The sequence below is a fragment of the Acidovorax sp. GW823-FHT02H02 genome (assembly GCF_058797075.1).
On sequence record NZ_JBXAJH010000007.1, the window covers coordinates 1 to 56,241 of the forward strand.

General features: G+C 65.8%; 48 protein-coding genes (1 of these 48 only partly in view). 17 read left to right on the forward strand and 31 right to left on the reverse strand.

Annotated features, from left to right (window positions below):
* The first annotated feature begins 155 nt into the window (after positions 1-155).
* Positions 156-914: a response regulator gene (locus AC1RDS_RS09290; protein ID WP_492226866.1), complete on the forward strand. Its 759-nt coding sequence runs from the start codon at positions 156-158 to the stop codon at positions 912-914.
* Here AC1RDS_RS09290 and AC1RDS_RS09295 read toward each other — a convergent pair.
* Positions 884-3,877 carry an ATP-binding protein gene (locus AC1RDS_RS09295; protein ID WP_492226867.1) on the reverse strand — a complete coding sequence of 998 codons (2,994 nt, stop codon included), beginning with the start codon at positions 3,875-3,877 and terminating at the stop codon, positions 884-886. The two genes, AC1RDS_RS09290 and AC1RDS_RS09295, sit on opposite strands and share 31 nt — an antisense overlap.
* A gap of 146 nt (positions 3,878-4,023) precedes the next feature.
* Between AC1RDS_RS09295 and torT the strand changes: the two genes are divergently transcribed.
* The 5 genes from torT to groL all read left to right on the forward strand — a co-directional run bounded on the left by torT (position 4,024) and on the right by groL (position 11,182).
* Entirely contained in the window at positions 4,024-5,052 is a 1,029-nt protein-coding gene (gene torT, locus AC1RDS_RS09300; RefSeq protein ID WP_492226868.1) for a TMAO reductase system periplasmic protein TorT, read from the forward strand.
* Positions 5,053-5,180: 128 nt separating this feature from the next.
* Positions 5,181-7,841 (forward strand): molybdopterin-dependent oxidoreductase, encoded by a 2,661-nt coding sequence (locus tag AC1RDS_RS09305; protein WP_492226869.1) that lies wholly within the window; start codon positions 5,181-5,183, stop codon positions 7,839-7,841.
* A gap of 74 nt (positions 7,842-7,915) precedes the next feature.
* Positions 7,916-8,494 (forward strand): molybdopterin-guanine dinucleotide biosynthesis protein B, encoded by a 579-nt coding sequence (mobB, locus tag AC1RDS_RS09310; protein ID WP_492226870.1) that lies wholly within the window; start codon positions 7,916-7,918, stop codon positions 8,492-8,494.
* A gap of 569 nt (positions 8,495-9,063) precedes the next feature.
* Complete coding sequence (locus AC1RDS_RS09315; RefSeq protein ID WP_005799501.1) at positions 9,064-9,354, forward strand: co-chaperone GroES; 291 nt, start codon at positions 9,064-9,066, stop codon at positions 9,352-9,354.
* 175 nt (positions 9,355-9,529) lie between these two features.
* A complete protein-coding gene (gene groL, locus AC1RDS_RS09320; RefSeq protein ID WP_092700277.1) occupies positions 9,530-11,182 on the forward strand; it encodes a chaperonin GroEL in 1,653 nt (550 codons plus the stop codon).
* 84 nt (positions 11,183-11,266) lie between these two features.
* Here groL and AC1RDS_RS09325 read toward each other — a convergent pair whose 3' ends face one another.
* A complete protein-coding gene (locus tag AC1RDS_RS09325) occupies positions 11,267-11,599 on the reverse strand; it encodes a DUF805 domain-containing protein (protein ID WP_092700274.1) in 333 nt (110 codons plus the stop codon).
* Between the two features lie 277 nt (positions 11,600-11,876).
* On the opposite strand from AC1RDS_RS09325, the gene AC1RDS_RS09330 reads away from it, so the two are divergent.
* The 5 genes from AC1RDS_RS09330 to AC1RDS_RS09350 are packed head-to-tail and all read left to right on the forward strand — an operon-like array spanning position 11,877 to position 15,599.
* On the forward strand, positions 11,877-12,326 hold the full coding sequence (locus AC1RDS_RS09330) for a DUF1924 domain-containing protein (RefSeq protein WP_287879955.1): 450 nt from the start codon (positions 11,877-11,879) through the stop codon (positions 12,324-12,326).
* Positions 12,323-12,793 (forward strand): diheme cytochrome c, encoded by a 471-nt coding sequence (locus AC1RDS_RS09335; protein WP_092700268.1) that lies wholly within the window; start codon positions 12,323-12,325, stop codon positions 12,791-12,793. Before AC1RDS_RS09330 ends, AC1RDS_RS09335 begins: the two co-directional genes overlap by 4 nt.
* Positions 12,794-12,801: 8 nt before the next feature.
* A complete protein-coding gene (locus AC1RDS_RS09340; protein ID WP_287879952.1) occupies positions 12,802-13,569 on the forward strand; it encodes a cytochrome b/b6 domain-containing protein in 768 nt (255 codons plus the stop codon).
* Between the two features lie 15 nt (positions 13,570-13,584).
* Complete coding sequence (locus AC1RDS_RS09345; protein WP_287879950.1) at positions 13,585-14,250, forward strand: response regulator; 666 nt, start codon at positions 13,585-13,587, stop codon at positions 14,248-14,250.
* Positions 14,247-15,599 carry an ATP-binding protein gene (locus AC1RDS_RS09350; RefSeq protein ID WP_348684109.1) on the forward strand — a complete coding sequence of 451 codons (1,353 nt, stop codon included), beginning with the start codon at positions 14,247-14,249 and terminating at the stop codon, positions 15,597-15,599. Before AC1RDS_RS09345 ends, AC1RDS_RS09350 begins: the two co-directional genes overlap by 4 nt.
* A gap of 35 nt (positions 15,600-15,634) precedes the next feature.
* Here AC1RDS_RS09350 and eda read toward each other — a convergent pair whose 3' ends face one another.
* Positions 15,635-16,264, reverse strand: coding sequence for a bifunctional 4-hydroxy-2-oxoglutarate aldolase/2-dehydro-3-deoxy-phosphogluconate aldolase (eda, locus tag AC1RDS_RS09355; RefSeq protein ID WP_348684107.1), 630 nt, complete (start codon positions 16,262-16,264; stop codon positions 15,635-15,637).
* Positions 16,265-16,437: 173 nt separating this feature from the next.
* Positions 16,438-18,207 (reverse strand): phosphogluconate dehydratase, encoded by a 1,770-nt coding sequence (gene edd / locus AC1RDS_RS09360; RefSeq protein ID WP_287879944.1) that lies wholly within the window; start codon positions 18,205-18,207, stop codon positions 16,438-16,440.
* A gap of 99 nt (positions 18,208-18,306) precedes the next feature.
* Between edd and AC1RDS_RS09365 the strand changes: the two genes are divergently transcribed.
* Positions 18,307-19,236, forward strand: coding sequence for an SMP-30/gluconolactonase/LRE family protein (locus AC1RDS_RS09365; protein WP_492226871.1), 930 nt, complete (start codon positions 18,307-18,309; stop codon positions 19,234-19,236).
* 26 nt (positions 19,237-19,262) lie between these two features.
* Here the strand turns inward: AC1RDS_RS09365 and pgi are convergent, their stop codons facing one another.
* Entirely contained in the window at positions 19,263-20,840 is a 1,578-nt protein-coding gene (gene pgi, locus AC1RDS_RS09370; RefSeq protein ID WP_492226872.1) for a glucose-6-phosphate isomerase, read from the reverse strand.
* Between the two features lie 174 nt (positions 20,841-21,014).
* Between pgi and zwf the strand changes: the two genes are divergently transcribed.
* Entirely contained in the window at positions 21,015-22,469 is a 1,455-nt protein-coding gene (zwf, locus tag AC1RDS_RS09375) for a glucose-6-phosphate dehydrogenase (protein ID WP_492226873.1), read from the forward strand.
* A gap of 46 nt (positions 22,470-22,515) precedes the next feature.
* On the opposite strand, the gene gloA2 is transcribed toward zwf, so the two are convergent.
* The 7 genes from gloA2 to AC1RDS_RS09410 all read right to left on the reverse strand — a co-directional run bounded on the left by gloA2 (position 22,516) and on the right by AC1RDS_RS09410 (position 29,531).
* Positions 22,516-22,953 carry an SMU1112c/YaeR family gloxylase I-like metalloprotein gene (gene gloA2 / locus AC1RDS_RS09380; protein ID WP_092700243.1) on the reverse strand — a complete coding sequence of 146 codons (438 nt, stop codon included), beginning with the start codon at positions 22,951-22,953 and terminating at the stop codon, positions 22,516-22,518.
* Entirely contained in the window at positions 22,950-23,927 is a 978-nt protein-coding gene (gene glk / locus AC1RDS_RS09385) for a glucokinase (RefSeq protein ID WP_092700240.1), read from the reverse strand. Before glk ends, gloA2 begins: the two co-directional genes overlap by 4 nt.
* Positions 23,928-24,046: 119 nt before the next feature.
* Positions 24,047-25,108, reverse strand: coding sequence for an ABC transporter ATP-binding protein (locus tag AC1RDS_RS09390; RefSeq protein WP_092700237.1), 1,062 nt, complete (start codon positions 25,106-25,108; stop codon positions 24,047-24,049).
* 3 nt (positions 25,109-25,111) lie between these two features.
* A complete protein-coding gene (locus tag AC1RDS_RS09395) occupies positions 25,112-25,993 on the reverse strand; it encodes a carbohydrate ABC transporter permease (RefSeq protein ID WP_092700234.1) in 882 nt (293 codons plus the stop codon).
* On the reverse strand, positions 25,983-26,864 hold the full coding sequence (locus AC1RDS_RS09400; protein WP_092700231.1) for a carbohydrate ABC transporter permease: 882 nt from the start codon (positions 26,862-26,864) through the stop codon (positions 25,983-25,985). Before AC1RDS_RS09400 ends, AC1RDS_RS09395 begins: the two co-directional genes overlap by 11 nt.
* A gap of 174 nt (positions 26,865-27,038) precedes the next feature.
* Positions 27,039-28,223, reverse strand: coding sequence for a carbohydrate porin (locus AC1RDS_RS09405; protein ID WP_483069165.1), 1,185 nt, complete (start codon positions 28,221-28,223; stop codon positions 27,039-27,041).
* Positions 28,224-28,280: 57 nt separating this feature from the next.
* The gene (locus AC1RDS_RS09410; protein ID WP_092700228.1) at positions 28,281-29,531 is read right to left on the reverse strand and encodes an ABC transporter substrate-binding protein; all 1,251 of its coding nucleotides are present in this window, start codon (positions 29,529-29,531) and stop codon (positions 28,281-28,283) included.
* 174 nt (positions 29,532-29,705) lie between these two features.
* Here AC1RDS_RS09410 and AC1RDS_RS09415 point away from each other — a divergent pair, with 174 nt between their 5' ends.
* Together AC1RDS_RS09415 and AC1RDS_RS09420 are read left to right on the forward strand one after the other, a co-directional pair.
* On the forward strand, positions 29,706-30,422 hold the full coding sequence (locus AC1RDS_RS09415) for a response regulator transcription factor (protein WP_287879932.1): 717 nt from the start codon (positions 29,706-29,708) through the stop codon (positions 30,420-30,422).
* 45 nt (positions 30,423-30,467) lie between these two features.
* Positions 30,468-31,862, forward strand: a complete 1,395-nt coding sequence (locus AC1RDS_RS09420) for a sensor histidine kinase (protein WP_092700222.1) — start codon at positions 30,468-30,470, stop codon at positions 31,860-31,862.
* Between the two features lie 220 nt (positions 31,863-32,082).
* Here AC1RDS_RS09420 and AC1RDS_RS09425 read toward each other — a convergent pair whose 3' ends face one another.
* Both AC1RDS_RS09425 and tal read right to left on the reverse strand, forming a co-directional pair.
* Positions 32,083-33,204 carry a beta-ketoacyl-ACP synthase III gene (locus tag AC1RDS_RS09425; RefSeq protein ID WP_092700219.1) on the reverse strand — a complete coding sequence of 374 codons (1,122 nt, stop codon included), beginning with the start codon at positions 33,202-33,204 and terminating at the stop codon, positions 32,083-32,085.
* A 99-nt stretch (positions 33,205-33,303) separates the two neighbouring features.
* Positions 33,304-34,251, reverse strand: a complete 948-nt coding sequence (tal, locus tag AC1RDS_RS09430) for a transaldolase (RefSeq protein ID WP_092700216.1) — start codon at positions 34,249-34,251, stop codon at positions 33,304-33,306.
* 164 nt (positions 34,252-34,415) lie between these two features.
* On the opposite strand from tal, the gene AC1RDS_RS09435 reads away from it, so the two are divergent.
* Positions 34,416-35,261: a MurR/RpiR family transcriptional regulator gene (locus AC1RDS_RS09435; protein WP_092700212.1), complete on the forward strand. Its 846-nt coding sequence runs from the start codon at positions 34,416-34,418 to the stop codon at positions 35,259-35,261.
* 125 nt (positions 35,262-35,386) lie between these two features.
* On the opposite strand, the gene AC1RDS_RS09440 is transcribed toward AC1RDS_RS09435, so the two are convergent.
* From AC1RDS_RS09440 to AC1RDS_RS09485, 10 genes are all read right to left on the reverse strand, one after another.
* Positions 35,387-36,370, reverse strand: a complete 984-nt coding sequence (locus AC1RDS_RS09440) for a tripartite tricarboxylate transporter substrate binding protein (RefSeq protein ID WP_092700209.1) — start codon at positions 36,368-36,370, stop codon at positions 35,387-35,389.
* 89 nt (positions 36,371-36,459) lie between these two features.
* A complete protein-coding gene (locus tag AC1RDS_RS09445) occupies positions 36,460-37,392 on the reverse strand; it encodes an electron transfer flavoprotein subunit alpha/FixB family protein (protein WP_492226874.1) in 933 nt (310 codons plus the stop codon).
* A gap of 12 nt (positions 37,393-37,404) precedes the next feature.
* Positions 37,405-38,154 (reverse strand): electron transfer flavoprotein subunit beta/FixA family protein, encoded by a 750-nt coding sequence (locus tag AC1RDS_RS09450; RefSeq protein WP_492226875.1) that lies wholly within the window; start codon positions 38,152-38,154, stop codon positions 37,405-37,407.
* A 60-nt stretch (positions 38,155-38,214) separates the two neighbouring features.
* Positions 38,215-39,222, reverse strand: coding sequence for a Bug family tripartite tricarboxylate transporter substrate binding protein (locus tag AC1RDS_RS09455; RefSeq protein ID WP_092697680.1), 1,008 nt, complete (start codon positions 39,220-39,222; stop codon positions 38,215-38,217).
* A gap of 113 nt (positions 39,223-39,335) precedes the next feature.
* Positions 39,336-40,565 (reverse strand): CaiB/BaiF CoA transferase family protein, encoded by a 1,230-nt coding sequence (locus AC1RDS_RS09460; RefSeq protein WP_092697679.1) that lies wholly within the window; start codon positions 40,563-40,565, stop codon positions 39,336-39,338.
* Positions 40,566-40,587: 22 nt separating this feature from the next.
* Positions 40,588-41,418, reverse strand: a complete 831-nt coding sequence (locus AC1RDS_RS09465) for an oxepin-CoA hydrolase, alternative type (RefSeq protein ID WP_092697678.1) — start codon at positions 41,416-41,418, stop codon at positions 40,588-40,590.
* Between the two features lie 110 nt (positions 41,419-41,528).
* Positions 41,529-42,659, reverse strand: a complete 1,131-nt coding sequence (locus AC1RDS_RS09470) for an acyl-CoA dehydrogenase family protein (protein ID WP_287877088.1) — start codon at positions 42,657-42,659, stop codon at positions 41,529-41,531.
* A gap of 10 nt (positions 42,660-42,669) precedes the next feature.
* Complete coding sequence (locus AC1RDS_RS09475; protein WP_092697676.1) at positions 42,670-43,866, reverse strand: acyl-CoA dehydrogenase family protein; 1,197 nt, start codon at positions 43,864-43,866, stop codon at positions 42,670-42,672.
* A gap of 10 nt (positions 43,867-43,876) precedes the next feature.
* Positions 43,877-45,076 carry an acetyl-CoA C-acyltransferase gene (locus AC1RDS_RS09480; RefSeq protein ID WP_092697690.1) on the reverse strand — a complete coding sequence of 400 codons (1,200 nt, stop codon included), beginning with the start codon at positions 45,074-45,076 and terminating at the stop codon, positions 43,877-43,879.
* Between the two features lie 117 nt (positions 45,077-45,193).
* Complete coding sequence (locus tag AC1RDS_RS09485) at positions 45,194-47,311, reverse strand: 3-hydroxyacyl-CoA dehydrogenase NAD-binding domain-containing protein (RefSeq protein WP_092697675.1); 2,118 nt, start codon at positions 47,309-47,311, stop codon at positions 45,194-45,196.
* A gap of 131 nt (positions 47,312-47,442) precedes the next feature.
* Between AC1RDS_RS09485 and AC1RDS_RS09490 the strand changes: the two genes are divergently transcribed.
* Positions 47,443-48,366, forward strand: a complete 924-nt coding sequence (locus AC1RDS_RS09490) for a LysR family transcriptional regulator (protein ID WP_092697674.1) — start codon at positions 47,443-47,445, stop codon at positions 48,364-48,366.
* A 48-nt stretch (positions 48,367-48,414) separates the two neighbouring features.
* On the opposite strand, the gene AC1RDS_RS09495 is transcribed toward AC1RDS_RS09490, so the two are convergent.
* The 7 genes from AC1RDS_RS09495 to AC1RDS_RS09525 all read right to left on the reverse strand — a co-directional run.
* The gene (locus AC1RDS_RS09495) at positions 48,415-49,428 is read right to left on the reverse strand and encodes an ABC transporter ATP-binding protein (RefSeq protein ID WP_092697673.1); all 1,014 of its coding nucleotides are present in this window, start codon (positions 49,426-49,428) and stop codon (positions 48,415-48,417) included.
* Positions 49,425-50,396: an ABC transporter ATP-binding protein gene (locus tag AC1RDS_RS09500; RefSeq protein ID WP_092697672.1), complete on the reverse strand. Its 972-nt coding sequence runs from the start codon at positions 50,394-50,396 to the stop codon at positions 49,425-49,427. The genes AC1RDS_RS09495 and AC1RDS_RS09500 overlap by 4 nt, the downstream gene beginning before the upstream one ends.
* A gap of 36 nt (positions 50,397-50,432) precedes the next feature.
* Positions 50,433-51,344, reverse strand: coding sequence for an ABC transporter permease (locus tag AC1RDS_RS09505; protein WP_092697671.1), 912 nt, complete (start codon positions 51,342-51,344; stop codon positions 50,433-50,435).
* Positions 51,345-51,429: 85 nt separating this feature from the next.
* A complete protein-coding gene (locus AC1RDS_RS09510) occupies positions 51,430-53,007 on the reverse strand; it encodes an ABC transporter substrate-binding protein (protein ID WP_092697670.1) in 1,578 nt (525 codons plus the stop codon).
* Positions 53,008-53,070: 63 nt separating this feature from the next.
* Positions 53,071-54,288, reverse strand: a complete 1,218-nt coding sequence (locus AC1RDS_RS09515; protein ID WP_092697669.1) for a M20 aminoacylase family protein — start codon at positions 54,286-54,288, stop codon at positions 53,071-53,073.
* On the reverse strand, positions 54,288-55,268 hold the full coding sequence (locus AC1RDS_RS09520) for an ABC transporter permease (protein ID WP_287877092.1): 981 nt from the start codon (positions 55,266-55,268) through the stop codon (positions 54,288-54,290). The genes AC1RDS_RS09515 and AC1RDS_RS09520 overlap by 1 nt, the downstream gene beginning before the upstream one ends.
* Positions 55,269-55,546: 278 nt before the next feature.
* Positions 55,547-56,241, reverse strand: partial view of a porin gene (locus AC1RDS_RS09525; RefSeq protein WP_026436609.1) — the 3' portion only. 520 nt of this gene lie beyond the right edge of the window; only the last 695 of its 1,215 coding nucleotides appear in the window; its start codon lies beyond the right edge, outside the window — the gene reads right to left on this strand; the stop codon is at positions 55,547-55,549.

Sequence of the window (56,241 nt, forward strand, 5' to 3'; positions counted from 1 at the left end):
GTGGTCTTCGTCTTGCGTGGCATTCATGCTCCTTGTTGACATGCTATGCCTCACACACAAACTTTCTGACAGGCTCCCGCTGTGGGAAGCACGGCGGCAGTTTCGCCGTCATTCACCTCCAGCCAAACTCCGGTTCCATATAATTTTCAGAACCGATGACGACCTTCGATCCGATCAAAACACGGGAAAATCCGAACATCTTGTCTGCCGCACACAGCCTCCTTGTCGTCGACGACGATCCTATGACCTGTACACGGGTCAAGGCCTACTTTGAGCGGGAAGGCTACTGCGTCCGGGTGGCGGCCAATGGCGATGAAATGTGGGACTGCCTGCGCCAGCACCCCACCGATGTGGTACTGCTGGACATCGGCCTACCCGGTCGTGACGGTCTCGAACTAGCGCGGGAGCTCCGCGCCCACAACGCCAGCATCGGCCTCATCCTGGTGACCGGCCGCAATGACGACATCGACAAGATCGTGGGCCTGGAGTCCGGCGCCGATGATTACGTCACCAAACCCTTCAACGCGCGCGAACTGCTCGCGCGGGTCAAGATCGTCCTGCGGCGCCTCCGTCCGGTTTCGGCAGCAGGCGTGTCCGGGCTGCAACGCAAGCTGGGCCAATGGACGCTGGACCTGGCGCTGCGCAAGCTCACCGCGGCGAATGGGCGCCAGGAGATACTGACCCGGGGCGAATTTGATCTGCTTGCCGCCCTGGCCCGGCACCTCGGGACTGCGGTGGAACGCGAGCGCCTGATGCAGCAAATTTTCCACCGCTCGTGGGACCCGGGCGACCGCACCGTCGATGTGCTGGTGGCCCGCTTGCGCGAGAAGATGGAAAAAGACCCTCGACACCCGGAGCTGATCGTCACCGTCCGGGGCGTCGGTTACCTGCTGGCCGACAACGCCGCATCCTGACGCCCTTCGCCGGTGGGGGGGAGCCAGCGTTCGAGCGCCTCGATCCCCTCGGGAATGGCCTCCAGCAGCTGGCTGATCAGCAGTACACGCTGCGCCGTCGTCAACATTCCTTCACCGACCGCGTCTTCCAGGCGTCGGCAGGCCTGCATGACACGCAGCAGCCCCAGGTTGCTCGCTGCGCTGCGCAGCTGGTGGGCGGTCCGTCGGATCTGTTCGGCGTCGGCGGCCTGCGCTGCATCGTGCAGGGATGTTGCGGACGCATCGGAGACTTGGCGGAACAGGCCCAGCAATTGCCGCAGGACACCGAGCCCGAGGTCTTCGCGCTCCTGTGTGAGATAGGCCTCGTCCAGCGTTGGTGCATCGCCTGCCGCTGCCATGTCCTTGACCGGTGGGGTGGATGTTGGGGCACCCGTCGGGGGTGAGGAGGCCTGCAGGGCCCGAGCCAGTGCACGCGCAAGCTCGCCGCGCTGGAAAGGTTTGCTGAGAAAGCCCACCATATTGGCAGCGGCCGGGTGTTCAAGCATGTCCGGCGTGACATGTGCGGACATGCCCAGGATGGGCAGTGCCCGCCACCGGCCGCCGTCGAGGGTGCGCAGCGCCTGGGCGACTTCCAGCCCCGAATCGCCGGGCAGGCTGATGTCCATCAGCATGCAGTCCGTGTGTCCCCCATGGCGCAGCAAATCGATGGCGGTGGGGCCGCTGTCGGCCAGCCGCACCCGATGGCCCAGTGCTTCCAGGTAACGCTGGCAGACGATGCGGTTGATGTCGTCGTCCTCGACCACCAGCACATCCAGCGATGGGATCGGGTCGGCGATGTTGGGCAGTGGAGCCCGTGACGTCCCCGCCGCAGCAGGCTCGAACGGCAGTTCGAAGCCGACCTCCGTGCCTTCCCCGACCGTGCTCTTGAGCCACAGGCGCCCCGCCATCAGTTCCACCAAGCGTTGGCAGATGGCCAGGCCAAGTCCGGTTCCGCCGTGCCGACGATGCGCCGTGTCCTCCACCTGGACAAACGGTTTGAAAACAGCCTCCTGCTGGTCAGTCGGAATGCCAATGCCGGTGTCGAGCACCTGAAACTGCAGACGCACCACACCCGTCGGGTGGTCCGCTGCACGTACCACCTTCACCGTGACCTCGCCTTCGTCGGTGAACTTGATGGCATTGCCGATGGTGTTGAGCAGGATCTGGTTGAGCTTGCGGCGATCGCCCAAGAGCCACTCTGGCACGTCATCGGCGATATCACGCACAAGTGCCAAGCCCTTGCTGCGCACCGCGACGGACTGCAGTGCCAGCATGTCGTCGATGACATCCCGTACCGCGAAAGGCTCCCGCGTGATTTCCAGCTTGCCGGCCTCCAGGCGGGAAAAACCCAGCATGTCCTCCAGGGTTTCCAGCAGGGTGCCGTTGGCGTACTCGATCATCCGCAGGTACTCGCGTTGACGGTCGTCCAGCGTGGTGTCGCGCAGCAGGTGCGCGCTGCTGCTGACACCGCTGAGTGGTGTGCGCAGCTCGTGACTGAGGCTGCCGAGAAACTCGTTCTTCGCGCGGTGGGCCTCCTCGGCCTCGCTCCGTGCCTGCGCGTGCAGCGCGACCTCGCGCTCCAGAAGTTCGTTGCTGCGGCTGAGTGCCGCGGTGCGGTCCTGCACCTGCTGCTCCAGTTGCTGCTGGTGTAGGCGCAACGACTGCTCCAGGCGTTGCCGTTCGATCGCGTGCTCCCGGAACTGTTCCAGCGCCTGCACCAGCGGCGCCAGCGGATCGTGGCGGGCCACCGGATGGGTGATCGCCACGCTGTGATCGCCGGCCATGAGTGCCCGCATGGCGTTTTCCATGCCCTTGAGCCGACCCAGCAACTCGTAACGCAGGATCCACCAGAACGTGGCCAGCAAAGTCAGCAAGAGGACACCGGCGACGGCCAGAAAGCCCACGGCTCCGCGGGCGATCGCGGTACGCGAGCCTGTGCCCACCTGCGCCATGGCCTGCTGACTGGCCTGGAGCAGTGCGGCCCCTTGTTCGTTCAGGTGCAGTGCCAGGGCAGCCCCCGTATCCCGCGCAGCGGCCAGCTGCCCGTCGAGCGCCACGCGCTGAGCCTGCAAGGCAAACAGGCCCTGCGGCGTCAATGCCGCCTTCAGTGTGTCGACATGCCGCTGCGCTGTGGCCTTGCGGGTCGGGTCCCGGAAGTCCTGCAGCCGATGCGACAGGATGGCAAGGTCGGCTGAAAAATCTTTGCCCAGCCCCCCCAAGGCCGGCGATGTGGGGGCACTCTCCACGCGATCGAGCGTGGTCTTGATCCGGAAGCAAACGAGCTGCAATTCGGACATGCGCTCCATGCGATCGATGTCCACCTCGATCAGGCGGTCCAGTGACTCCAGGATCTCGTCCCGGCTGGCGCCGCGCTCCACCATGGGGTAGAGACTGGACACGGTGGCCGCGGAAAAGGTCGAGGCATTCGCCGCCAGCGCCTCCGCCAGCAACATCAGCTCGGCCACGGCCCGGTGCAGCGCCTGCTGGGCCTGGCGAATCTCGGCTTGCACCTGCTGTGACTGCCGCGCCTTGCTGGCCTGCAACCCGAGGTTGGTGTGCATCTCCTGGACCGTCACCGCCAGGGCCTGTTCCAACTGGGGCTCGAAGTCCTGCTGTTCCAGACGCCCCAGCAGGTTGCGCACCTGGACCAGTTGCGCGTCGCCCTGGCGTTGAAAGGCATCGACCTCATCGACGGTTTGCGCGAGCCGGAGCTGATCGACCAGCGCCAGGGTGCGGTTGTTGAGCTGGATAACCGCACCGACCGCTTCCAGTGCCGGCACCGTGTTGTCGATGATGCGGCGCTGCAGCCCGACCACCTGGTTAAAGCTGAGCCAGGCCGTGGCCGCCACGGCCGCCGTCAGCAGCGCGCCCACGGCCAACGCCAGCCCGATCTTGCCGATCAAGCCCAGCCGGCGGTCGAGCCGCTTGATCCAGGGGAGCATCATTTCCAGTCCAACGTTCGAGTACCGACCAAAGCCATTTGCCATGCTATTTTGATTCGGAAACCGGATTACAGTCCGCGGGCATGACGTCCGCCTTTCTTTCCCTTCATCCGTTGCGACAAGCCGCCGCTTCCTTGTGGGGTCTGTGCATGGCCTGGTCCGTGGTGGTCGCACCCGTTGCGGCCCAACCCATCCTGAGCTGGGAGCCGCCATTCATGGCGCCCGCGCCCGTGCGGGCCGAGTACACGCCGGCCGCGCCCGCCCGCCAGTCCTGGGTGCTCTGCGTGGTGGTGCCGCACATCAAGGATGCGTATTGGCTGGGAGTCAACTACGGCATGGTGGAGGAAGCGCGCCGCCTGCGCGTGGAGGTGCGATTTGCCGAGGCCGGCGGATATGCCCAATTGGCTGTTCAGCGCGCACAGATACAGGACTGTGCCTCGGACCGTCGCGTGAACGCGCTGATCATCGGGGCGGTCTCCCGTGATGTCATGACCCCGCACCTGCGCCAGCTGACAGCGCGCATGCCCGTTATCGGCACCGTCAATGCCATCGACGATGACGGCATTTCGGGCAAGGTAGGCGTGGACTGGGACGACATGGGCCAGGCGGCTGGCCGCTTTCTGGTCAGCCAGACGCGGGGCGACGGACCTCCAGTACAAGTGGCCTGGTTCCCGGGGCCGCGCAGTGTCAGCGAAGGCGTGGACCGCGCCTTTCGCCAGGCCATCGCCGGTAGCCGCGTCGTTATCCGCACGACCGCGTGGGGCGACACCGGCAAGGCCGTGCAGCGCAATCTGCTGCAACAGGTGCTCGACGATCACAAGGACCTGGACTTTTTGGCCGGCAATGCCCTGATGGCGGAGGCCGCCATCAGCGTGCTGCGCGAACGCGGCCTGCAGGACCGCATCGGCATCGTCTCGACCTACTTCACACCGGCGGTGCACCGGGGCATCCTGCGGGGCCGCATCCTCGCCGCCCCCACCGATGCACCCGTGCTGCAGGGCCGGATGTCCATCGGCCTGGCGGTCGATCTGCTGGAGCGGCGACCGACCCGCCGGCACTTTGGCCCGGTGATTCGCACGGTTGCGCTGGGCAATCTGGGCGAGATCAACATCGACGAGTCGCTGCCGCCACCCCTACTAATGCCCCAGTTCCACCACCGGCCCGACGCGGCGAACTGACGCATCGCCCGTTAACGCGGTTAATAAAGGCACGGCACAACACAACAAATCCGAGCGCGCCATTGATCTGCGATTCCTAGCATCAGGACATACCCCATCGGTTTGTTTTATTTGCAAGGAGACCCACCATGACCATGACCCGACGCGGCCTTTTGAAGGCATCGGTTGCCTCGGCAGTGACTACCACCGGCCTGACCTGGTTCGCAGCTGACGAAGTGTTTGCCGCCGACACCCAGGTGATTCCCAGTGCCAGCCACTGGGGCCCGTTCAAGGCCGTGGTGAAGAATGGCGTTCTGGTCGGCATCCAGCCGCTCAAGGACGTGGACGCCACGCCGACCACCATGCTCACGGAGGGCCTGATCGGTCGTGTCTATCACAAGACCCGTGTGAAGTACCCGATGGTGCGCAAATCCTATCTGGCCAACCCCACGGGCGACACCAAGCCTCACCTGCGCGGCAAGGAGCCCTTTGTGCGCGTGAGCTGGGAACAGGCGCTGGCGCTCACGGCCGATGCCATCGTGCGCACGGCTGAAAAACATGGCAACGAGGCGCTGTTCAGCGCTTCCTACGGCGGCTGGTCGCACGCCGGTCTGCTGCGTCCGCAGGTGCTGCAGGGCCGCCTGTTCGGCCTGATTGGTGGTCATTCGGTCACCACCGGCGACTATTCTGGCGGCGCTTCTCAGGTCAGCTTGCCGCACATCATTGGCGACATGGAGGTGTACTCGCCCCAAACTTCGTGGGAAGTGATGGCCGAGCACACCGAGGTCATGGTCTGGATCGGCTGCGACCCGTTCAAAAACAACCGTATCGAGTTCACGGTCGCCGACCACCAGATGCTCCCGCGCTGGATGAAGATCAAGGAGCGCGGTGTCAAGTTTGTGTCGATCAACCCGCAGTACACGCCGACCGACGATGCAGTTGGCTCCGAGTGGGTCAAGATCGTTCCGAACACGGACGTGGCGCTGTTCTCGGCCATGGCCTACCATGTCTACACCACCGGCAAGCATGACAAGGCCTATCTGGCCAAGTACACCGTTGGCTTCGACAAGTACCTGGCCTACCTGCTGGGCGAGGACGGTGACGGCACGCCGCCCAAGACCCCCGAGTGGGCCGCCAAGATCACCGGCATTCCAGCCGCCAAGATCGTCGAGCTCGCCGAGCTGTTTGCCTCCAAGCGCACACAGTTCGCTGGCGCCTGGTCGCTGCAGCGCGCACACCACGGCGAGATGGCACACTGGGCGATCATCAACTTCGCAGCCATGCTCGGCAAGATCGGCAAGCCGGGCGAAGGCGTGGGCTTCAGCTGGCATTACGGTGGTGGCGGCATGGTGCAGTCCAACGCCATCATGCCGGTCGGCTTGTCCCAGGGGCGCAACCCGATCAAGGCACGCTGCCCGGCCTCGCGCATCAGCGAAATGCTGATGAACCCCGGCAAGGAATACACCCGCGACGGCGCGACGCACAAGTATCCGCTGGTCAAGCTGATCTATACCGCTGGCAACAACTTCATGTCGCACCAGCAAAACACCAATGAGTTGCTGCGTGCGATGAATCAGCAGGTCGAAACGGTGATTTGCCAGGACCCCTGGTGGTGTGCCTCCTCGCGCTTTGCCGACATCGTTCTGCCGGCCACCTCGGCCCTTGAGCGCGACGACATGAGCACCGGCGGCACCTACAGCAACGACAAGATCTACGCGATGCGTCAGGTCATCAAGCCTTACGGCGAGAGCCTGGACGACTTCGAGATCTTCCGCCGCCTGGCTGCCCTGATGGGTGTCGAGTACGGCTTCACCGAAGGTAAGTCGGTCATGGACATTCTCAAGGCCTCGTACGCAGCGACCGGCCAGAAGGTACCGTTCGACAAGTTCTGGGAAGACGGTATCGTGCGCATCGACGTGCCCGAGAAGATGCGCAAGTGGGTGCGCCACGGCGACTTCTATACCGATCCGGTGAAAAACCCACTGCACACCAAGTCCGGCAAGATCGAGCTGTTCTGCTCCGAGATTGCGCGTTTCAACGTGCCCGACTGTCCGCCAGTTCCGAAGTATCTGGAGCCGGTGGAGTTCCTGGGAAATGCCAAGTCCGGGCAGGTGCATGTGGTCAGTCCACACCCCTACAACCGGGTGCACTCGCAGATGGCCAACGCCGACGTGCGTCTGGAGCAGAACGTGAAGGGGCGCCAGCATGTGCTCATCAGTGTCGAAGATGCCGCAGCCAAGGGCATCAAGAGCGGCGATCTGGTCGAGCTGTACAACGATCGTGGCGCGCTAATTGCCGGTGCGGTGGTCACCAAAAAGATCATGAAGGGCGTGGTCAGCCTGGAAGAGGGCAACTGGATCCAGCTCGATTCCAAGGGCCGCTGCAATAGCGGTGCGATCAACATCATCACGACCAGCGTGGCATCGAGCGGCCTGAGCCAGGCCACCAGCGCCAACACCTGTATTGCCAACCTCAAGCGCTGCGATGACGCCGAGTCGGTCAACCGCGCGTACGAGCCGCCAGCGATCGAAACGGCGGCGCAAAGCAAGCTGGATGTCGATGCACTCAAGCTGAGCGAGCGCGCCAACATCGTCAAGGGCGCGACCATGGGTGCCATGTTGCCGGGCGAGAAGTTGTTCTACGAGCGCTGCACCGTGTGTCACGTGCCGCGCGAGCCGGGCGACTTCACCAAGAGCCAGTGGCACGGCATCACGCAGAGCATGTTCCCGCGGGCAGGACTGGACGATCTCCAGCGCAAGGTGGTGCTGGACTTCCTGGAGAAGAACGCCAAGGACGCCATCGTGCCCTGACGCACAACGGCGCTTTGCATCGGGAGTGTCGGCACTGCGCCGGCACTTCCGTTTCACGACGCGAGCACAAGACCATGAAAATCTTCGGCATCACAGGCCACTCGGGCATGGGCAAAACCACCCTGCTCGAAAGGCTGATTCCCGAGCTTCGCTCCCGCGGGCTCACGGCCTCCCTGATCAAGCACAGCCACAAGGACATAGAGGTGGATCGTCCCGGCAAAGACTCCTACCGCCTGCGGGAGTCAGGGTGTATGGAGGTTATGCTGCTGGGACACAACCGCTGGGCACTGATGCACGAGTTGCGCGGCGCCGTTGAACCACCACTGGAGTACCTGCTGGCACGTCTTCAAACGTGTGACGTGGTGCTGCTCGAAGGCTTCAAGAGTGGCGATTTTCCGAAGCTGGAGGTCTGGCGAGCCGCGGGAAACAAGCCGCCGCTGGGCAGGAACTGGCCGGGTATTGTCGCGACCGCCAGTGACGCATTGCATCTACTGCCTTCCGATACGTTCAAACTGGAGCTCTCCGATACCCAAACGATAGCGGACCTGGTGTTGAGGAAAGGCCGGTCCGTGGCTGAATTCTTGGAGACAAATTGTGCAACCGCAATTTCCGAACCTGAAGCGCGCGTGATCTGCCAAACAGCGAAAGTTTGAGCTGAAGTGTTCAATTTCTGCTGCGGGTCGTCGCAGCCGATCACTTCGGGCGCGACGAGTCGTTATCGAAGCGAGCCAGGCTGGCATGTGTTGAGTGGCCGATGACGGCGGTGCAGCGGTCGTTCGACCCTTGCATCCTCGAGTGATAGGAGACCGCGGCAACCGACATTCAGGCGTGCTAGGTCACCGTCAGCAATCAGCCTTGAGCTGCCGTTGAAACAACCAGTTGCGGCCATCCCGTCTATTAGTGCGCACTCACTTTTATCTTAACGAAGTACTTTAGGTCATCTGCAGAGCGCCGTCAGAGCGCGTGCTCAGTAACTCCACGATAGCGGTGCCGCCAGAATCTAAAGTTGAATGGCGGAATCACGAAAGTAGAGTGGCGTTCCGCATCCCCAAAACCCCCCATCCGCCAGGGGACGTCTTGAAACGGCCACAAATGCCCCTATCATTAGCACTCGCCTCAAACGAGTGCTAACAAGGTGCTTGTCACGAGGAAGTTTGGCGGCGTCCGCAGTGCGGGCGCCTTCTCATCCGGCTTTTTATTGTCAATCCACAGGAGCAATGCAATGAACCTTCGCCCCCTGCACGATCGCGTGATCGTCAAGCGTATCGAAAGCGAAACCACGACCGCCTCCGGCATCGTGATCCCCGACAACGCCGCTGAAAAGCCCGATCAAGGTGAAGTGCTGGCCGTCGGTCCCGGCAAGAAGAACGACAAGGGCGAGCTGATCGCCCTGAACGTGAAGGTCGGCGACCGCGTCCTGTTCGGCAAGTACTCGGGCCAGACCGTCAAGGTCAAGGGCGACGAGCTGCTGGTAATGAAGGAAGACGACCTGTTCGCCGTTGTCGAGAAGTAATTGCTGCTGCGCGGCCCACATGCGTCGTTGGACGGTGCTCGGAATCCTCACGTACAGGCAGTACGTTCCGGTTCCTGCGCTCCGTCCGCCTAGCCTGTGAGCCGCTCGCTACGCAATTCTTTTCTCGACACAGTCATCTGTTTCTCGAATTTTTAGATTTCTCTAGGAGCCAAACATGGCAGCAAAAGACGTAGTTTTCGGCGGCGAAGCCCGCGCTCGCATGGTTGAAGGCGTGAACATCCTGGCCAACGCGGTCAAGGTGACCCTGGGTCCCAAGGGCCGCAACGTGGTGCTGGAGCGCTCGTTCGGCGCCCCCACCGTGACCAAGGACGGTGTGTCCGTGGCCAAGGAAATCGAACTCAAGGACAAGCTGCAGAACATGGGCGCCCAGCTCGTGAAGGAAGTGGCTTCCAAGACTTCGGACAACGCTGGTGACGGCACCACCACCGCCACCGTGCTGGCACAAGCCATCGTGCGCGAAGGCTTCAAGTACGTGGCCGCTGGCATCAACCCGATGGACCTGAAGCGCGGTATCGACAAGGCTGTGGCAGCCCTGGTGATCGAGCTGAAGAAGGCTTCCAAGCCCACCACCACCTCCAAGGAAATCGCCCAGGTCGGTTCGATCTCCGCCAACTCCGACGAAACCATCGGCAAGCTGATCGCTGACGCCATGGACAAGGTTGGCAAGGAAGGCGTGATCACCGTGGAAGACGGCAAGTCGCTCGACTCCGAACTGGACGTCGTGGAAGGCATGCAGTTCGACCGCGGCTACCTGTCGCCCTACTTCATCAACAACCCCGAAAAGCAATCCGCGATTCTGGACAACCCCTTCGTGCTGCTGTTCGACAAGAAGATCAGCAACATCCGCGACCTGCTGCCCACGCTGGAGCAAGTGGCCAAGGCCGGCCGTCCGCTGCTGATCATTGCCGAAGAAGTCGAAGGCGAAGCCCTGGCTACCTTGGTCGTGAACACCATCCGCGGCATCCTGAAGGTCGTGGCTGTGAAGGCACCTGGTTTCGGCGACCGCCGCAAGGCCATGCTGGAAGACATCGCCATCCTGACGGGCGGCAAGGTCATCGCCGAAGAAGTGGGCCTGACCCTGGAAAAGGTGACCCTGGCCGATCTGGGCCAGGCCAAGCGCATCGAAGTGGGCAAGGAAAACACCATCATCATCGACGGTTCCGGCGCTGCCGCTGACATCGAAGCCCGCGTCAAGCAAGTGCGCGTGCAGATCGAAGAAGCCACGTCCGACTATGACCGCGAAAAGCTGCAAGAGCGCGTGGCCAAGCTGGCCGGCGGTGTGGCCGTGATCAAGGTGGGCGCTGCCACCGAAGTCGAAATGAAGGAAAAGAAGGCCCGCGTGGAAGACGCACTGCACGCTACCCGTGCGGCTGTGGAAGAAGGCGTGGTGGCCGGTGGTGGCGTGGCCCTGCTGCGTGCCAAGCAAGCCGTGGGCGACTCGGTCAAGGGCGACAACGCCGACCAGGAAGCCGGTATCAAGCTGGTGCTGAAGGCCATCGAAGCGCCCCTGCGCGAAATCGTGAACAACGCCGGCGGCGAAGCCTCGGTGGTGGTGAACGCTGTGTTGGCCGGCAAGGGCAACTACGGCTTCAACGCCTCGAACGACACGTACGGCGACATGCTCGAACTGGGCATTCTGGACCCCACGAAGGTCACCCGCACGGCCCTGCAGAACGCCGCTTCCGTGGCATCGCTGCTGCTGACGACCGAAGCCATGGTGGCCGAGGCTCCGAAGGAAGAAGCCGCTGCCGGCGGCGGCATGCCCGACATGGGCGGCATGGGTGGCATGGGCGGCATGGGCATGTAATTGCCTGGTCCCTGCGCAGCCGCCCTGGCTGCGCAGCCCCATCCAAAAGCCCGCAGGTCTTACGGCCTGCGGGCTTTTTTCATGTCATGCGGAGAAGGGCTCGCCGTAGGTGTTGGGCGATGCCTCGCCGGGCTGCACCCACCAGTACAGCAGCACCAGAAAGCCGATGCCGCTCAGCAACAGCAGCTGCCACCAGCCCGTGCGGCCAATGTCGTGCAGGCGGCGCGTGCCCACGGCCAATGCCGGCAACAGCAGCGCCAGCGAGGCCAGCGCGTAAACCATGTCGCCCAGCAGGCTGGCAACGATCATCACGATCACCTGGAACAGAAAAAACCACCAGTATTCGGACCGTGAAGCACGACCCGAAAAAGTAGCGTACTGCCCCAGACACGACTGGATTGCCTGAACGAAATCCATGGTGAAACCCCTCTCTTGGTGGAATGTTGACGGACGGCGGGCGAATGCCCCTGGACATGATAGGAGGACCGTGCGACAAGCAGATGTGCAGAAGGCTCAGCGGCCGGGGCACCGCGACAGCATCCATCGCTCAGCCCAAGGACGCCACTTATTGAATAGCTGCAAGCGCTTTACCAACAAGCGCCATGGGTTCTTTTGATCAAAATTAAAAGGGCTGGTGTACGCCCTGTTCTGGCGTCTTAAGCCATTCTTCATGCCCGCCTTGCACCATGGCGGCATGAACACCCCACACACCACCTCTCCCGTGCACATGGCCGCGCTGCTGGCGCTGGCCTTCGCCCTGGCGCCGGCCCATGCGGCCGACACCACAGCCGCCTCGCAGATGCAGCGCTGGAGCGATGTCTCCGGCAAACCCGTCAGTGCCGAGCGCGGCCGCGTGTTCTTCAACAGCCGCCATGGCGGCGAGTGGTCGTGCGCCTCGTGCCACGGCAACCCGCCGACCACGTCCTCCCGCCACGCCAGCACCGGCAAGACCATCGCCCCGCTGGCGCCCGCGTTCAACCCCGAACGCTTCACCGACACCGCCAAGGTGGACAAATGGTTTCGCCGCAACTGCAAGGACGTGCTGAGCCGCGAGTGCACGCCCGTCGAGAAAGCCGATGTGCTGGCCTGGCTGCTGCAGCTCGATGGCAAAACCCCACCCCAGGCCGCCAAGGACAAGCCATGAACCGCACCGCTCGCCAATCGGCCGCCCTGATGGCTCTCGCCTGCGCCCTGCCCGCTGCCTGGGCCGACAGCCGCGAGATGCCCGCCAGCACCATGCTGCCGGCCTACCGGCAGGAGTGCGCCGCCTGCCACATGGCCTACCCGCCCGGCATGCTGCCGGCCAACGCGTGGAGCCGCATGATGAAGGGGCTGGACCAGCACTACGGCACCGACGCTTCGCTCGACCCTGCCATGGTGGGTCAGATCAGCGCCTGGCTGCAGGCCCATGCCGGCACCACCAAGCGCGTGCGCGAGGCCCCGCCACAAGACCGCATCACCCAATCCGCCTGGTTCGAGCGCAAGCACCGCGAGGTGGAACCCGCCGTCTGGAAACGCACCGCCGTGGGCAGCCGCGCCAACTGCATGGCCTGCCACACCCGCGCCGACCAGGGCGACTTTGACGACGACCGCGTCCGCATTCCGAAGTGAGAACCGCCATGACTTCCGACACCCTTTCCACCCCATCGCCCTCCTCCGCTTCAGCGCCCTCCACGGCCCCGGCGCAGACGCCCCGGCCCGCCACCCGCCGCGTGGTCGATGCCACCACGCGCATGCTGCACTGGCTGATGGCGCTGAGCTTCACGGCGGCCTATGTCACCGCCGACGGCGAACGCTGGCGCCTGGTGCACGTCACGCTGGGCTACACGCTGGCGGGGCTGGTCGTGGCACGCCTGCTGTGGGGCCTGTTCGGGCCGCGCCAGGCCCGGCTGTCGGTGCTGTGGCGCAAGCTGCAGGGCGTGCCGGCGTGGCTGAAGTCCCTGGTGGCCGTGCGCTCGCCCGGTGCGCTGCAGGCCACCTGGCGCCCGGGGCAGAACCTGCTGATGGCGCTGGCCGTGGCACTGATCCTGGCGCTGGTGGTACCGCTCACCCTCAGCGGCTATGCCGTGTGGGACGAATGGGGCGGCGAATGGCTGGAGGAAGTGCACGAGTTCTTCGGCAACACCCTGCTGTTCGTGGTGCTGGCGCATATCGGCCTGATCGCGCTCCTGAGCGTGCTGCGCCGCAAGAACCAGGCGCTGCCCATGCTGACGGGCCGTGTGCCAGGCCCCGGGCCCGACCTGGCGAAAAGCAACCACGGCGGGATTGCCGCGCTCGTCCTGGCCTGCGTACTGGCCTTCTGGGCGTGGCAGTGGAACCAGGCGCCCCAGCAGCCCGCCGCCGATGCCACGCGCTGGAGTGAGAATCGCCACCATGACGACGACTGACTGAAAGCCCCTTCCATGCGCATCCTGCTGGCCGAAGACGACGAACTGCTGGGCTCGGGCATCCGCGCCGGCCTGGCGCAAAACGGCTTCCAGGTGGACTGGGTGCGCGATGGCGTGGCGGCCGAGCGCGAGCTGGCCACCGGCGCCTACCAGGCGGCCGTGCTCGACCTGGGCCTGCCGCGCCAGGACGGCATGGCCGTGCTGCGCCAGGTGCGCGCGCGCCGCAACACCACGCCGGTGCTGGTGCTCACCGCCCGCGACGCCGTGCCTGCGCGCATTGCCGGGCTGGACGCGGGCGCTGACGACTACCTCATCAAGCCCATCGACCTGCACGAGCTGGCCGCCCGCCTGCGCGCCCTGGTGCGGCGCGCCCATGGCCAGAGCGAAACCCGGCTGGCCGCTGGCAACGTGGTGCTGGACCCCGCCGCCCACCAGGTGATGGCGGATGGACAAGCCGTGGAGCTGTCGAACCGCGAGTACGACCTCCTGCACGCGCTGCTGCTGAACGCCGGGCGCGTACTCAGCCGCGAGCAGCTGGAGCAGCGCCTGTACCAGTGGGGCAGCGAGATCAACAGCAACGCGGTGGAAGTGCACATCTACCACCTGCGGCGCAAGCTGGGCGCGGCCCTGATCGAGACCGTGCGCGGCGTGGGCTACCGCATTGCACGCGAAACCGCATGAGCGCCGCCGCCCCGCGCACACCCCGCTCGCTGCAGACCCGGCTGCTGACCACGGTGCTGGCCCTGGTGCTGCTGGCCTGGAGCGTGGCCGCAGCGCTGGCCTGGCACGAAACCGACGAGGAAGTCAGCGACCTGCTCGATGCCCATCTGGCGCAAACCGCCGCCCTGCTGCGCCTGCAGCCCCTGGATGAACTCGACGAAGACCGCCTGAACGCAGCGCCCGAGCTCGACAAGCACCAGCCGCGCGTGGTGTTCCAGCTCTGGCACGAAGACCAGTTGCTGGCCCGCTCGGCCAGTGCGCCGCAGCAACCCCTGACGCAGCGGCGCAAGCGTGGCTTTGCCGACAGCCAGGTGGACGGCAAGGCCTGGCGCGTGTTCGTCACGCAGGGGCGCGAGCGCGATGTGCGCATTCTGGTGGGCGAGCTGCAGTCGGTGCGCCGCGAGATCGTGCTGGCCAGCCTGACCAGCATCCTCAAGCCCCTGGCCTGGGCCCTGCCGCTGCTGGCGCTGGGCATCTGGTGGGCGGTGCGCGGCTCGGTGCGGCCGCTGGGCCGGCTCGGGCAGGCCGTCGCTGCGCGCCAGCCGCAGTCGCTGGCCCCGCTGTCCACCGAAGGCGTGCCGCCCGAGGTGCTGCCCCTGGTCACGGCGCTCAACGACCTGTTCGAGCGCATGGCCCGGCTGCTGGCCACCGAGCAGCAATTCACCGCCGACGCGGCGCACGAACTGCGCACACCCATTGCCGGTATCCGCATGCAGGCCCAGGTGGCGCAAGGCGCCACCGACACCCAGGAGCGCGCCACGGCGCTGGAGGCCACGGTGCAGGGCTGCGACCGGGCCACAAGGCTGGTGGAGCAGCTGCTGCAGCTGGCCCGGCTCGATGCCGAGCCCGCCCCCGACAGCGGCAGCAGCACACCGCTGGCCGATGTGGCGCGGCAGGTGGCCGCCGACCTGCAGGCCACGACAGAGCGCCGGCAGCAGCGCATCGTGCTGCCCGAACCCCTGGCGCCCACCGTGCGCATCCCGCTGCCCGAGCCCCTGGCCCGCGTGCTGCTGCGCAACCTGCTGGACAACGCCTTGCGCTACAGCCCGCAGGGCGCCGAAGTGCGATTGCAGGTGTCCACCCGGGCCGATGGCCAGGCGCAACTGAGCGTGGAAGACAGCGGCCCGGGCCTCACGCCCGAAGAACAGGCGCGCCTGGGCGAGCGGTTTTTCCGGGTGCTGGGCACCAGCCAGAGCGGCAGCGGCCTGGGCTGGTCCATCGTCCGGCGCATCGCGCGCCTGCACCATTTGCAGGTGGCCACCGACCGCAGCCCGGCGCTGGGCGGCTTGCGCGTCACGGTGCACTGGTAAAACCGCCGTCGCACCGGACGGCACTGCGCCGAAGCTCAGGAGGCAGCGCGCAGGCCCTGCGCATCACGCGCCAGCTGCGTGATGCGCGCCCAGTCGCCCGCACGCACCGCGTCGGTGGGCGTGAGCCACGAGCCGCCCACGCAGCGCACATTGGGCAGCGCCAGGTAGTTGGGTGCCGTGGCGCTGGTGATGCCACCCGTGGGGCAAAAGCCCACCGGACCAAACGGGCTGGCCCAGGCCTTGAGCAGCGGGATGCCGCCCACGGCCTCGGCCGGAAACAGCTTGAGGAACGAGAACCCGTCGGCCAGCGCCGCCATGATCTCACTTGACGTAGCCACGCCGGGCAGCAGCGGCAGGCGCAGGGCCTTGCAGGCGTTGCCCACCTCCGACGTGTAGCCAGGGCTCACGGCAAAGCGGGCCCCCGCCTCGCTGGCGCGGCGGGCGTCATCGGCATTGAGCACCGTGCCCACGCCCACCACGGCCTCGGGCAGATGGCGGGCGATGGTCTCGATGGCCGGCAGGCCGGCAGCGGTGCGCAGGGTCACCTCCAGCACCTTCACGCCGCCGGCCAGCAGGGCCTCGGCCAGGGGTAGCGCGTCTTCTACGCGGTCGATCACGATGACGGGGATGACCGGGCCGTGGCTGGCGATGTCAAGAGGATTCATGAGTTTGTACTCCTTGGTGTTTTCGGTGTCGGATGCAGCAAGCGGCCTAAAAAACTGGCGCAACGCGATGCCAGTGCACCCGTGGAACTGGCTTCGCCAGGCCACCGGGTGCGTCCCCCTCCCGCGCAGCGAGAGAGGGGGAAGGCGCGCAGCGACTCAGGGGGTGCATCCTGCTACAGCCATGTGCAGGCTCCTTGTTCGGCACCGCCAGCATGGCGGCGAAAGTTGGTGAAGAGTTCTCGGCCAAAGCCGACGGGTGATGGGGCGTTGAAGGATGCCGGGGCGCGTGCGGCCCACTCGGCATCGTCCACCAGCACATCGAGCGTGCCCGCCACCGCATCCACCCGCACGATGTCGCCATCGCGCACCTTGGCCAGCGGGCCGCCAGCCAGCGCCTCGGGGGTGACGTGGATGGCGGCGGGCACCTTGCCCGAGGCGCCGCTCATGCGCCCGTCGGTCACCAGCGCCACCTGGAAGCCCTGGTTCTGCAGCACGGCCAGTGGCGGCGTGAGCTTGTGCAGCTCGGGCATGCCGTTGGCCTGCGGGCCCTGAAAACGCACCACGGCCACCATGTCCTGATTGACCTCGCCCGCGCTGAAGGCGGCGAGCAAGGCCTCCTGCGAATCGAAAACACGCGCTGGGGCTTGGACGATATGGCGGTCTTCGGGCACAGCCGACACCTTGATCACCGCACGGCCCAGGCGGCCTTGCAGCAGGCGCAGCCCGCCCGTGGGCGAGAACGGCTCACTCACGGGCCGCAGCACCGAGGTATCGCCCGACACGGCGGGCGCGCTCTTGCCGCCATCGGCAATGCCGCCTGCGTTCACGCTCATCACATCAGGGTGCATCAGGCCGCCCGCCAGCAGCTCGCGCAGGATCCAGGGCGGGCCGCCGGCCGCCTGGAACTGGTTCACATCGGCATCGCCATTGGGGTACACGCGGGCCAGCAGCGGCACAGCGGACGAGAGCTCGTCGAAATCGGTCCAGTCGATCAGGATGCCCGCGCTGCGCGCAATCGCCACCCAGTGGATCAGATGGTTGGTGGAGCCGCCCGTGGCCAGCAAGGCCACCATGGCGTTGACGATGCAGCGCTCGTCCACCAGCTTGCCAATGGGAGTGAAGCGCTTGCCGCGCTTGCCGATGTCGAGCACCGTGCGCAGCGCCTGGCGCGTGAAGGCTTCGCGCACCTCGGTGCCGGGCGACTCGAACGCCGCGCCGGGCACATGCAGGCCCATGGCTTCGAGCAGCATCTGGTTGCTGTTGGCTGTGCCGTAAAACGTGCAGGTGCCGGGGCTGTGGTACGCGGCGGACTCGGCCTGGAGCAGCTCGTCGCGGCCCACCAGGCCCTGTGCGTACTGCTCGCGCACCTTCGATTTGTCCTTGTTCGACAGGCCCGTGCCCATGGGGCCTGCGGGCACAAACACGCAGGGCAGATGCCCATAGTGCAGCGCGCCGATCAGCAGGCCGGGCACGATCTTGTCGCACACGCCCAGCAGCAGCGCACCATCGAACACATCGTGGGACAGCGCTACCGCCGTGGCCATGGCAATGGCGTCGCGGGAGAACAGCGACAGCTCCATGCCGGGCGTTCCCTGCGTCACACCGTCGCACATGGCGGGCACGCCACCGGCCACCTGTACGGTGGCACCGAGCCTAGCGGCCTCATCACGCAGCACGGCGGGGTAGCCCTGGTACGGCTGGTGGGCCGAGAGCATGTCGTTGTAGGCCGTGACGATGCCGATGTTGGGGGCTTTCTCGACCGTGACCTTGAACTTGTCCGAGCCCGGCAGCGCCGCGTAGGCGTGGGCCAGGTTGGCGCAGCCCATGCGGTCTTGTGCGGGCTTGCGGGCGATCATGGCGTCAACGCCGACAAGGTAGGCCCCGCGCGTGTCTGCGCTGCGCTGGACAATGCGCTCGGTCACGCGCGCTACAACTGGATGCATGGAAGTCTCCATCGGTGGGTGGCGGGGCCCCGTGCATGGCGCCGGAGCCCGTTGTCTGAGGCCCTAGAATGTAACTCGATAACCACCCCACTTCAACCCATGTCCCTGCAAATCCTGCCCCTTCCACCCTCCGAACTGGGCGAATCCCCCTTCTGGCACCCCACGGAAAAATCCCTTTACTGGTGTGACATTCAGGGACAAGCAGTTCACGCATGGCATCCTGCCAGCGGCCGCCGCCGGCAATGGCGCATGCCCAGCGAGCCCGGCTGCTGCGCGCCAGCGGCCGATGGTCGATTAGTAATCGGGTTACGGAACGGTTTCTATCTTCTGGATACGGCGAAGGACAGCGCAGACCCCACCGCCCTCACCTGCCTGGCCCTGCTGCCGCCCGAGCAGCACGACACCACCGTGCTGCGCCTGAACGACGGCCGCTGCGACAGCGCAGGCCGCTTCTGGGCGGGCTCGGTCATCACGCCCCGCACCGCACCCCATGCCGCGCTGTGGCGCCTGCAGGCCGACCCGGCCAGCGCCACGGGCTATAGCGTGCGCCACATGGCGGGCGACAACTTCACCGCCAACGGCCTGGCCTTCAGCCCCGACAACCGCACGCTGTACTGGTCGAACACGCCGGAGCACCGCATTGACCGGTTCGACTTTGACGTGGCCACAGGCGAAATCACCCACCGGCGCCCCTGGGTGCGGTTCGACCGCAAGGTGGAAGGCCAACCCTACGGCGGCCGGCCCGATGGCGCGGCGGTGGATGTGGAGGGGAACTACTGGGTGGCGATGTATGAAGGGGCTTGTGTGCTGCAGCTCTCGCCAGCGGGCGAAGTGCTGCAGCGCATCGCGGTGCCGGTGCAGTGCCCGACCATGGTGTGCTTTGGCGGGGAGGACCTGCACACGCTGTACATCACATCGGCGCGCGCAAGCAGGCCTGCTCAAGAGCAGAAGACAGCGACTCCTGCGGGCTCGCTGTTCAGCGTGGAGGTGGGCGTTGCGGGACTGCCGGTGAACTTCTTCCAGCGCTGAATCCCCGCGCCAGCCTCGGAGCCTGTTTACGATCTACCAGGGGTCGCGCGCAACCTCTGCAGCAAGCCCGCCGTCGATCCATCGAGCCCGGCAACATCGCCGCTGTCCCAGCGCGCTTCCAGGTCCCTGGCCAGCACCTTGCCCAGCTCCACGCCCCACTGGTCAAAGCTGTTGATGCCCCACAGGCTGCCGCTCACGAACACGCGGTGCTCCTGCAGCGCAATCAGCGCGCCCAGCGATGCGGGGGTGAGGGCTTCGAGCAGCATGAGCGTGCTGGGACGGTTGCCCGGAAAGTGCCGGTGGCCGTCGTCGCTGGCCTTGCCCACCATCAGCGCCTGCGTTTGCGCCAGCGCGTTGGCCAGCAGCTTTTGCTGGTGGCCCGGCAGCGGGTGCGAGGCCTTGCGCACGGCCACGATCTCCAGCGGCAGCACGTCGGCGCCCTGGTGCAGCATCTGGAAGAACGCGTGCTGACCATTGGTGCCGGGCTCGCCCCACAGCACGGGCGATGTGATGCAGACCAGCGTGCTGCCGTCCTGCGCCACGCGCTTGCCGTTGCTCTCCATCTCCAGCTGCTGCAGGTAGGCCGAGTAGCGACCCAGCGCCGCATGGTAGGGCGCGATGCAGCGGCTGGTAAAGCCATGGAAGTTGCGGTACCAGACATCGAGCAGGCCCAGGCGCACGGGCAGGTTCTGCGCCAGCGGCGCGGTGCGGAAATGCTCGTCCATGGCATGGGCACCCGCAAGAAAGTCACGGAAACCCTGCGCGCCAATCGCGATGGCAATGGGCAGGCCAATCGCCGACCACAGCGAGTAGCGGCCGCCCACCCAGTCCCAGAAGCCGAAGGTGGTGGTGATGCCCATCGCACCCGCAGCCTCGATGTTGGTGGTGAGCGCTGCAAAGTGCCGCGCCACGTCGCGCCCGCCCTGGGCGACAAACCAAGTGAGCGCCGAGTGCGCATTCATCATGGTCTCGGCCGTGGTGAAGGTCTTGGACGCCACGAGGAACAGCGTGCTCTCGGGCCGCAGGCCTTGGAGCACATGGTGCAGCTCGTGGCCATCCACGTTCGAGACAAAGTGAAAGCGCTTGCCGGGGATGCGGAACTCTTCGAGCGCACGCACAGCCATGTGCGGGCCCAGGTCCGACCCGCCGATGCCGATGTTCACCACGTCGGTGATGGCAGCATCGCTGCGCACCTGCTCGGCGTACTGCAGCATGGCATCGAGCGTGCGGTGCACGCCGGCCAGGCGCTGCGCGGTCTCGGGCACATCACCGGGCAGGACCAGGCCCGCAGGGCGGCGCAGCAGCGTGTGCAGCACGGCGCGGTTTTCGGTGGTGTTGATGGCCTCGCCCGCAAACATCGCGTCGCGATGCTGCGCCAGGCCGCAATCGCGGGCCAGGTCCAGCAACAGCGCTTCGGTGTCGCGATCCCACAGGTTCTTGGACAGATCGGCAAACACATGCGGGGCCGACTGGCTGAAGCCGGCAAACCGCTGGGCGTCCTGCGCAAACGCCTGGCGCATGTCCAGGTACTGGCCGTGGGAGGAATAGTGGGCTGCCAACTGGGGCCATAGCGCAGACTGGTCGCAACGAAGGGGCATGGTCATCAAACGGGTAGGGTGAAAAGCGGCAGAATAGTAACTTGATTACACACAAAAATAACTCATGAACAGGTTCTTTTGGGTTACAAGCAATAGAAAAACGGCATCTTCCATCGGAAAACCATGTAACGTTATTACAATCCCGGGCAACAAAACGAACCACCCCATCACGGAGACACCATGAGTTTTGACCTCGTCCTGTTCGGCGGCACCGGCGACCTTGCCTGGCGCAAGCTGATGCCCGCATTGTTTCAGGCCTTCCGGCATGGCACGCTGCCCGAGGGGGGGCGCATCATCGCGGTGGCGCGCGACGACCTGAACGACGAACAATACCGCAGCCTGATCCAGTCGCGGTTCGACGGCGTGGAGCTGGCCAAGCGCCCCAGCCCGGATGAGTTCGCACGCTTTGCCGCGCTGCTGCACTACCTGCGCATGGACCTGGCCAACACCCAGGACTACGAGCGCCTGGCCGACACCCTGAAGGCGCGCGGGGCGGATTCAGTGGTGATGTACGTGGCCACCGCGCCCAGCCTGTTCACCAACGTGTGCGAACAGATCGCCGCCGTGGGACTGAACGGCCCCACCACCCGCGTGGTGCTGGAAAAACCCCTGGGCCACGACCTGCAGTCCAACCGCGCCATCAACGACACGCTGCGCCGCGTGCTCAAGGAAGAGCAGGTCTTTCGCATCGACCACTACCTGGGCAAGCCCTCGGTGCAGAACCTGTTCGCGCTGCGCTTTGGCAACGCCTTGTTCGAGCCCCTGTGGCGCCGCGAGACGATTGCCAACATCCAGATCACGATGGCCGAAGAGCTGGGCGTGGAGTCGCGCGGCGCGTTCTACGACCAGACTGGCGCGCTGCGCGACATGGTGCAGAACCATGCGCTGCAGCTGCTGTGCGCGATCGGCATGGAGCCCCCCATCAACTCCAGCGCCAACGCCATCCGCGACGAAAAGCTCAAGGTGCTGCAGTCGCTCAAGCCCTGGACGCAGGAAACCATCGGCCAGCATGTGATCCGTGGGCAATACGCGGCGGGCAACCTCCAGGGCCAGCCCGTGCCCGGCTACGCGCAAGAACAGGGCGTGGCCGCCGCCAGCAACACCGAGACCTTTGTGGCGCTGCGCACCGAGATCAGCAACTGGCGCTGGGCGGGCGTGCCGTTCTACATTCGCACCGGCAAGCGGCTGGCGGGGCGCGACGCGCACATCGTCATCAACTTCCGGCCGGTGCCGCACCCCATTTTCAAGACGCCTGCAGGCGCGGCCAACCGCCTGGTGATCAACCTGCAGCCCAAGGACGGACTGGAGCTGCACCTGATGGCCCAGGGCGCGGCCCAGCGCCAGGCCGAGCCCGCGCTGTCGCAGGTGCACTTGAACCTGGACTTTGACCAGCGCTTTGGCACCGAACGGGTGGGCGCCTACGAACGCCTGCTGCTGGACGTGATTGCCGGCCGCCTGAACCTGTTCGTGCGCAGCGACGAGCAGGAGGAAGCCTGGCGCTGGGTGGAGCCCATCCTGCAATACTGGAAGAACGACCCCACCGGCCCCCGCCCCTACCCCGCCGGCAGCTGGGGCCCGCGTGCCGCGAGCGCGATGATTGCGCGCGATGGGTATTGCTGGAGTGAAGAGATGTGACACGGAAAAAGGCCCGCCAGGGCCTTTTTCTCTGATCGCAGACAGATCAGCGGGAGGCGGGCACAGGCCCCACCAGCTCGATCGGCAACCCATCCGGGTCGGCAAAAAACGTGAACAGCGCCCCCGTGAACGGGTCCGTGCGCACCGGCTCCACGGCCACGCCATGTGCCATCAGGGCAGCCACGCTGGCCTCCATGTCGGCCACGCGCAGGGCCAGGTGGCGCAAGCCGCAGGCCTCGGGGTAAGAAGGGCGTGCGGGCCGGTGGGGGAAAGAAAACAACTCCACCTGCGTGCCGTCGGGCAGTTGGAGGTCGAGCTTGTACGACTGCCGCTCGGCGCGGTAATGCTCGTGCACCACCTGCAGGCCCAGCACTTCGGTGTAGAAGCAGCGCGAGCGCGCGTAGTCGCTGGCGATGATGGCCACATGGTGCACGCCGGTGGGCCGCAGCATAGGGAGCGGTGCGCTCGCCGGGCTGCCGCTCATGGGTCTGTACCCGCAATGTCCAGCGCGCGCGAGGCACCGTGCAGCGCGGGCGTGGCGCCGGGGTCGATGACCCAGCAGGGCATGGAGGCCAGGTAGGACTGGAACCGCCCCTTGGATTCAAACCGTGCGCGGAACGGGGACTGGTCAAACCAAGTGCCCAGGCGTGGCACCATGCCGCCGCCGATGAAGACACCACCGCGCGCCCCGAGCGTAAGCGCCAGGTTGCCCGCCACGCTGCCCAGGAAGCCGCAGAACAGCTCCAGCGCCTCCAGCGCCAGCGGGTCGTTGGCCTGCAGCGCGAGCTCAGTCACCTGCGCGGCCGAGCTGATCTCCTTGCCGCCGCGCTGAGCCAGCCGGCGCAGCGCGTGGTACAGGTCGACCAGCCCGGCACCACACACGGCGCGTTCGGCCGACACGTGGCCGTAGCGCTCTTGCAGGATGCCCAGCACATCGAATTCGCGCCGGGTCTGCGCGGCCAGCGTGACATGACCGCCCTCGCCCGACAGCGGCACCCCCAGGCTGGAGCCGGGCGGAAACACTAGCCCCGACACGCCCAGGCCCGTGCCCGGGCCCAGCAGCGCAATCGCGGCGCCCGGCACGGCCGCGCCGCCGCCCACCGGGCGCAGCTGCGCAGGGGTGAGCAGGGGCAGCGCCAGCGCAAGCGCGGTGAAGTCGTTGATGACCACCAGCCGCTCAAAACCAAACGCCTCGCGCACGGCGCGCTGCGAAAAGCTCCAGCTGTGGTTGGTCATGCGGATGGCATCGCCCGTGACCGGGTTGGCGATGCCAAAAGCAGCCTCGCGGGGGGTGGCGATGTTCACCTCGGCCAGGTAGGCCGACAGGGCGGCATCCACCGTGGGGAACTGTGCGCAGGGCAGCACACGGGTGTCGTGCAGGGGGCCATCGGGCTGGTCTTGCCAGGCCAGGCGGATGTTGGTGCCGCCAATGTCGGCCAGCAGGCGCAGGGGTGTCATGCGGTGTTTTAAGCAAAAACAGCTGCTAGCACTCGTAGTACATGCGCTAGAAGCTACTGTTTCAATAGCAAACAGACGGCAGAGAAGGCGGGTGCCCGGCGGCGTTCACGCCGCGCGGATCACGCCAGCCGATTCTCGCTGCTGGCGTCAAACCAGTGGGCGTTGGCGGGCTCCACCGCCAGGCCCACGGCGTCGCCGGGCTGCACGCGGGTCTGGGCATCGGTGCGCAGCGTGACGCTGCCCGCGGCCGTGTCCACCATCACATAGGTGTCGGGGCCCGTGGGCTCGACCACGCTGACGCGGCCGCGCCAGGGGGCTCTGTCCTGCATCACCAGGTGCTCGGGGCGCACGCCCAGCAGCACCTCGTTGACACTGGCGGGGGCTGCCAGGTTCAGGGCCGCGCCCTGGATGCCAAACTGCCCGCCCGTGGCCGCACCGCGCAGCAGGTTCATGGTGGGCGATCCAATGAAGGTGGCCACGTAGGTGTTGGCCGGGCGGTTGTAGATGTCGTCCGGCGTGCCCAGCTGCTGTACCACACCGCCCTTCATGACCGCGATGCGCGAGCCCAGCGTCATGGCCTCGACCTGGTCGTGCGTGACGTACACGCTGGTGATGCCGCTGGCCTGGTGCAGGCGCTTGATTTCGGCGCGCATCTCCACGCGCAGCTTGGCGTCCAGGTTGGACAGCGGCTCGTCGAACAAAAAGAGCTGCGGCTGGCGCGCCAGCGCCCGGCCCATGGCCACGCGCTGGCGCTGCCCGCCCGAGAGCTGGCTGGGCCGGCGGTCCAGCAGGTGGCTGATCTGCAACATGGCCGCCACTTCGTCGATGCGCTTTTGGCGCTCGGCCTTGGGCATCTTGCGCATCTCCAGCGCAAAGCCGATGTTGTCGGCCACGCTCAAGGTGGGGTACAGCGCATAGCTCTGGAACACCATGGCGATGTCGCGGTCGCGCGGGGGCATGCCCACCACGTTCTTGCCGCCGATGCGGATCTCGCCCTCGGTGGGCTCATCCAGCCCCGCAATGATGTTGAGCAGCGTGGATTTGCCGCAGCCCGAGGGGCCGACCAGGATGAGGAACTCGCCGGGGGCCACGTGGATGTCCACCTTGCGCAGCACCTCCACGCTTTTGTCGCCCTTGCCAAAGCGCTTGTTGATGCCTGCGATGTCGAGTGATGACGCCATGATTTATCCCTTCACTGCGCCGGCCGTCAGCCCGCGCACAAAAAATTTACCCGCCAGCACATAGATCACCATCGTGGGCAGGCCCGCGATGATGGCGGCCGCCATGTCCACGTTGTAGGCCTTCACACTGCTGCTGGTGTTGGCCAGGTTGTTCAGGCCCACGGTGATGGGCTTGGACTCGGTGCCCGAGAACACCACGCCAAACAGGAAGTCGTTCCAGATGTTGGTGAACTGCCAGATCAGCGTGACCATGACGATGGGCGTGGACAGCGGCAGCACGATGCGCCAGAAGATCTGCCAGAAGCTTGCGCCGTCCATGCGTGCCGCATTCACCAGCTCCTTGGGGATGGCCGCGTAGTAGTTGCGAAAGAACAGCGTGGTGCCCGCCAGCCCGGCCAGGCAGTGCACCAGCACCAGCCCGGTGATGGAGCTGGAAAGCCCCAGCCAGCCCAGCACCTGGCTCATGGGCAGCAGCACCACCTGGAAGGGCATGAACACGCCAAACAGCAGCAGGCCAAACAGGGTGTCGCTGCCGCGAAACTTCCACAGGCTCAGCACATAGCCGTTGAGCGCGCCCCACACGGTGGAGATCAGCACGGCCGGCACGGCCATGGCCACCGAGTTCCAGAAGAACGGGCGCAGGCCATTGCAGTCCACGCCCGTGCAGGCGCTCTGCCAGGCCGTGCCCCAGGCCGACCCGTTCAGCGCGGCGGGCAGTGCCAGCAGCGAGGTGCTGCGGATCTCCTCGGCGTCCTTGAACGAGGTGACCAGCATCGCATACAGCGGCAGCAGGAAGAACGCAGTGGCCAGGGCCAGCACGCCATAGACCAGCAGGCGCCCCAGCGACGGGAAAAGGGAGGGAGACACCGAGGAATTAGCGGTCATGGGGCTTGCTCCGCAGTTCGCTGTAAAGGTAAGGAATCACCAGGGCCGCCACGGTGGCCAGCATCATGGTGGCGCTGGCCGCGCCCAGGCCAATCTGGCCGCGCGAGAACGACATGGTGTACATGAAGGTGGCGGGCACATCGGTGGCAAAGCCGGGGCCGCCAGCGGTGAGCGCCATCACCAGATCAAAGCTCTTGATCGCGAGGTGCGACAGCACCATGAGCGTGGAAAAGAACACCGGCCGCAGTGCCGGCAGCACGATACGCCAGTAGATGCGCGGCAGCGAGGCGCCATCGACCTGCGCGGCCTTGATGATGCTGTCATCGATGCCGCGCAGCCCGGCCAGGAACAGCGCCATGGCAAAGCCCGCGCTTTGCCAGATGCCGGCGATGACCACGCAGTAGATGGCCATCTCGGTGTCCACCAGCCAGCCAAAGGTGAAGTTCGTGAAGCCCCAGTCCTGCATCAGTTTCTCCAGGCCCAGGCTGGGGTTGAGCAGCCACTTCCAGGCCGTGCCCGTGACCACGAACGACAGGGCCATGGGGTACAGGTAGATGGTGCGCAAAGCACCCTCGGCACGGATCTTCTGGTCCAGCAGCACGGCCAGCAACACGCCAATGGCCAGCGAGCCACCCACGTAGCCCACGCCGAAGATGCCCAGGTTTTTGAGCGCGACCCACCAGCGGTCCATCGCCCAGAGTTTTTCGTATTGCGCCAGACCGACCCACTCGTAGTTGGGCAGCATGCGCGAGGCGGACAGGCTCAGCACCCCGCTCCAGACCATCAGGCCATAGATAAAGGCGAAGCCCAGCACAAAGGCCGGGGCGACCACCAGCTTGGGCAGCCAGCTCTCCAGAGAATTCTTGGGCATCACCGGGCACCCCCTTCAGGAAGAAGCGACCCGCTCAGCAACGGTGCATGGCGGTCATTTTTCATGGCAGCGGAAAATTGTGGGCATGTGGCACCTGCATGGGAAAAAGTGGGCGCACACCCGGTGCGCACCAAAGAACAAAGTCACCTCGGAGTAACTCACACACTCAACGGCTTACCACCACACCTCGTACTGCACGCCCACCAGCGTGCGCGAGGTCTTGCCATTGGCGCCAAAGCTGCCTGCGTTGGCCACTGCGGCCGCCTGGTTCCAGTTGGCCTTGGTCACATACAGGCGCAGCTCGGGGCGCGACCAGAAGTCTTCCGACATGGCCAGGGCGCCTGCCAGCGTGGCCTTGGTCAGGCGCTGGTCGGCGCCCGAGCCCTTGCGGGTGGTGGTGGACAGCTCCACCAAGCCCTTGAAGTTCTTGCTGAACGCGTAGGAACCCCGGCCGCCCAGCGAGAAGTCCTTGGTCTCCACGCCGGTCAGATCCGCCTTGTTGGTCTGGTAGCCGATGAGGGCCTGGCCGCCAAACGGGCCGCTTTGCCAGTGAATGGAATCGGCGATACGGGTGGCGCGCTTGCCCGCGCTGGTGCCCTCGATGGCCTCGAACTCCCCGTCGATGCGGGCATGGCCGCGCGAGGTCTGCAGGTACAGCGTGTTGCTGATGCTGGGCAGCACAAACTCCTTTTGCGTGTGCATCAGCGAGATGCCGGACCCCGAACCGCCGCCCACCTGGTTCTTGCCGCCCACCGCCGTCAGCAGCACCCGCAGCTTGCCGCCGGGGTTGGTATTGATCTCGGACAGGTCGGCGTTGATGCGGTGCGCCTTCACGTTGTTGGGCAGGCCGCGGTCAAATTTGTCGCCGGTGAACACGCCCAGGCCCAGCTTCATGCCGCCGACGGGAATGTCGGTGACGCCGGCACCGATGTTGTCGCCATAGTTCAGCAAGAAGTAATCGACGATGTGCACGTCCTGGATACGCAGGCGGCGCTGGCCGGCCCAGAACCTGGCTTCGGGCGCAAACGCGAAGCCGCTCATCTCCACAAACGCCTGCTCGGTGCTGATGTCGCCGCTGCCCCACTTGGCGGGCATGTAGTTCACCTTCCACTTCACGCCACCGGCTTCGAAGCCCTTGGCGAAGTTGACTTCGATGCCGTTGTCGCCCTCGTTGCCCAGGCGGTATTTCTGCAGTTCGCCGCCCAGCGTCAGGTTGCCCTTGACGCCGTCCGAGTGGTTGAACACGGGGCCACCGCGGGAGTAGCCGTTGAACTCAAAGCCTGCTGCTTCCATGGCAAAGGCGCCATTCGCGCATGCGGCGGCCAAAGCCACCGCCGTCAGGCGGTTTCTTGTCGTCATGATGGGATCCCTCTGGGGTTGGTTTTAGTGCGTGTAGGTGCGTGTGTCGTACACGGCTTACTTGGTCTTCGCGGCGGTCGCGATCTTCTTCATGGCGTCGGCGACGCTCACCTTGTCGTCGTTCCAGAACTGGCTGACGGCATCCTTGATCGCCCCTTCGGTGGCAGGCGCAATCGCCATGCCATGGGCCACGCTGGGCACCAGGCCACCGCTCTTGGCAGTGTCAGCAAAGTCCTTGGCCGAGGCCTTGGCGCAGTCGTCGAACTTGTCCATCTTCTGTCCGGTGCGCACAGGGATCGAGCCCTTGTTGAGGTTGAACACCTCCTGGAACTCGGGGCTCATGATGGAGCTGGCCAGGTCGCTTTGCGCCTTCTGGGCCGCTGCGTCCTTGAGCTTGAACAGGATGAACGAATCCACGTTGAAGGTGAACGCACCCGCCGCGCCCGGTGCCGCCGCGCACTGAAACTCCTTGCCCGGCGCCTTGCCCGCCGCAATGAACTCGCCCTTGGCCCAGTCGCCCATCAGCTGAAAGCCCGCCTTGCCCTGGATGAGCATGGCCGTGGCCAGGTTCCAATCGCGGCCGGAAGCGCCCGGGTCGGTGTAGGTCTTGATGCGGCGGAAGGTCTCCAGCGACTTCTTCATGGTGTCGCTGTGGATGGCCTTGTCGTCCAGCTTGACCAGCGCGTCCTGGTAGAACTTGGCACCGCCCACACCCAGCACCACGGATTCAAAGGTGGTGAAGTCCTGCCAGTTCTGGCCGCCATGGGCCACCGGAATCAGGCCTGCGGCCTTGAGCTTGTCGGCAGCGGCAAAGAACTCGTCCCAGGTCTTGGGCATGCTCGCCACGCCCGCCTTCTTGAGCGCATCGGAGCTGGCCCACAGCCAGTTCACGCGGTGCACATTGACGGGGGCGGCCACGTAGCTGCCCTTGTACTTCATCACGTCGGCGACCACCTTGGGCAGCACCTCGTCCCACTTTTCGGTCTTGGCCAGCGCATCGACATTCGCCAGCACGCCTTCGGAGGCCCACTCCTGAATGGCCGGGCCCTTGGTCTGCGCGGCCGAGGGCGGGTTGCCCGAGATCACGCGGCTTTTCAGCACCGTCATGGCGCTGTCGCCACCACCACCGGCCACGGCAAAGTCGCGCCAGGTGTGGCCCTTGCCCTGCATGATCTTCTTGAGTTCGGCAGCCGACTTGGCTTCACCGCCCGAAGTCCAGTAGTGCAGGACCTCGACCTCCCCGGCACTGGCGGACATCGCTGCCGCCAGGCCCACCGCCAGTGCGGCGATCTTTGCCATCTTCCACATACCCTTGTCTCCTCGACGTTGTTGTCAGAATCTCGTGCTGCGCCTTGAATCCCATGTCGCTCAGCGCAGCCGGTACTTTAATTACAATAATTAATTTAACTCTCAGGGCTTTCCCTGAGAGTCGCGGCCAGGCCGCAGCGGGTCCGTTGCGGGGGCCTTTGTTATGCTCAATCCATGGCCACGATACTGATTGTCGAAGACGACGCCCTCCTGCTCGACGCGCTCACCGGCCAGCTCAAACAACTCGATTACAGCGTCTGCGCGGCCAGCAGCGTGGCGCAGGCCATGGCGCTTTTGCAGGCGCAGGCGGTGGACGGCATCATCCTGGACCTGGGCCTGCCGGGCGCCGACGGCATGGAGCTGCTGGTCTGGGCCCGCGCGCGTATCACCGGCTTGCCCGTGCTGATCCTCACGGCCCGCGATGGTGTCGATGACCGCGTGCTGGGCCTGAACGCCGGGGCCGACGACTACATCACCAAGCCCTTCAACATGCAGGAGCTGCAGGCCCGCCTGCAGGCCATGCTGCGCCGCGCACGGCAGCCCGCCTTCACCCAGGCCAGCAGCGCGGCGGGCGTCGCCAGCACCACCATCGGCCCCCTGGTGCTGGACCACGCCAGCCATGCCGCCGCGCTGAACGGCGACCTGTTGGAGCTGACCCAGCGCGAGTGGGAGCTGCTGGAACTGCTGGCCCACCGCTGCGGCGAAGTCGTCACGCGCGACGATGTGCTGGCCGCCTGGCGCGCCAGCCCGCCCGAGCCCGGGCAAACCGCGGCCCCTCTGAACTCCAATGCGCTGGAGGTGTATGTGCACCGCCTGCGCAAGAAGCTGGACGCATCGCCCCTGAACATCCGCAATATCCGCGGCCTGGGCTACATGCTCGCCAAGCCATGAAAATGCCCTCCTCCCTTCCGAGGCGCTGCGCCTCGGGCCATTGACGTGCGGCAGGTCCCCGGCGTATCCCTGCAGCGCAAGCTGCTGCTGTGGCTGCTGCTGCCGCAGCTGGTGCTGTGGTTGTCGGGCGGGTTTCTGGCGTGGCGCATTGCGCTGCAAAACGGCGAGAAGGGCATTGACCAGACACTGACCCAGTCGGTGCGGGCGCTGGCGCGGCAGATCAAACCGATCGGCGACGGGCTGCTGGTGGATTTTCCGAAGGCCGCGCAGGACATCCTGGAGCAAGACCCGGCCGACCCCATTAGCTACATGGTGTCATCCCCGCCCGGGCGCTTCCTGCTGGGCAACGCACAGCTGCCGCCACCGCCCCAGGTCGATGTGGCCGTGGGCGAGGCGTTTCTGTACCAAGCGCGGGTGGACGACAAACCGGTGCGCGTGGCCTTGCTGGATGTGGATTACGGCACCGCCTCCACCCGCCAGCGCCTGCGCGTGCAGGTGGCCCAGAGCCTCACCGTGCGCGAGCGCATTGCGCAAGAGCTGCTGGAGCGCATGGTGTTCCCCATGGGCTTGATGGGCCTTGCCCTGAGTGCCGTGGTGTACGCGGGCGTACTGCGCGGACTGCAGCCCCTCAAGCGCCTGGAGGCGCAGATCGAGCGCGCGCGTGCACTGCCCCACACGGGCACCACGCCGCTGCCGCCCATCGAGCTGACCTCCGCCCCGCAAGAAGTGCATTCGCTGGCCAGCACCATCAACCGCCTGCTGGAGACCGTGGCGCGCGGCCAGCAAAAGGAAAAGCGCTTTTTGAACGACGCCGCCCACCAATTGCGCACGCCGCTCGCCGGCCTCATCGGCCAGACCGAGCTGGCCCTGCACGAAAGCCATGAACCCGCCGTGCAGGCCCGCTTGCAAAAGGTGCTGTCGGCCGCGCAACGCAGTGCCCACCTGGTGCACCAGCTGCTGCAGCTGGCGCGCTCGGAATCGAACGTGGAGATGCAGTCCATCGACCTGGCCGCGCTGGCCCGCGAGGTGGCCCGCGAATGGGCCGCCCGCGCACTGGCCCAGGGCATGGACCTGGGCTACGAGGGCGTGGACCACCTGCCCGCGCAGGGCCACCCGCTGCTGCTGCGCGAGGCGCTCAACAACCTCATCGACAACGCGCTGCATTACGCCGACCCCGGCGCCACCGTGACGGTACGTGTGGGCCACGAAGCGCCCGGGCACTGGGCGCTGCTGGTGGTGGAAGACGACGGGCCGGGCGTGCCTGCCGAGCACCTGGGCGACCTGTTTGCGCGCTTCTGGCGCGGATCGGACAAGGCGGGGGGATGCGGGCTGGGGCTGTCGATCGTGGAAGAGATCGCGCTGCGCCACGGGGGGCGGACGGTGGCCGAGGGACTGGTGCCGAAGGGGTTGCGGGTGGGGATGCGCTTGCCTGCGGGGTGACCTTTGGTTGTTGTGACGGGTTTCGCCCGTGCCTTATGCCTTCAATCCAGCTGCACCCGGTCAAAGATGACCCGCACAAGCCGCGCAAACCGGTGGTAGTTGCGCTCGGGATGGGCCACAAGGCGTCATTTCGCTGCCAATAGTTCGGTGGTTGGCAAGAAAAGCAATGCCGCGGAACGCCCGAGGCTGCGCTATCACAGTCCTCGGGGAGTTGTGCAGGTCAGCGTTTGCGCACCACCACGCTGCCGATGGAGTAACCCGCGCCAAAGGAGCAGATCACGCCCAGGTCGCCGGCCGCCAGATCGGCCCGGTGCTTGTGGAAGGCGATGATGGAACCGGCCGATGCGGTGTTGGCGAACTCGTCCAGGATCAGGGGCGCCACATCGGCGCCCGCGTCCGCGCCCACCAGCTTCTTGATGACCAGCTGGTTCATGCCCTGGTTGGCCTGGTGCAGCCAGTAGCGGCGCACCGCCGTGGGCGCCTGGTCCAGCGCCGCCAGATGGGCCTCGATGTGGGCGGCGGCCAGCGGCACCACTTCCTTGAAGACCTTGCGGCCTTCCTGGCGGAAGGTCTTGTCGCGCGCGTTCGGATCGCTGTCCTCGCTGCGGTTGAGAAACCCGAAATTGTTGCGGATGGCATTGGAGAACTGGGTGACCAGCTTGGTGCCCACCACCTCCCACTGGTCGGCCGCTGTGGCGCAGTCGGCCCGCTCGATGATGAGCGCCGTGCAGACATCGCCAAAGATGAAATGGCAGTCGCGGTCGTTCCATGCCTGGTGGCCCGAGGTGATCTCGGGGTTGACCACCAGCACGCATTTCGCGCTGCCCGTGCGCACGGCGTTGACGGCCTGCTCGATCGCAAAGGTGGCCGACGAGCAGGCCACGTTCATGTCGAAACCATAGCCACCGGCCCCCAGCGCCTGCTGGATCTCGATGGCCATGGCGGGGTAGGCGCGCTGCATGTTGGCCGCCGAGCACAGCACGGCATCGATCTGGTCGCCGGTCTTGCATGCGGCGTCCAGCGCCTGGCGCGCGGCCTCCACGGCAATCTCGGCCATCAATGACAGCTGATCGTCGGGCCGCTCGGTGAAGCGCGGGTACATGCGCGCGGGGTCCAGCACGCCGGTTTTTTCCAGCACATAGCGCTGCTGGATGCCCGAGGCCTTTTCGATGAATTCGACGCTGGAATAGGTCAGGGGCGCACGCACGCCGGCCGCAATATCGTCGGCAAAGCGCGCGTTTTCCTGGTCCACATGGCGGTTGAAGGATTCAACCAGCTCGGCATTGGTGATGGTGTGCGGGGGCTGGTAAATGCCGGTTCCGCTGATGACAACTGCGTGCATGGATCAATTCCTGTTGCCCGAACTCCAGGCAGGGTGCGCAAGTGTACGAGCCCCGGCAAGACCGGCGCGAGCGCCAGATACCGAGGTCAACGCATGCAATCAGGCCGCCTGGATGAGTTTTTCCAGCTTCACGGCATCGGCCGCAAAGCTGCGGATGCCCTCGGCCAGCTTCTCGGTGGCCATGGCATCTTCATTCAGCGCGAAGCGGAAACCCGCCTCGTCGTACTGGACCGCAGGCAGCGGCATGGCACGTGCGGCGTCGGCATTGATCGCCGGTTGCAAGGGCGCATCGGAGGCCGCCAGCTGCGCCAGCAGCTCAGGCGCAATGGTCAGCAGGTCGCAGCCCGCCAGTGCGGTGATCTGGCCAACATTGCGAAAGCTCGCACCCATCACCTCGGTGGCGATGCCGAAATGCTTGTAATGGTTGTAGATCTGCGTGACCGATTGCACGCCGGGGTCGTTGGCACCGCTGCGCGCGGCCTCGTCCCAGCTGGCGCCGGCCTGCTTCTTGTACCAGTCGTAGATGCGGCCCACGAACGGCGAGATCAGCTGCACCCTGGCCTGCCCGCAGGCCACGGCCTGGCAGAACGAGAACAGCAGCGTGAGGTTGGTGTGGATGCCGCGCTGCTCCAGCTTTTCTGCGGCCTTGATGCCCTCCCAGGTGGCAGCCACCTTGATGAGCACGCGGTCGATATGAATGCCCTGCGCCTGGTACAGCTCGATGATGCGTTCGGCCCGCGTCACGGTGGCGCTGGTGTCAAAGCTCAGGCGTGCATCGACCTCGGTGGATACGCGCCCCGGGATGGTGGCCAGGATCTCGCAGCCAAAGCGCACCAGCAGGCGGTCGATCACCTCGTCCATGGGGCGATCCTTCCACTGGGCCACCGTGGACTGCAGCAGGGGCGCGTATTCGGGCTTTTGCACCGCCTTGAGGATCAGCGAGGGGTTGGTGGTGGCGTCCTGGGGCTGGAACTGCGCCAGCTGCTTGAAGTCGCCGGTGTCGGCAACCACGGTGGTGAACTGTTTGAGGGCGTCAAGCTGATTCATGGCGAAAGTCTCATGGAGTGGGCGGTGGACAAGCCGGCGCCCACGCATGTTTTGCCGGGGCGACGGCAATCCGCAAGTGTAGACGGCCCGTTACCGCGACCGTTCTCGCCATGAAACCAAGTTACATTGTCGTGACATCGTTTCTGTTTTTCCGTGGAATTGACATGCTGGACCGCATCACCGCCTCCCTGCCCTCCCTGGCCCCCGCCGAGCAACGCGTGGGCCGGCTGGTGCTGGCCGACGCCCGCGCGTTTGCCCGCCTGCCCGTGCGCGAGCTGGCCGAGCGCGCCCACGTCAGCAAGCCCACCGTGGTGCGCTTTTGCCGCAGCATGGGCTATGACGGGCTGGCCGACTTCAAGCTCAAGCTGGCCGGCAGCGTGAGCGAGGGCGTGCCCTTCATCCACCGCAGCGTGGATGTGGACGACAAGACCGGCGATGTGCTGGTGAAGGTGGTGGACAACGCCGTGGCGGCCTTTTTGCAATACCGCAACGCCGCCAGCACCGGGGCCATCGAACGCGCCGCTGAAGCCATCACCAGCACCTGGAAGGCCGGCAAGCGCATCGAGTTCTATGGCGCGGGCAATTCCGGCTTCGTGGCGCAGGACGCGCAGCACAAGTTCTTTCGCCTGGGCGTGACCTCGATCGCCACCAGCGACGGCCATATCCAGGTGATGAGCGCCACCCTGCTCGGCCCGGGCGATTGCGCGGTGATCATCTCCAACTCGGGCCGCACGCGCGACCTGATGGACGCCGCCGACATTGCGCGCAAGAACGGCGCCACCACCATCGCCATCACCGCCAGCGGCTCGCCGCTGGCCAGTGCCTGCAATATCCACCTGGCCGCCGACCACCCCGAGGGCTATGACCGCTACAGCCCCATGGTGTCGCGGCTGCTGCACCTGCTGGTGATTGACGTGCTGGCCACCTGCGTGGCACTGCGCATCGGCCCCTCGCTGCAACCGGTGCTGCAGCAGATGAAAGAGAACCTGCGGGCCAAACGCTATACGTGAAGCCCCCTGAGCCGCTTCGCGTCATCCCCCAAAGGGGGACGCCACCCGTGGCCCGGCAAAGCCGGTTCCACGGCGGCACTGGTATGGGGCGCGCTGGGTTCAAGGGCGGCTGTTGATGCAGGCCCTTAATCCAGCGTCACACCGGCTTCGCGGATCACCTTGCCCCACTTGGTGGTCTCGGACGCCAGAAAAGCGTCGCAAGCCTCGGGCGTTGTGCCTTCGGCAAAGGTGCCCATGGTTTCGAGCTTGGCGCGGGTTTCTTCGCTGTGGATGATCTGGTTGACCGCCTCCGACATGCGCTTGACGATGTCGCGCGGCGTGCCGGCGGGTGCAATCATGCTGGCCCAGGTGCTGCCCAGCATGCCTGGAATGCCCTGCTCCACAAAGGTGGGCACATCGGGCAGGATGGGCAGGCGTTTTTCACTGGCTACGCCAATCAGACGGATGCGACCGGTCTTGGCGGGCTGAATCAGGTTGGGCGGGGGATCGAGGAACAGCGGCACCTGGCCGCCCAGCAGATCGGTGAGCGCGGGCGTGGCCCCACGGTACGGGATATGCACCATGAAGGTCTTGGTCAGCGTCTTGAACAGCTCGCTGGTCAGGTGCGCCGCCGAGCCGCTGCCCGACGAGGCAAAACTCACCTTGCCGGGGTTGGCCTTGGCGTAGGCCACCAGTTCCCTGGTGTTCTTGAACGGTGCATTGAGGGACACGGCCGCCACCAGCGGCGAAATGCCCAGCAATGACACACCCACCAGATCCTTGCGTGCGTTGTAGGGCAGCTTGGGGTAGAGCGTGTTGTTGGCGGTAAAGGCCGGAATCACCACGCCGAAGGTGTGCCCGTCGGGCGCCGATTTGGCCACCGCATCGACGCCGATGATGCTGTTGGCGCCGGGCTTGTTGTCGATCACCACGGGCTGGCCCAGCTGCTTTTGCAGGCCCACCTGCAGCAGGCGCGCCATCTGGTCGGTAAAACCCCCGGCCGTGTAAGGCACGATGATCCTGATCGGCTTGCTTGGCCAGGCCGACTGCGCCAGCGATGGCAGGGCCGCGCTGGCCAACGCGGCGGAGGCAGCCTGCACCAGGGTGCGGCGGGAAAGGTCGATGCCCATGGATGTTGTCTCCTTTTGCATGGAATATGGCGATACCGCTTAGCAAATAAGCACTTGCGGCTATCCCATGGATAGCCATCCAATGCCCGTCAAAGCGCCTTGACCAGTTCCGGAACAGCCGCAAACAGATCCGCCTCCAGCCCATAGTCGGCCACGCTGAAGATCGGCGCCTCGGGATCCTTGTTGATCGCCACGATCACCTTCGAGTCCTTCATGCCCGCCAGGTGCTGGATCGCCCCCGAGATGCCCGCTGCCACGTACAGCTGCGGCGCCACGATCTTGCCGGTCTGGCCCACTTGCCAGTCGTTGGGGGCGTAGCCTGCGTCCACCGCTGCGCGGCTGGCGCCGAGAGCAGCGCCCAGCTTGTCGGCCAGCGGGGTCATGACTTCGTCGAACTTTTCCTTGCTGCCCAGCGCCCGGCCACCCGAGACGATGATCTTGGCGGCCGTGAGTTCGGGGCGGTCGCTCTTGGCGATTTCGCTGCCCATGAACTTGCTCTTGCCTGCATCGTTGGTGGCGGTTGCGGTTTCCACTGCGGCGCAGCCACCGGTGGCAGCTGCGGCGTCAAAGCCGGTAGTGCGCACGGTGATGATCTTGATGCTGTCTGCGCTTTGCACGGTGGCGATGGCGTTGCCGGCGTAGATGGGGCGCTCGAAGGTGTCTTGGCTCACCACCTTGGTGATGTCGCTGATCTGGGCGACGTCGAGCTTGGCTGCCACGCGCGGGGCGACGTTCTTGCCGCCTGCGGTGGCGGGGAACAGGATGTGGCTGTAGTTGCCTGCGATGGCCAGCACTTGCGCTGCGACGTTCTCGGCCAGGCCGTGTTCGAGGCCGGGGGCGTCGGCGTGGATGACTTTGGCGACGCCGGCAATTTGTGCAGCGGCCTGGGCGGCGGCGCCTGCGTTGTGGCCGGCGACCAGGATGTGGACTTCGCCACCGCAGGCGGCTGCGGCGGTGACGGTGTTGAGGGTGGCGCCCTTGATGGTGGCGTTGTCGTGTTCAGCAATAACGAGGGTGGTCATTTCTTGTGCTCCTTAGATGACTTTGGCTTCGTTTTTCAGCTTTTCCACCAGGGCGGCGACGTCGGCCACTTTGATGCCGGCGCCGCGTTTGGCGGGTTCGGTCACCTTCAGGGTTTTGAGGCGCGGGGCTACATCGACGCCGAGGTCTTCGGGCTTGACGGTGTCGAGCTGCTTTTTCTTGGCCTTCATGATGTTGGGCAAGGTGACGTAGCGGGGCTCGTTCAGGCGCAGGTCGGTGGTGATGACTGCGGGCAGCGAGAGTTGCAGGGTTTCCAGGCCGCCGTCGACTTCGCGGGTGACGCTGACTTGGTCGGCCGTGAGTTCAACCTTGCTGGCAAAGGTGGCCTGGGGCAGGTCGGCCAGGGCAGCGAGCATCTGGCCGGTCTGGTTGGCGTCGTCGTCGATGGCTTGTTTGCCCAGGATGATGAGGCCCGGTTGTTCCTTGTCCACCAGGGCCTTGAGCAGCTTGGCCACGGCCAGGGGCTGCAGTTCTTCGTTCGTCTCCACCAGGATGGCGCGGTCGGCACCGATGGCCATGGCGGTGCGCAGGGTTTCCTGGCATTGCGCCACGCCGCAGCTGACGGCAATGACTTCGGCGACCAGGCCTTTTTCTTTCAGGCGCACCGCCTCTTCAACGGCGATTTCGTCAAACGGGTTCATGCTCATCTTCACGTTGGCAATGTCCACTCCGCTGCCGTCCGATTTCACGCGGACTTTCACGTTGTAGTCCACCACGCGTTTGACTGGGACCAGGATTTTCATCAGAAGGTTTCCTTGTGGATTGGAGAAATAAATGCGGATATGCGCGCCGGCATGGCGGCCTTACTCGGAGGCAATTCCCTTGTCGCGGATCAGCTGGCCCCAGCGGGTGTAGTCCTGCTGCACGCGCTGGCCCATTTGCGCCGGGTCCTGGAAATTGGCGATGGCGCCCGCGTGCAGCAGCTTGTCCTGGATTTCCTTGTCGGCCAGGATCTGCTTGACCTCACCCGCAATGCGCTCGACCACGGCCTTGGGCGTGCCCGCTGGCGCCAGCAGGCCGCCCCACGACACGGCGTCGTAGCCCTTGATACCCTGCTCGGCAATGGTTTTCACATCGGGCAGCATGGCCACGCGCTGTGGCGAGCCCACGGCGATGGCGCGCAGCTTGCCCGCCTGGATGTGCGGCAGTGCAGCCACCAGGTCGGCATACATGATGGGCACCTGGCCGCCAATGGTGTCGGTGATGGCCGGCACGCCGCCCTTGTAGGGCACGTGCTGCATGTCAAAAGCCGCCATCTGCTTGAGCAGCTCCATGCTCAGGTGGCCAAAGCTGCCGGCGCCCGAGCTGGTGTAGTTGAGCGGCGTCTTTTGCGCCTTGGCGTTGGCGATAAGGCTCTTGAGGTCGGTCACATCGGGCAGCAGTTTGGGATTGACCACCACCACGATGGGCAGGTCATACACCGTGGCCACGGGGGTGAAGTCTTTCACCGTGTCGTAGCCTGCCTTCTTGTACAGGTGCGGCGCCAGCAGCGTGGGCGTGGCCAGCATCATCAGCGTGTAGCCGTCGGGAGCGCTTTTGCTGACCTGGGCGGCGGCAATCGACCCGGAGGCGCCCGCCTTGTTCTCGACGAGTACGGTCTGCTTGAGACGCTCGCCCAGCTTCTGGCCGACGATGCGCGACGCCGTATCGGTAGGCCCGCCCGCCGGGAAGGGCACGATCAGCTTGATCATCTTGTCGGGCCAGGCGGCCTGCTGCGCCATGGCGCTGCCCAGCAACAGCGGAACGGTGGCCAGCGCCAACGCGGCGCGGCGGGTGAATCGGGTCAACGATGGAGTGGGAGAAAAAGGCATGCTGCCTCCTTGTCAGTGGGTGGGATGGAACGGGTCAGTCGAGGCGGGTGCCAGCTACTTCAAAACAGACTCTGGCCACTCCCTGGAATGCGTCAGAAGCACTCATTTTTGAATCAATCCAGCGGCGGCAGCGTCAGCACGCCCTTGTCGCGCAGGGCCTGCAGTTCGCTCTCGGGCAGTTGCAGCAGCTGCTGCAGCACCTCGCGCGTGCCCTCGCCCAGCGTGGGCGGGGCGTTGCGGATGGGCAGGCGCTGGCCGTCCATGCGATAGGGCGGCGCAAACACCGGCGTGGTGCCCACCACCGGGTGGGGCATGTCCTGCACCAGCTGGCCGCGGCGGGTGCGCTCGCTGGTCAGGGCTTCGTGCAGGCCTGCCACCTTGCCGCAGGGGATGCCAGCGGCGGTGAGGCGCTGCAGCAGCACTTCGCGCGGGAAGCTGGCAACCAGCTCCTTGAGCTTGGGCCCCAGCTCCAGGCGGTTCTTGGCGCGCTCCACGTTGGTGGCAAAGCGCGGGTCTTCGACGATGTCGGGGCGCGCTATGACCTGGCGGCAGAACTTGTCGAACTGCGCGTTGTTGCCCACGGCGATGATCAGCGGGCCGTCGGCGGCTTCGTACATGCCGTAGGGCACGATGGACGGGTGGGCGTTGCCGTAACGCTCGGGGTCGTGGCCCAGCTTGAGCGCGTCCAGCCCGTAGTAGCCGGTCACCATCAGGCCGCAGTCGTACAGCGCCATCTCGATATGGCGGCCCAGGCCGGTGCGCGTGCGCTGGAACAGCGCGGCCAGCACGGCCTGGGCCGCGTACATGCCCGTCATCAAATCGACCACGGCCACGCCGAACTTCAGCGGCGGCTGGTTGGCCTCGCCGTTGAGGGCCATCAGGCCCGCCTCGCCCTGGATCACCAGGTCGTAGCCGGGGCGCTTGGCCTCGGGGCCGGAGCTGTCGTAACCGGCCACCGAGCAGTAGATCAGGCCGGGCTTGAGGGCCTTGAGCTGCTCGTAGCCCAGGCCCAGTTTTTCTGCACCACCGGTCTTGAAGTTCTGGATCACCACATCGCACCGGGGCAGCAGGTCGTGGATGATTTTCACCCCCTCGGGCGTCTGCAGATCGACGGTGATGGACCGCTTGCTGCGGTTCATGCTGTTGTAGTAGGTGGTTTCGGTCTTGCCGATGCGCAGGCCCCAGTCGCGCGTGTCGTCGCCGCGGCCGGGGTGTTCCACCTTGATGACGTCTGCGCCAAAGTCGGCCAGCACCATGCCGCACATGGGTCCTGCAAAAACGCGCGACAGATCCAGCACGCGCACGCCTTGCAGCGGCAGGTCTTGGGTCTTGGCTTCGGTCATGAAACGTCTCCTTGCAATGGTTTCAGCGGGGTGTGCGCAGCCGCGCAAAATCGGGGGTGCGCTTTTCCAGAAAGGCGCCTATGCCCTCGCGCGACTCTTCGGTCTCCTGCGACAGCGGCATGTACAGCGCCTCCAGATCGAGCTGCTGCTCCAGCGTGTTGCGCGGCGCCATGCGGCACAGGTGCTTGATGCGCGCGGTGGCCAGCTCGGGGCCTGCGGCAATCTGCTGCGCCAGGGCCAGCGCCGTGTGCAGCGCCTGGCCGGGTTCGGTCAGGCGGTTGACCACGCCCAGCTGGTGCATGCGCTCGCCGCTGACACGCTCACCCGTCAGGCACAGCTCGGTGAGCACCTGGCGCGACACAAACTCGGCCAGCAGCGCCGTGGCGCCACCGTCGGGCGTCAGGCCCACCTTGACGTAGGCCACCGAGAACTGTGCATTCTTCGCCGCCACCAGCATGTCGCCGGCCAGCGCCAGCGACAGGCCGGCACCTGCGGCGGCGCCCTCCACGGCCATGATCACGGGCTTGGGGCAGTCGCGCAGGGCGCGCACCAGGTTGTGCAGAAGCTCCAGGCGCTGGCGGCGCTCGGCAATGGGCAGCTCGCGCCGGTGGACGAGCTGGCGCAGGTCGCCGCCGGAGCAGAAATGCCCACCCTCGCCAGTCAACACCACGGCGCCTATGGAGGTGTCGCACGCCGCCGCGTGCAGCGCCTGCGTGAGTCCAGCATAGAAACCCGGCGTGAGCGCATTGCGCGCGCCGGGGTTGTTGTTGGACAGCACGAGCACCGCGCCATCGCGGCGGGTGAGCAGGGCGCTGTCCGGCGCGTTATCCAGGGCGTTGTCGGTCACGGGCATCTCCTATGCTATCCATTTTGTAGCTATTTGCGCTTTCTGCGAAAGGGCCTTGCGCTATTTTTATCTTGAACCCCCTCTTCAAACAAAGAGAGGGACTCAAGAGACCGGCCTCAGGCAGCCAGTGCCATCCAGCGCGCCAGATGGTGGTCCATGTCGCCAAGCTGGTGGTCGATCATCACCAGGCGCTTGGCGTAGTGGGCCAGCGGCAGCTCCCAGGTCACGCCGATGCCGCCGTGCAGCTGGATCGCCTCCTCGGCAATCAGCGTGCCGATCTTGCCCACGCTGTACTTGGCGGCAGACAAGACCTTTTCCCGCGCCACGCGGTCGGTGTCGTCCATGGCGGCGGCGGCGTTGATCACGGCCGAGCGCGCCTGCTCCACCTCCAGCAGCATGTCGGCCATGCGATGCTGCAGGGCCTGGAAGCTGCCAATCGGCACGCCAAACTGCTTGCGCGTGCGCAGGTATTCGAGCGTGTCGCCCTTGGCCTTGTCCATGGCGCCCAGGCTCTCGGCCGCCAGCGCCAGCAGGCCAAAACCGGTGATGCGCTCCAGCAGCGCGTGGCCCGCGCCCTCTGCACCCAGCAGCGCGTCTGCACCCACCTGCACGCCGCTCAGGACCAGCTCGGCCGCGTGGCCGCCATCGATGCGGCCATAGCCGCGCGCCGTGATGCCCGGGGTGTTGCCCGGCACCAGGAACAGCGAGATGCCAGCCTGGTCGCCTACCGCGCCACTGGTGCGCGCGCTGACCAGCAGCAACTGCGCCTGGTCACCAAACAACACCACGGCCTTGGCGCCATCCAGCACCCAGCCGTTGCCGTTCTTCCTGGCGGTGGTGGCAACGCGATTGAGCTCGTAGTGGTTGGCGGGCTCGTCGTGCGCCAGCGCGGCCAGCGTGGAGCCACCGATGATGCCTTCGAGCTGCGCCTTTTGCGCCTCGCTGCCCGCCTCGGTCAAGGCACGGCCGACCAGCAGCGCGCCCAGCAGGGGCTCGGCCACCAGATGGTTGCCCAGGGCCTCGAACACCAGGGCGATGTCGGGGCCTTGCCCGCCAAAGCCGCCCTGCTCTTCCGTGAACAGCGCGCCGATGGCGCCGATCTCGGCCAGCTTGGCGTAGGTCTCGGCGCTGTAGCCGGTGCTGCCATAGGCCGTGGTGTTGCGGTATTCGGCCGGGTATTGCTCGCTCAGGTAGCGGCCCAGGGCGTCCGCCAGCATGCGGCGGTCTTCGTTGTGTTCAAAGTTCATGGCGATTCCTTCACAGCCCCAGGAGCATCTTGGAGATGATGTTGCGCTGGATTTCGTTGGAGCCGCCGAAGATCGACAGCTTGCGGTAGTTGAAGTAGGCGGCGGCGGCGGTGGCGGCCTCCTTGGGGCCGACGGGCGCATCCTGGTACTCGGCAAACTGCGCCTCTTCGATGAAGGGCAGCGCGTACGGCCCCATGGCGCGGCGCGTCAAAGACAGCAGCTCCTGGCGGATCACCGTGCCGCGGATCTTGAGCATGGAGCTCTCAGCCCCCGGCACGCCGCCGCCCTGCACCGCTGCGATCACACGCAGATTGGTCGTGGCCATGTTGTTCAGGTCGATCTCGACCTGCGCCATGCGCGTGGCGAACTGCGGGTCCTGGTTCAAAGGCTTGCCATTGCGCTGCACGCGGCTGGCGATGGCCTTGAGCTTTTCCAGCGCAGCCATGGAGAAACCCACACCGGCGATGCCCGTGCGCTCGTAGGTCAGCAGGTACTTGGCGTAGGTCCAGCCCTTGTTCTCCTCGCCCACCAGGTTCTCCAGGGGCACCTTCACGTCGGTCAGGAACACTTCGTTGACCTCGGCATCGCCGTCCAGGGTGCGGATGGGGCGCACCTCCACGCCGGGCTGGTTCATGTCGATCAGCACAAAGCTGATGCCCGACTGGGCCTTGGCCTGCTTGTCGGTGCGCACCAGGCAGAACATCATGTTGGCGTGCTGGCCCTGGGTGGTCCAGGTCTTCTGGCCGTTGACGATGTAATGGTCGCCCGCGCGCACCGCCGTGGTCTTGAGGCTGGCCAGGTCCGAACCCGCGCCGGGCTCGGAATAGCCCTGGCACCACCAGTCATCGCCGTTCAGGATGCGCGGCAGCCAGTGCTTTTTCTGGGCCTCGTTGCCAAACTTGATCAGCACCGGACCCAGCATGGACAGCCCAAAGGGCACCAGGCGCGGGGCGCCTGCCATGGCGCATTCATCGTCAAAGATGAACTTCTGGATGGCCGACCAGCCGGTGCCGCCATGCTCGGCTGGCCAGTGGTAGGCCAGCCAGCCCTTCTTGTTCAGGATGGCGTGCCAGCCCTCCTGGTCGGCGCGCGTCAGGCGCTGGCCAGCCTTGACCTTGGTGGCCAATGCGGGCGGCAGGTGGTCTGTGAGAAACGAGCGCACCGCGACGCGGAACGCCTCTTCTTCGGGAGTGAATTGCAAATCCATTTCTTGCCTCTTAGAAAATCTCGAACAAACCGGCCGCGCCCATGCCGCCGCCGATGCACATGGTGACCACGCCCCACTTGACCTGCTCGCCGCGCGCCTTGCGGCGCTGGCCTTCCAGCAGGATGTGGCCTGCCAGGCGCGCGCCCGTCATGCCGAAGGGGTGGCCAATGGAGATGGCGCCGCCGTTGACGTTCAGGCGATCCATGGGAATGTCCAGCCTGCGCTGGCAGTACAGCGCCTGCGAGGCAAACGCCTCGTTCAGCTCCCACAGGTCGATGTCCTGCACCGTCAGACCCGCGCGCTCCAGCAGGCGCGGCACGGCGAACACCGGGCCAATGCCCATCTCGTCGGGCTCGCAGCCCGCGATGGCAAAGCCGCGGAAGGCGCCCAGCGGTTGCAGGCCGCGGCGCTCGGCCTCGGCGGCCTCCATCATCACGCAGGCGGCCGCGCCATCCGACAGCTGCGAGGCGTTGCCCGCGGTGACGAACTTGCCCGCGCCCTTCACGGGCTCCAGCTTGGCCAGGCCGGCCAAGGTGGTGCCCGGGCGGTTGCAGTTGTCCATCCTGGCGACGACCTCGCGGTGGGTCACCTCGCCGGTTTCCTTGTTCTTCTCGGCCATGGTGGTGGCGCAGGGCACGATCTCGTTATCGAACACGCCGCTCGCCTGGGCCGCCGCGGTGCGCTGCTGGCTTTGCAGCGAGAACGCGTCCTGGTCCTCGCGCGTGATGCCGTAGCGCTGGGCCACCACGTCGGCGGTGTCGATCATTTCCATGAACAGCTCAGGCTTGTGCTCCACCAGCCAGGGGTCGAGGTGGGCGGCGCCGCTGCGACCGGCGGGGTTCATGAGCGAGATGCTCTCCACGCCGCCGGCGACCATGGCCGGAACGCCCTCCAGCACGATGCGCCCCGCCGCCACGGCAATCGCCTGCAGGCCCGAGGAGCAGAAGCGGTTGATCACCGTGCCGCCCACCGTCACCGGCAGGCCCGCGCGCAGCGCGGTCTGGCGGCCGATGTTGCGGCCCGTGGTGCCCTCGGGGTAGCCGCAGCCCCAGATCAGGTCCTCGATCAGGCCGGGCTCGATGCCAGCGCGCTCGACCGCGGCGCGCACCGCGTAGGCGCCAAGCTGGGGGCCTGGGGTGGTATTGAATTCGCCGCGGTGCGACTTGGCCAGCGGCGTGCGGGCGGTGGAGACGATGACGGCTTGGCGCATGGGATGCTCCTTGGATGGGTGGTTTTTCTCTTCAATCAATGGCTGCTTGCGCAGTGTGGACGGGCGCTGCATGCCACACTCCCCCTCTCCCGCCAGGGGGAGAAGGAGTGCGTGAACTCAGCCGCGCTGGTTCAGGCTGGCGAAGTTGCGGCCCTCGGCCACCAGCTTCTTGAGCAAGGCGGCGGGTTGCCAGAACTGCGCATCTTCCTTGGCAAAGGCCTCGATGTCGGCCAGCACCTTGTCCAGGCCCTGCATGTCGGCCCATTGCATGGGGCCGCCGCGATAGCGCGGAAAGCCATAGCCGGACAGGAAGGTCACGTCGATGTCGAGCGGGCGCAGGGCGATGCCCTCCTCCAGCACCTTGGCGCCTTCGTTGACCATGGCCGCCATGTAGCGGCGCATGATCTCCTCGTGCGAGAAGGTGCGCGGCGTGATGCCTTTCCTGGCGCGCTCGGCGTCCACAATGGCCAGCACTTCGGGGTCTTGCTGGCCCATGCGCGCGCCTTCGGGGTACAGGTACCAGCCGCGGCCGGTCTTCTGACCGTACCAGCCGCGCTCGGCGATGCGGTCGGCAATTTCCACATAGCGCGCCTTGGGGTCGCGCGTGGCGGCCTTGCGCTTGCGCGTGGCCCAGCCGATGTCACCGCCAGCCAGGTCCGACACCTGGAACGGGCCCATGGGATAGCCGAATTCGCGCACGGCAGCGTCGATCTCGTAGGGGCTGGCGCCGTCCTCCAGTACATGGTTGGCGGCGTCCCGGTACACAGCCAGGATGCGGTTGCCGATGAAGCCGTCGCACACACCGGCGCGCACCGGCACTTTCTTGAGCTTCTTGGCCAGCTCGAAGGCGGTGGCGACCACGTCGGCGCTGACCTTGGCGGGCACCACGATTTCCAGCAGCTTCATGATGTTGGCCGGGCTGAAGAAGTGCAGGCCGATCACGTCCTGCGGGCGGCGGGTGGCGGCGGCGATGGCGTCGATGTCCAGGTACGAAGTATTGGTGGCCAGCACCGCGCCGGGTTTGCACACGCGGTCCAGCTCCTTGAAAACGGCTTTCTTGACTTCGAGGTCTTCAAACACGGCCTCGATCACCAAGTCCACATTCGCCAGATCGTCGTAGGAAGTGCTGCCGGTGTAGCGCGCCATGACGGCGGCCTTGGCCTCTTCGGCCATGCGGCCCTTGGCAACCAGGCCGGTGTAAACCTTTTCCACATTGGCACGGCCCCGGGCGATGGATTCGGCATCGCGCTCGACCATGGTCACGGGGTAGCCCGCATCCAGGGCCGAGACGGCAATGCCCGCGCCCATGGTGCCGCCGCCAACGATGCCAATGCGGGCGAACGCGCGCGGCGCGGCGGCCTGGGCCTCGGGCACCTTGACCACTTCGCGCTCGGCAAAAAAGGCATGGATCAGGCCGGCGCGCTGCGGGCTGTCCAGGCATTCCAGAAACAGGGCACGCTCGCGGGCCATGCCTTCGTCAAACGGCAGCTGCACCGCCGCCTGTACGCATTCGATGATCTTGAGCGGCGAGAACAGGCCCCGGATCTTTTTCGCCGTGTCGGCCTTCAGCGCCGCAAGCTCGGCCAAAGCTGCGGCCGGGTCGGCAATGGCGATATCGCGCGTGCGCCGCACGGGCGCATTGCGCGCGAGCAGGCCGCTCAGGTAATCCAGGCCGACGGCCCGGGCATCATCGCCCTCGGCCAGTTGATCGACCAGGCCCGCAGCCAGCGCGGCCTTGGCCGACAGGTGCTGGCCGCTGAGCATCAGCTCGGTGGCGGCTTTCACGCCCATCAGGCGCGGCGCGCGCTGCGTGCCACCCGAGCCGGGCAGCAGGCCCAGCGTCACTTCGGGCAGACCCAGCTTGGCGGCGGGCAAGGCCAGGCGGTAGTGGGCCGACAGCGCCACTTCCAGGCCACCACCCAGGGCTGCGCCATGCAGCACCGCGACCACCGGCTTGGTGCAGTCTTCAATGCTGCGGCACACCTCGGGCAGCGATGGCGGCATGGTGGGTTTGCCAAATTCACGGATGTCGGCGCCCGCAATGAAAGCCTTGCCCGCGCCCACCAGCAGCACGCCGGCCACGCCGCTGTCGGCCTGCGCGGCCGCCATGGCGGCGGCGAGGCCCTGGCGCACGGCCACGCCCAGCGCGTTGACCGGCGGGTTATTCACCGTCACGGCCAGAATGGAACCCACGCGGGCGGTGGTGACAACGGAATCGGGGGTGGCTGCGCCCATGCGGGAGTCTCCTGGTGGTTGGGAAAGAGCCCACTATTGTTGATGCGCCAAACAATCTTGACAATTACATTAACGGTTGACAGACTGTCAAACAATCTTTGACATAAGCCGCTTTTTTAAGCATCCCACACATGGAAATCACCTCCCTGACCGTGCTGGTGGACATTCTGGATGCGGGCAACCTCAGCCAGGCGGCGCGCAACCTGAAGATGTCGCGCGCCAATGTGAGCTACCACCTGAGCCAGCTCGAAAAATCGGTGGGCGTGCAGCTGGTGCGCCGCACCACGCGCCGCGTCGAGCCCACCGAAGTGGGCCTGCGCCTGTACCAGCATGGCCGCGCCATCCAGAACGAGATGCTGGCCGCGCGCGAGACCATCGCCACGCTGGGCCAGGGCCTGCAGGGCCGCGTAGGCCTGAGCGTGCCCAGCGGCTACGGGCAGATGGTGATGTCGGACTGGCTGATCGACTTCAAGCGCCTGTACCCCGGCATCGTGCTCGATGTGCGCTTTGAAAACCGGGTGGACGATCTGATCCGCGACGAAGTGGACATCGCCATCCGCGTCATGCCCGAGCCCCCGCCCACGCTGGTGGCGCGCGACATGGGCACGGTGCGCTACCTCGCCTGCGCCTCGCGCGGCTATGCCCTGGCGCACGGCCTGCCCACGGGACTGGAGGCGCTGCGCACCGCACCACTGATCACGGCCGGCGTCGTGGGGCGCCAGCTGCGCCTGCGCGCCTACCAGGGCGAACGGCGTGAAGAGGTGACGCTGGAGCCCACGCTGATTTCGGAGCATTTTCCGTTCCTGCGCCAGGGCATTCTGGCCGGGCTGGGCGTGGGGCTGGTGCCCGACTATGTGGTGGAGGACGCCGTGGCCAGCGGCGAGGTGCTGACCACCCTGGACGAGTGGCGCCTGAGCATCTTCGGCACGCAGATGTTCATGCTCTACATGCCCGACCGCCACCAGACGCGGGCGGTGCGCACCTGCATCGACTACCTGCTGGGCCGCGCCCTGCCGGCAGCCGATCCGCCAGCACCGGGCCTGCCGGCACCGTGACCCCGCTGGTACGGGAAGCGCGAGCAACGCCCATTTCATGAGCAATCATCAGATCCGCCCCTCCTGCACCGCATGGCAGGCGATGCGGATGCCGCCCAGGCCCAGCAACTGGGGCCGCTCGGCGCGGCAGCGCTCGTTCGCATGCGGGCAGCGCGGGTTGAACGCGCAGCCGGACGGCGGGTTGAGCGGGTTGGGCACTTCGCCCTGCACGGGGTTGCGCGCCTTGCCGGTGTCGTGCATCTTGGGGATGGCATCGAGCAGCATGCGCGTGTAGGGGTGGCGCGGGGTGTCAAACAGGGTGTGCTTGTCGGCCAGCTCCACCAGGCGGCCCAGGTACATCACGCCCACCTGGTCGCTCACATGCCGCACCACGGCCAGGTTGTGGCTGATGAACAGATAAGTCAGGTGGCGCTGGCGCTGCAGGTCCTTCATGATGTTGAGCACCTGGGCCTGCACCGACACATCGAGCGCGCTGGTGGGCTCGTCGCAGACCAGAAACTCGGGCTCGGTAGCCAGGGCGCGCGCAATCGAGATGCGCTGGCGCTGGCCGCCCGAAAACTGGTGCGGGTACTTCACCATGTCGAGTGCCGACAGGCCCACCGATTGCAGCAGCTCGCCCACCCGTTGCTGGAGCACGGCCTTGTCGGTGATGAGGCCATGCTCGCGCAGCGGCTCGGCCACGATGTCTTCCACCAGCCAGCGCGGGTTCAGGCTGGCATAGGGGTCCTGGAAGATCATCTGGATGCGCCGGCGCATGGGCTTGGCGTTGCCGCTGTTGAAGGCGGCATGCGCATCCTGCCCGTCAAAGGTGAGGCCGCCGCGCGTGGGCTCGTACAGGCCCACGAGCAGGCGCGCCACGGTGCTCTTGCCGCAGCCCGATTCGCCCACCAGGGCCAGGGTCTTGCCTTTTTCGATTTCAAAGCTCACGCCATCCACCGCGTGCAGCAGCGTGCGCGGCTTGCCTTCGAGCACGCGGTTGAGCCAGGGCGCCGAAACGTCGAAGGTCTTGGCCAGGTCGTGTGCCTGCACCAGGGGCGTGCGGGCCGGTGTCGTTGCACTCATGCGGCCACCTCCGGGGCATGCAGCCAGCAGGCCGCGCGGGTGGCGCCTGCGGGCAGCAGCTCGGGGCGCTCGGCGGTGCAGCGGTCAAAGCGGCGCGGGCAGCGCGGGTTGAAGGCGCAGCCTGGTGGAATGGCGTTCAGGCGGGGCATGGCACCGTCGATCTGGTTCAGGCGCTCGCGGTCCTGCGCCATGTCGGGAATGGAGGCCATGAGGCCGGCGGTATAGGGATGGGCGGGGTGGTTGATGACCTCGTGCACCGGACCGATCTCGACCACACGCCCGGCGTACAGCACCGCCACGCGGTCACAGGTTTCGGCGATCACGCCCATGTCGTGGGTGATCAGCATCACGGCCGCGCCGCGCGAATGGCAGATGTTCTTGAGCAGCGTGATGATCTGCGCCTGGATGGACACATCGAGCGCCGTGGTGGGCTCGTCGGCCACTATGAGCTGGGGCTCGGCCGCCAGCGCCAGGGCAATCACCACGCGCTGGCGCATGCCCCCCGAGAACTGGTGCGGGTAATGGTCGATGCGCTGCCCGGCCGCCGGGATGCCGGTGTCCTGCAGCAGGGCAATGGCGCGCCGCCGGGCCTCGGCGGCATTCACTGGCAGGTGCGCCTGGATGGTTTCGGTGAGCTGCCGGCCCACGGTGTAGAGCGGATTCAGCGAAGTCAGCGGATCCTGGAAGATCGCGCCAATGCGCCGGCCCCGAATGTGGTGCATCTGCGCTTCGCTCAGCTGGTCGATGCGCTGGCCTTCCAGCCGGATCTCGCCCGACGCCACGCGCCCCGGCGATTCGAGCAGGCCAATGATGGCGGCGCCCGTGAGCGACTTGCCCGCCCCCGACTCGCCCACCACGCCCAGGATCTCGCCGGGGGCGATGGAAAACGAAATATCGTCCAGCGCGCGCAGTGTGCCGCGCCGGCCCGGAAATTCGACAACGAGGTTTTTGACTTCGAGGAGAGACATGAAATGGCGGCCTGCTTCGGAGAGGTGGCTGCGCCTTCAGCGCAACCGAGGATTGAGCGCGTCGCGCAGCCAGTCGCCCAGCAGGTTCACCGACAGCGCGATCAGCACCAGCATCAGCCCCGGGAACACGGTGATCCACCACTCCCCCGAGAACAGGTAGTCATTGCCCACGCGGATCAGCGTGCCCAGCGAGGGCGAGGTGGGCGGCGCGCCCACACCCAGAAACGACAGCGTGGCCTCGGTGATGATGGCCGTGGCCACCTGGATGGTGGCCAGCACCATCACCGGGCCCATCACATTGGGCAGCACATGCTTGCGCATGATGCGCAGCGGGGGCACACCGGTCACGCGCGCGGCCTGCACATATTCCTTGTTGCGCTCGACCAGGGTGGAGCCGCGCACCGTGCGCGCATATTGCACCCAGCCGGTCAGCGAGATGGAGAAAATCAGCACCCCAAAAGCCAGCGATTCGTGCGCATTGGGAAACAGCGCCCGGCCCACGCCCGCGATCAGCAGGGCCACCAAAATGGCGGGAAACGACAGCATCACGTCGCACAGGCGCATCAGCACGGCGTCGATCCAGCCGCCCCGAAAACCGGCCAGCAAGCCCAGCGCCACACCCACCACCACCGACAGCAGCACCGACGCCAGCCCCACCACCAACGAGATGCGGGCGCCATAGATCAGGGCCGAGAGAATGTCGCGCCCCTGGTCGTCGGTGCCCAGCAGGTATTTGCGCGAACCTTCGGCGCTCCAGGCCGGTGGCAGGCGCGCATCGCTGAGTTCCAGCGTGGACAAATCGAACGGGTTGTGCGGCGCCACCCAGCCCGCAGCCAGCGCGCAGAACACGCACACCACGGCAATCGCGGCCGCCACCATGGCCATGGGCGAAGTGCGAAAGCTGTAGCCAACATCGCTGTCAAGCCAGCGCGCAAGGGTTTTTTTCATCAGAGGAAACCAGAAACAGGCAGCAAGGCCCGGCGCGCTGTGCGGCCCCGCCTTGCGACCCCTTGGGAAGGTGGTGGGTGGCAGATCAGTTCTTGCTCATCCACTTGTAGAGCATGTAGTTGTCCGCCAATTGCACCAGCTTGACCTTCTTGCTCACGCCCCAGGCCAGGGCCTGCTGGTGCAGTGGCAGGTGCCCCACGTCGGCCGCATGCAGATCAAACGCCTCCTTGATCATGGCATTGCGCTGGACCTTGTCGGTCTCGGCCTGGATCTTCTTGGTCAGCTCGTCCACCTTGGGGTTGCAATAGGCGCCCAGGTTGAACTGACCCGCGCCCTTGTCGTCCACGCAGGCCATCAGGGCATTGAGGGCGTTGTGCGCGTCGTAGGTCGAAGGCGTCCAGCCCAGCATGTAAAAGCCGGTATCGCGGCGCAGGATCTTGGGGAAATACGTGCCCTTGGTCTCGGCCTGCAGGTTGATCTTGACGTTGATGCGCGCCAGGTTGGCCGCCACCGCCTGGCAGATGCGGCCGTCGTTCACGTAGCGGTCGTTCGGGCAGTTCATGGCCACTTCAAAACCGTTGGGGTAGCCGGCCTCGACCATCAACTTCTTGGCGGCTTCCACGTCATACGGCAGGCGCTTGGCGTCGGGCTGGAAGCCATTGATGCCCGGGCCCACCATCAGCGCGGACGGGTTGGAGGCGCCGCGCATCACGGTTTTCTTGATGCCCTCGATGTCGATGGCCTGGTAGAAGGCCTGGCGCACGCGCTTGTCCTTGAACGGGTTCTTGCCCTTCACGTTCGAATACAGCAGCTCGTCGCGTTTCTGGTCCATGCCCAGGAAAATGGTGCGCAGCTCCGGGCCGGTGATGGCGCGGGTGTTGGCGCCGCTGTTCACGCGCTCGATGTCCTGCACCGGCACGGGCTCCATCACATCCACCTCGCCCGACAGCAGGGCCGCCACGCGGGTGGCGTCGTTGCCGATGGGGGTGAAGATAACTTCGGCCGCGTTGCCCTCGATCTTGCCCCAGTAGGAACCATTGCGCGTGAACACCGTGCGCACGTTGGGCTGGCGCTCGCGCAGGCGGAACGGCCCCGTGCCATTGGCGCGGAACGATGCGGCGTTCTCGATGCCCTTGCGGCGGTCCACCGGCGTCAGGGCCTGGTTGGTCTCGCACCATTTCTTGCTCATCATGGCCACTTGCGAGATCACGTCCGGAAGAATGGGGAAAGGCGTCTTGGTCTCGATCTCCACCAGAAAGTCGTTGATCTTGCGCACTTGCTTGAAATCGTTGGTGTAGCTCTTCATGTCCGAGCCATCGGCCTGCGTGCGCGCAAAGCTGAACAGCACATCGTCGGCGGTGAACGGGGTGCCGTCATGGAATTGCACCCCCCGGCGCAACTCGAACTGCCACACGGTGGGCGAGGTCTGCTTCCATGCCGTGGCCAGCGCGGGCGCCAGGCTCAGGTCCTTGTTGCGCCCCACCAGCGGTTCGTACACATTGCTGGTCGTGCTCAGCTGCAGCGACTCGTTGAGCGAGTGCGGGTCCATCGAGAGCGCATCGCCCTGGTTGGCAATCCGGATTGTCTGGGCATGTGCTACCAGACTAGTAGCTGCCAGCGCAGACAGCACAAGGGCCAAGCTTGCTTTCTTCTGAAATTTCATGCGAATCTCCTGTGGATGGACGGGAACAAGAACTCAGGCGGTCAACCGCAACACGGCGGAAAATCAGGGTGTCTGCAAGGGCATGGCCTGCTCGATCAGGCTGGCATGCAAGGCCGACCCCAGTGGCAGAACCTCGTCGTTGAAGTCGTAGCGGCTGTTGTGCAGCGCGCTGCCACTGGCGCCCGTGCCCTGCCCCAGGCGCAGGTAGGCGCCGGGCCTGGTCTGCAGCATGAACGAAAAATCTTCTGCCCCCATGCTGGGCTCCAGGTCGCGCACCACATGGTCGGCACCCACCAGCGACTCGGCCACGTCGGCGGCAAACACGGCCTCGCTTTCGGTGTTGATGGTGGCGGGGTACATGCGCTCGTAATGCAGCGTGGCCGTGGCGCCAAACCCCAGGGCAATGGCGCTGCACAGCTCTTTGAGGCGCTGCTCCACCATCTCCTGCACCGCCGGATCGAAGGTGCGCACCGTTCCCACCAGCGTGGCGCTGCCCGGCAGCACGCTGAAAGCGCCCAGGTCGCCCGCCTGGATGGCGCACAGGCTGACCACGGCGCTGTCAATGGGCCGCACATTGCGCGACACAATGCTCTGCGCCGCGGTGATGATGTGCGCCGCCACCAGCACCACGTCCACCGTCTGGTAGGCATGTGCGCCATGGCCACCGCGGCCGTTGATCTCGATGGTGATGCGGTCTGCCGCCGCCATCATGGGCCCCGGGTTGATGCCCACGGTGCCCGGCTTCATGGCCGGCCAGTTGTGCATGGCAAAAACGGATTGCACCGGGAATCGCTCGAACAAGCCGTCCTCCATCATCACGCGGGCGCCGGCAAAGCCCTCTTCGCCAGGCTGGAAGATCAGCACGGCGGTACCGTCAAAATTGCGGGTTTCGGCCAGGTAGCGGGCGGCACCCACCAGCATGGCGGTATGGCCGTCATGGCCGCAGCCATGCATGAGACCCTGTTTGCACGATTTCCAGGAAAAATCGTTGTGCTCGGTAATCGGCAGTGCGTCCATGTCGGCACGCAGGCCCACCATGCTTCCGCTCGATTGGCTGCGGCCCCGCACCACGGCCACCAGGCCCGTGCGGCCAATGCCCTCGTGGATTTCATCCACGCCGCACAGCTGCAGCGCCTCTTTCACGCGCCGCCCCGTGTACACCTCCTCAAAACCCAGCTCGGGGTGGGCATGCAGGTCACGCCGTAGCGCGGTCAGTTCGGGGTGGAATTGCGCAATATGGGCAAAGGCCCGGCCGCCAACTTTCCAGCGTGGGTTGTGCATCAGTGTCCTCCGGCATGGCCCACGCGCAGGCGCGGATCGACCACAAAATACAGCAGATCCACCACCAGGTTGATCACCACAAAAATCAGCGCAATCAGACACAGATAGGCGGCCATCACCGGAATGTCGGCAAACGTCACGGCCTGGATGAACAGCAGCCCCATGCCCGGCCACTGGAACACCGTTTCGGTGATGATGGCAAAGGCAATCAGCCCGCCCAGCTGCAGCCCGGTGATCGTCATCACCGGCACCAGTGTGTTCTTGAGCGCATGGCCAAAATGGATGGCGCGGCTGGACAGACCGCGCGCGCGGGCAAACTTGATGTAGTCGGTGCGCAGCACCTCCAGCATCTCGGCGCGCACCAGCCGCATGATGAGCGTGAGCTGAAAAATCGCCAGCGTGATGGCCGGCAGCGTGATGTGGTGCCAGCCCTTGGCCGTCAAAAGCCCCGAGGTCCACCACCCGATGTGCACCACCTCACCGCGACCGAAGCTCGGAAACCAGCCCAGCGTCACCGCAAACACCAGAATCAGCAGGATGCCGATCAGAAAGGTGGGCAGCGACACACCCAGCAGCGACAAGGTCATGAACGCCTGGCTGATGAACGTGCCGCGCTTGAGCGCCGCATACACCCCCATGGGGACGCCCACCAGCAGGGCCAGCGCGGCGGCTACCAGGGCCAGCTCCAGCGTGGCCGGGAAGCGCTCGGCCATCAGGCGCGACACCTTGGCGCCCTGGCGCAGGCTCAGGCCAAACTCGCCCTGGGCGGCATTCACCAGAAAGTGCCAGAACTGCACAAAAAAGGGCTTGTCGAGCCCCAGGTCGGCGCGCAGGCTGCGGATCTGCTCAGGCGTGGCATCCTGGCCCAGCAGAAACACCACCGGATCGCCCACATACTGGAACAGCATGAAGGCGATGAAGGCCACGGTGACCATCACCATGGCCGCCTGGATCAGGCGACGCAAAATAAAGGCAAGCATCAGTCAAACGAAAAATGATGGGCCATGCTAACAGGGAGTTTTCTCGCAACCACCCATGGTTTTCGATAGCTCCGCACCACAAAACGCCAGTGCATCCGTCGCCTCCACGCAGGAACCATGCCACCGCAACCCAGCAGCAGGAAACCGAAACCATGCCCCCATTCGTGGGCTGACGACAAAAAGAAGAAAACCGGGTCACTCTGGCGAGCGACCCGGTTTTTCCCTGGAAACCAGCGTTGACCTGTCACCAGAGCAGCGCCCTTCTCCCACCAGTTGATTTAGAAGCGATGGCGCAGGCCTGCGGTGACGCCTGTGCGTGTACGGGCACCGTTGGCAGCCAGCGCCATGCCGTCACCGCCGCTGACGCGGGTATGGTCCACAGCGAAATAGGCATCCGTGCGCTTGGAGAAGGCGTAATCCACGGCAGCCACCAGGAAGTTGGCCTTGCCGTTGTAAACACCCGAAGCCGAGCCGGACTGCTTGGCATGGTAGTAATGCATGCCCCCATTGATCTGCGGCGTGATCTGGTAGCCAAAGCCCACCTTGAACATCTCACGCTTGTCGGCATGGTTGAGCAAACCCGCCACGGTGGCAGGCCGGCTCGGGTCTGCCGTGGCGCCTGGTACAAAGCCGCCACTCGAAGGGCTCATCCAGAAGGCACCGAGAACGGCGCTATCGACCACGCCCGCCACGCTCAGCGGATAGTTGCCCTTGCGCTTGTTCTCCGCGTAGCCCAGGTTCACATACAAGGGACCGGAACGGTACGAACCACCCAAGGTCCAGGCATCCACCTTGGTGCCGCCCGGCAATCTGGTGTTCAGGTAGCCCAGGCCGGCAGAAAGGCCATCGGCGGAATAACGCAGGTAACCGCCAGCCGTCCGGATGGCGCCGGTGCTGGCCGCGGCCGCGCCCATCTTGTCAACCGTGCTGCCTTCGTCGAAAGAATACTGGAGCGAGCCGCGGATCGCTCCGA

What these genes read in the sequence shown, in the direction of transcription:
- AC1RDS_RS09290 (WP_492226866.1), top strand. Translation starts at nt 156, where the DNA reads ATGACGACCTTCGATCCGATCAAAACACGGGAAAATCCGAACATCTTG.
- AC1RDS_RS09295 (WP_492226867.1), bottom strand. Translation starts at nt 3,877, where the DNA reads ATGATGCTCCCCTGGATCAAGCGGCTCGACCGCCGGCTGGGCTTGATC.
- torT (WP_492226868.1), top strand. Translation starts at nt 4,024, where the DNA reads ATGGCCTGGTCCGTGGTGGTCGCACCCGTTGCGGCCCAACCCATCCTG.
- AC1RDS_RS09305 (WP_492226869.1), top strand. Translation starts at nt 5,181, where the DNA reads ATGACCATGACCCGACGCGGCCTTTTGAAGGCATCGGTTGCCTCGGCA.
- mobB (WP_492226870.1), top strand. Translation starts at nt 7,916, where the DNA reads ATGAAAATCTTCGGCATCACAGGCCACTCGGGCATGGGCAAAACCACC.
- AC1RDS_RS09315 (WP_005799501.1), top strand. Translation starts at nt 9,064, where the DNA reads ATGAACCTTCGCCCCCTGCACGATCGCGTGATCGTCAAGCGTATCGAA.
- groL (WP_092700277.1), top strand. Translation starts at nt 9,530, where the DNA reads ATGGCAGCAAAAGACGTAGTTTTCGGCGGCGAAGCCCGCGCTCGCATG.
- AC1RDS_RS09325 (WP_092700274.1), bottom strand. Translation starts at nt 11,599, where the DNA reads ATGGATTTCGTTCAGGCAATCCAGTCGTGTCTGGGGCAGTACGCTACT.
- AC1RDS_RS09330 (WP_287879955.1), top strand. Translation starts at nt 11,877, where the DNA reads ATGAACACCCCACACACCACCTCTCCCGTGCACATGGCCGCGCTGCTG.
- AC1RDS_RS09335 (WP_092700268.1), top strand. Translation starts at nt 12,323, where the DNA reads ATGAACCGCACCGCTCGCCAATCGGCCGCCCTGATGGCTCTCGCCTGC.
- AC1RDS_RS09340 (WP_287879952.1), top strand. Translation starts at nt 12,802, where the DNA reads ATGACTTCCGACACCCTTTCCACCCCATCGCCCTCCTCCGCTTCAGCG.
- AC1RDS_RS09345 (WP_287879950.1), top strand. Translation starts at nt 13,585, where the DNA reads ATGCGCATCCTGCTGGCCGAAGACGACGAACTGCTGGGCTCGGGCATC.
- AC1RDS_RS09350 (WP_348684109.1), top strand. Translation starts at nt 14,247, where the DNA reads ATGAGCGCCGCCGCCCCGCGCACACCCCGCTCGCTGCAGACCCGGCTG.
- eda (WP_348684107.1), bottom strand. Translation starts at nt 16,264, where the DNA reads ATGAATCCTCTTGACATCGCCAGCCACGGCCCGGTCATCCCCGTCATC.
- edd (WP_287879944.1), bottom strand. Translation starts at nt 18,207, where the DNA reads ATGCATCCAGTTGTAGCGCGCGTGACCGAGCGCATTGTCCAGCGCAGC.
- AC1RDS_RS09365 (WP_492226871.1), top strand. Translation starts at nt 18,307, where the DNA reads ATGTCCCTGCAAATCCTGCCCCTTCCACCCTCCGAACTGGGCGAATCC.
- pgi (WP_492226872.1), bottom strand. Translation starts at nt 20,840, where the DNA reads ATGACCATGCCCCTTCGTTGCGACCAGTCTGCGCTATGGCCCCAGTTG.
- zwf (WP_492226873.1), top strand. Translation starts at nt 21,015, where the DNA reads ATGAGTTTTGACCTCGTCCTGTTCGGCGGCACCGGCGACCTTGCCTGG.
- gloA2 (WP_092700243.1), bottom strand. Translation starts at nt 22,953, where the DNA reads ATGAGCGGCAGCCCGGCGAGCGCACCGCTCCCTATGCTGCGGCCCACC.
- glk (WP_092700240.1), bottom strand. Translation starts at nt 23,927, where the DNA reads ATGACACCCCTGCGCCTGCTGGCCGACATTGGCGGCACCAACATCCGC.
- AC1RDS_RS09390 (WP_092700237.1), bottom strand. Translation starts at nt 25,108, where the DNA reads ATGGCGTCATCACTCGACATCGCAGGCATCAACAAGCGCTTTGGCAAG.
- AC1RDS_RS09395 (WP_092700234.1), bottom strand. Translation starts at nt 25,993, where the DNA reads ATGACCGCTAATTCCTCGGTGTCTCCCTCCCTTTTCCCGTCGCTGGGG.
- AC1RDS_RS09400 (WP_092700231.1), bottom strand. Translation starts at nt 26,864, where the DNA reads ATGCCCAAGAATTCTCTGGAGAGCTGGCTGCCCAAGCTGGTGGTCGCC.
- AC1RDS_RS09405 (WP_483069165.1), bottom strand. Translation starts at nt 28,223, where the DNA reads ATGACGACAAGAAACCGCCTGACGGCGGTGGCTTTGGCCGCCGCATGC.
- AC1RDS_RS09410 (WP_092700228.1), bottom strand. Translation starts at nt 29,531, where the DNA reads ATGTGGAAGATGGCAAAGATCGCCGCACTGGCGGTGGGCCTGGCGGCA.
- AC1RDS_RS09415 (WP_287879932.1), top strand. Translation starts at nt 29,706, where the DNA reads ATGGCCACGATACTGATTGTCGAAGACGACGCCCTCCTGCTCGACGCG.
- AC1RDS_RS09425 (WP_092700219.1), bottom strand. Translation starts at nt 33,204, where the DNA reads ATGCACGCAGTTGTCATCAGCGGAACCGGCATTTACCAGCCCCCGCAC.
- tal (WP_092700216.1), bottom strand. Translation starts at nt 34,251, where the DNA reads ATGAATCAGCTTGACGCCCTCAAACAGTTCACCACCGTGGTTGCCGAC.
- AC1RDS_RS09435 (WP_092700212.1), top strand. Translation starts at nt 34,416, where the DNA reads ATGCTGGACCGCATCACCGCCTCCCTGCCCTCCCTGGCCCCCGCCGAG.
- AC1RDS_RS09440 (WP_092700209.1), bottom strand. Translation starts at nt 36,370, where the DNA reads ATGGGCATCGACCTTTCCCGCCGCACCCTGGTGCAGGCTGCCTCCGCC.
- AC1RDS_RS09445 (WP_492226874.1), bottom strand. Translation starts at nt 37,392, where the DNA reads ATGACCACCCTCGTTATTGCTGAACACGACAACGCCACCATCAAGGGC.
- AC1RDS_RS09450 (WP_492226875.1), bottom strand. Translation starts at nt 38,154, where the DNA reads ATGAAAATCCTGGTCCCAGTCAAACGCGTGGTGGACTACAACGTGAAA.
- AC1RDS_RS09455 (WP_092697680.1), bottom strand. Translation starts at nt 39,222, where the DNA reads ATGCCTTTTTCTCCCACTCCATCGTTGACCCGATTCACCCGCCGCGCC.
- AC1RDS_RS09460 (WP_092697679.1), bottom strand. Translation starts at nt 40,565, where the DNA reads ATGACCGAAGCCAAGACCCAAGACCTGCCGCTGCAAGGCGTGCGCGTG.
- AC1RDS_RS09465 (WP_092697678.1), bottom strand. Translation starts at nt 41,418, where the DNA reads ATGCCCGTGACCGACAACGCCCTGGATAACGCGCCGGACAGCGCCCTG.
- AC1RDS_RS09470 (WP_287877088.1), bottom strand. Translation starts at nt 42,659, where the DNA reads ATGAACTTTGAACACAACGAAGACCGCCGCATGCTGGCGGACGCCCTG.
- AC1RDS_RS09475 (WP_092697676.1), bottom strand. Translation starts at nt 43,866, where the DNA reads ATGGATTTGCAATTCACTCCCGAAGAAGAGGCGTTCCGCGTCGCGGTG.
- AC1RDS_RS09480 (WP_092697690.1), bottom strand. Translation starts at nt 45,076, where the DNA reads ATGCGCCAAGCCGTCATCGTCTCCACCGCCCGCACGCCGCTGGCCAAG.
- AC1RDS_RS09485 (WP_092697675.1), bottom strand. Translation starts at nt 47,311, where the DNA reads ATGGGCGCAGCCACCCCCGATTCCGTTGTCACCACCGCCCGCGTGGGT.
- AC1RDS_RS09490 (WP_092697674.1), top strand. Translation starts at nt 47,443, where the DNA reads ATGGAAATCACCTCCCTGACCGTGCTGGTGGACATTCTGGATGCGGGC.
- AC1RDS_RS09495 (WP_092697673.1), bottom strand. Translation starts at nt 49,428, where the DNA reads ATGAGTGCAACGACACCGGCCCGCACGCCCCTGGTGCAGGCACACGAC.
- AC1RDS_RS09500 (WP_092697672.1), bottom strand. Translation starts at nt 50,396, where the DNA reads ATGTCTCTCCTCGAAGTCAAAAACCTCGTTGTCGAATTTCCGGGCCGG.
- AC1RDS_RS09505 (WP_092697671.1), bottom strand. Translation starts at nt 51,344, where the DNA reads ATGAAAAAAACCCTTGCGCGCTGGCTTGACAGCGATGTTGGCTACAGC.
- AC1RDS_RS09510 (WP_092697670.1), bottom strand. Translation starts at nt 53,007, where the DNA reads ATGAAATTTCAGAAGAAAGCAAGCTTGGCCCTTGTGCTGTCTGCGCTG.
- AC1RDS_RS09515 (WP_092697669.1), bottom strand. Translation starts at nt 54,288, where the DNA reads ATGCACAACCCACGCTGGAAAGTTGGCGGCCGGGCCTTTGCCCATATT.
- AC1RDS_RS09520 (WP_287877092.1), bottom strand. Translation starts at nt 55,268, where the DNA reads ATGCTTGCCTTTATTTTGCGTCGCCTGATCCAGGCGGCCATGGTGATG.